The organism is Rhodococcus sp. BE178 (assembly GCF_050433545.1).
In the GTDB taxonomy this organism is placed as follows: Bacteria; Actinomycetota; Actinomycetes; order Mycobacteriales; family Mycobacteriaceae; genus Prescottella.
The window spans coordinates 55318-112222 of sequence record NZ_JBNPXA010000017.1; the positions used below are offsets into that span (position 1 = coordinate 55318).

At 68.8% G+C, this 56905-nt stretch carries 52 protein-coding genes, 3 pseudogenes and 1 riboswitch (2 of these 56 running past the window's edge); of the genes and pseudogenes, 26 read left to right on the forward strand and 29 right to left on the reverse strand.

What is annotated here, in order from left to right:
- Positions 1–1224, forward strand: partial view of a glutamine synthetase family protein gene (locus J2X34_RS24095; RefSeq protein WP_114719221.1) — the 3' portion only. Its footprint begins 117 nt before the window's first position; 1224 of the gene's 1341 nt are visible here — the last part of the coding sequence; the start codon falls outside the window, past its left edge; it ends in the stop codon at positions 1222–1224.
- 102 nt (positions 1225–1326) lie between these two features.
- A complete protein-coding gene (locus tag J2X34_RS24100) occupies positions 1327–4341 on the forward strand; it encodes a bifunctional [glutamine synthetase] adenylyltransferase/[glutamine synthetase]-adenylyl-L-tyrosine phosphorylase (RefSeq protein ID WP_429519959.1) in 3015 nt (1004 codons plus the stop codon).
- A 155-nt stretch (positions 4342–4496) separates the two neighbouring features.
- On the opposite strand, the gene J2X34_RS24105 is transcribed toward J2X34_RS24100, so the two are convergent.
- Positions 4497–4970: a hypothetical protein gene (locus J2X34_RS24105; RefSeq protein WP_397484378.1), complete on the reverse strand. Its 474-nt coding sequence runs from the start codon at positions 4968–4970 to the stop codon at positions 4497–4499.
- A gap of 3 nt (positions 4971–4973) precedes the next feature.
- Between J2X34_RS24105 and J2X34_RS24110 the strand changes: the two genes are divergently transcribed.
- Complete coding sequence (locus J2X34_RS24110; RefSeq protein WP_397484379.1) at positions 4974–5195, forward strand: hypothetical protein; 222 nt, start codon at positions 4974–4976, stop codon at positions 5193–5195.
- A 3-nt stretch (positions 5196–5198) separates the two neighbouring features.
- Here J2X34_RS24110 and J2X34_RS24115 read toward each other — a convergent pair.
- The 6 genes and pseudogenes from J2X34_RS24115 to J2X34_RS24140 all read right to left on the reverse strand — a co-directional run.
- Positions 5199–5875 (reverse strand): annotated as a pseudogene (locus tag J2X34_RS24115) (hypothetical protein); the annotation flags it as partial.
- Entirely contained in the window at positions 5872–6453 is a 582-nt protein-coding gene (locus tag J2X34_RS24120; RefSeq protein ID WP_258557646.1) for a hypothetical protein, read from the reverse strand. The pseudogene J2X34_RS24115 and the gene J2X34_RS24120, both read right to left, overlap by 4 nt.
- A 340-nt stretch (positions 6454–6793) precedes the next feature.
- A pseudogene (locus J2X34_RS24125) lies at positions 6794–7240 on the reverse strand (ABC transporter ATP-binding protein); the annotation flags it as partial.
- Positions 7241–7294: 54 nt separating this feature from the next.
- Positions 7295–8041 (reverse strand): annotated as a pseudogene (locus J2X34_RS24130) (FecCD family ABC transporter permease); the annotation flags it as partial.
- Positions 8035–8304: a hypothetical protein gene (locus J2X34_RS24135; RefSeq protein ID WP_258557647.1), complete on the reverse strand. Its 270-nt coding sequence runs from the start codon at positions 8302–8304 to the stop codon at positions 8035–8037. The gene J2X34_RS24135 and the pseudogene J2X34_RS24130, both read right to left, overlap by 7 nt.
- A 38-nt stretch (positions 8305–8342) precedes the next feature.
- Positions 8343–9218, reverse strand: coding sequence for a TIGR03619 family F420-dependent LLM class oxidoreductase (locus J2X34_RS24140; protein ID WP_114719225.1), 876 nt, complete (start codon positions 9216–9218; stop codon positions 8343–8345).
- Between the two features lie 271 nt (positions 9219–9489).
- Between J2X34_RS24140 and J2X34_RS24145 the strand changes: the two genes are divergently transcribed.
- On the forward strand, positions 9490–11196 hold the full coding sequence (locus J2X34_RS24145; protein ID WP_429519960.1) for a 3-ketosteroid-delta-1-dehydrogenase: 1707 nt from the start codon (positions 9490–9492) through the stop codon (positions 11194–11196).
- Positions 11197–11301: 105 nt separating this feature from the next.
- On the opposite strand, the gene J2X34_RS24150 is transcribed toward J2X34_RS24145, so the two are convergent.
- A complete protein-coding gene (locus J2X34_RS24150) occupies positions 11302–11988 on the reverse strand; it encodes a GntR family transcriptional regulator (RefSeq protein WP_114719227.1) in 687 nt (228 codons plus the stop codon).
- A 115-nt stretch (positions 11989–12103) separates the two neighbouring features.
- On the opposite strand from J2X34_RS24150, the gene J2X34_RS24155 reads away from it, so the two are divergent.
- From J2X34_RS24155 to J2X34_RS24180, 6 genes are all read left to right on the forward strand, one after another.
- Positions 12104–13006, forward strand: a complete 903-nt coding sequence (locus tag J2X34_RS24155; RefSeq protein ID WP_429519961.1) for a sulfurtransferase — start codon at positions 12104–12106, stop codon at positions 13004–13006.
- A gap of 60 nt (positions 13007–13066) precedes the next feature.
- Positions 13067–13924, forward strand: a complete 858-nt coding sequence (gene thiM, locus J2X34_RS24160) for a hydroxyethylthiazole kinase (protein WP_114719229.1) — start codon at positions 13067–13069, stop codon at positions 13922–13924.
- Entirely contained in the window at positions 13921–15030 is a 1110-nt protein-coding gene (locus J2X34_RS24165; protein WP_429519962.1) for an LLM class flavin-dependent oxidoreductase, read from the forward strand. The genes thiM and J2X34_RS24165 overlap by 4 nt, the downstream gene beginning before the upstream one ends.
- Positions 15031–15147: 117 nt before the next feature.
- Positions 15148–15450 carry a putative quinol monooxygenase gene (locus J2X34_RS24170; protein WP_114719231.1) on the forward strand — a complete coding sequence of 101 codons (303 nt, stop codon included), beginning with the start codon at positions 15148–15150 and terminating at the stop codon, positions 15448–15450.
- 140 nt (positions 15451–15590) lie between these two features.
- Positions 15591–16691, forward strand: coding sequence for an endonuclease/exonuclease/phosphatase family protein (locus J2X34_RS24175; RefSeq protein WP_114719232.1), 1101 nt, complete (start codon positions 15591–15593; stop codon positions 16689–16691).
- Between the two features lie 280 nt (positions 16692–16971).
- On the forward strand, positions 16972–17475 hold the full coding sequence (locus J2X34_RS24180; protein ID WP_114719233.1) for a C40 family peptidase: 504 nt from the start codon (positions 16972–16974) through the stop codon (positions 17473–17475).
- A 38-nt stretch (positions 17476–17513) separates the two neighbouring features.
- On the opposite strand, the gene J2X34_RS24185 is transcribed toward J2X34_RS24180, so the two are convergent.
- Together J2X34_RS24185 and glnA are read right to left on the reverse strand one after the other, a co-directional pair.
- The gene (locus J2X34_RS24185) at positions 17514–18053 is read right to left on the reverse strand and encodes an NAD(P)H-binding protein (protein ID WP_114719234.1); all 540 of its coding nucleotides are present in this window, start codon (positions 18051–18053) and stop codon (positions 17514–17516) included.
- 287 nt (positions 18054–18340) lie between these two features.
- Entirely contained in the window at positions 18341–19777 is a 1437-nt protein-coding gene (glnA, locus tag J2X34_RS24190; RefSeq protein WP_114719235.1) for a type I glutamate--ammonia ligase, read from the reverse strand.
- A 240-nt stretch (positions 19778–20017) separates the two neighbouring features.
- On the opposite strand from glnA, the gene J2X34_RS24195 reads away from it, so the two are divergent.
- Positions 20018–20494, forward strand: a complete 477-nt coding sequence (locus tag J2X34_RS24195; protein ID WP_114719413.1) for an RDD family protein — start codon at positions 20018–20020, stop codon at positions 20492–20494.
- Between the two features lie 90 nt (positions 20495–20584).
- Here J2X34_RS24195 and J2X34_RS24200 read toward each other — a convergent pair whose 3' ends face one another.
- The 5 genes from J2X34_RS24200 to sucB all read right to left on the reverse strand — a co-directional run bounded on the left by J2X34_RS24200 (position 20585) and on the right by sucB (position 26067).
- On the reverse strand, positions 20585–21340 hold the full coding sequence (locus J2X34_RS24200) for a DUF4191 domain-containing protein (protein ID WP_114719236.1): 756 nt from the start codon (positions 21338–21340) through the stop codon (positions 20585–20587).
- Between the two features lie 61 nt (positions 21341–21401).
- Positions 21402–22418, reverse strand: a complete 1017-nt coding sequence (gene lipA, locus J2X34_RS24205) for a lipoyl synthase (protein ID WP_114719415.1) — start codon at positions 22416–22418, stop codon at positions 21402–21404.
- A 52-nt stretch (positions 22419–22470) separates the two neighbouring features.
- Positions 22471–23232 (reverse strand): lipoyl(octanoyl) transferase LipB, encoded by a 762-nt coding sequence (lipB, locus tag J2X34_RS24210; RefSeq protein WP_114719237.1) that lies wholly within the window; start codon positions 23230–23232, stop codon positions 22471–22473.
- Between the two features lie 81 nt (positions 23233–23313).
- Positions 23314–24204, reverse strand: coding sequence for a TIGR01777 family oxidoreductase (locus J2X34_RS24215; protein ID WP_429519963.1), 891 nt, complete (start codon positions 24202–24204; stop codon positions 23314–23316).
- 123 nt (positions 24205–24327) lie between these two features.
- Complete coding sequence (gene sucB, locus J2X34_RS24220; RefSeq protein WP_429519964.1) at positions 24328–26067, reverse strand: 2-oxoglutarate dehydrogenase, E2 component, dihydrolipoamide succinyltransferase; 1740 nt, start codon at positions 26065–26067, stop codon at positions 24328–24330.
- A 305-nt stretch (positions 26068–26372) separates the two neighbouring features.
- Between sucB and J2X34_RS24225 the strand changes: the two genes are divergently transcribed.
- Positions 26373–26735 (forward strand): oxidoreductase, encoded by a 363-nt coding sequence (locus J2X34_RS24225; RefSeq protein WP_114719240.1) that lies wholly within the window; start codon positions 26373–26375, stop codon positions 26733–26735.
- 73 nt (positions 26736–26808) lie between these two features.
- On the opposite strand, the gene J2X34_RS24230 is transcribed toward J2X34_RS24225, so the two are convergent.
- Positions 26809–28332 carry a leucyl aminopeptidase gene (locus J2X34_RS24230; RefSeq protein WP_114719241.1) on the reverse strand — a complete coding sequence of 508 codons (1524 nt, stop codon included), beginning with the start codon at positions 28330–28332 and terminating at the stop codon, positions 26809–26811.
- 134 nt (positions 28333–28466) lie between these two features.
- On the opposite strand from J2X34_RS24230, the gene gcvT reads away from it, so the two are divergent.
- Positions 28467–29582, forward strand: coding sequence for a glycine cleavage system aminomethyltransferase GcvT (gene gcvT / locus J2X34_RS24235; protein ID WP_429519965.1), 1116 nt, complete (start codon positions 28467–28469; stop codon positions 29580–29582).
- 53 nt (positions 29583–29635) lie between these two features.
- The gene (locus J2X34_RS24240) at positions 29636–30739 is read left to right on the forward strand and encodes a branched-chain amino acid aminotransferase (protein WP_114719243.1); all 1104 of its coding nucleotides are present in this window, start codon (positions 29636–29638) and stop codon (positions 30737–30739) included.
- Positions 30740–30802: 63 nt separating this feature from the next.
- Here J2X34_RS24240 and J2X34_RS24245 read toward each other — a convergent pair whose 3' ends face one another.
- The 4 genes from J2X34_RS24245 to J2X34_RS24260 all read right to left on the reverse strand — a co-directional run bounded on the left by J2X34_RS24245 (position 30803) and on the right by J2X34_RS24260 (position 34008).
- The gene (locus J2X34_RS24245; RefSeq protein WP_429519966.1) at positions 30803–31564 is read right to left on the reverse strand and encodes an adenosylcobinamide-GDP ribazoletransferase; all 762 of its coding nucleotides are present in this window, start codon (positions 31562–31564) and stop codon (positions 30803–30805) included.
- Between the two features lie 2 nt (positions 31565–31566).
- The gene (gene cobT / locus J2X34_RS24250) at positions 31567–32664 is read right to left on the reverse strand and encodes a nicotinate-nucleotide--dimethylbenzimidazole phosphoribosyltransferase (protein ID WP_114719244.1); all 1098 of its coding nucleotides are present in this window, start codon (positions 32662–32664) and stop codon (positions 31567–31569) included.
- A gap of 25 nt (positions 32665–32689) precedes the next feature.
- The gene (gene cobU, locus J2X34_RS24255) at positions 32690–33262 is read right to left on the reverse strand and encodes a bifunctional adenosylcobinamide kinase/adenosylcobinamide-phosphate guanylyltransferase (RefSeq protein ID WP_114719245.1); all 573 of its coding nucleotides are present in this window, start codon (positions 33260–33262) and stop codon (positions 32690–32692) included.
- A 65-nt stretch (positions 33263–33327) separates the two neighbouring features.
- The gene (locus J2X34_RS24260) at positions 33328–34008 is read right to left on the reverse strand and encodes a DUF3043 domain-containing protein (RefSeq protein ID WP_114719246.1); all 681 of its coding nucleotides are present in this window, start codon (positions 34006–34008) and stop codon (positions 33328–33330) included.
- A gap of 107 nt (positions 34009–34115) precedes the next feature.
- Between J2X34_RS24260 and J2X34_RS24265 the strand changes: the two genes are divergently transcribed.
- The 3 genes from J2X34_RS24265 to J2X34_RS24275 all read left to right on the forward strand — a co-directional run bounded on the left by J2X34_RS24265 (position 34116) and on the right by J2X34_RS24275 (position 36698).
- Positions 34116–35204 carry a glycerate kinase family protein gene (locus J2X34_RS24265; protein ID WP_429519967.1) on the forward strand — a complete coding sequence of 363 codons (1089 nt, stop codon included), beginning with the start codon at positions 34116–34118 and terminating at the stop codon, positions 35202–35204.
- A gap of 59 nt (positions 35205–35263) precedes the next feature.
- Entirely contained in the window at positions 35264–35614 is a 351-nt protein-coding gene (locus J2X34_RS24270) for a HesB/IscA family protein (protein ID WP_114719248.1), read from the forward strand.
- A gap of 109 nt (positions 35615–35723) precedes the next feature.
- Positions 35724–36698 (forward strand): carbohydrate kinase family protein, encoded by a 975-nt coding sequence (locus J2X34_RS24275; RefSeq protein WP_114719249.1) that lies wholly within the window; start codon positions 35724–35726, stop codon positions 36696–36698.
- Positions 36699–36766: 68 nt separating this feature from the next.
- On the opposite strand, the gene asnB is transcribed toward J2X34_RS24275, so the two are convergent.
- On the reverse strand, positions 36767–38692 hold the full coding sequence (gene asnB, locus J2X34_RS24280) for an asparagine synthase (glutamine-hydrolyzing) (protein WP_429519968.1): 1926 nt from the start codon (positions 38690–38692) through the stop codon (positions 36767–36769).
- Positions 38693–38992: 300 nt separating this feature from the next.
- Between asnB and ctaC the strand changes: the two genes are divergently transcribed.
- From ctaC to J2X34_RS24295, 3 genes are all read left to right on the forward strand, one after another.
- Positions 38993–40057 (forward strand): aa3-type cytochrome oxidase subunit II, encoded by a 1065-nt coding sequence (gene ctaC / locus J2X34_RS24285; RefSeq protein ID WP_114719251.1) that lies wholly within the window; start codon positions 38993–38995, stop codon positions 40055–40057.
- 42 nt (positions 40058–40099) lie between these two features.
- A complete protein-coding gene (locus J2X34_RS24290; RefSeq protein ID WP_114719252.1) occupies positions 40100–40516 on the forward strand; it encodes a cytochrome c oxidase subunit 4 in 417 nt (138 codons plus the stop codon).
- Positions 40517–40670: 154 nt separating this feature from the next.
- Complete coding sequence (locus tag J2X34_RS24295; RefSeq protein WP_114719419.1) at positions 40671–41168, forward strand: hypothetical protein; 498 nt, start codon at positions 40671–40673, stop codon at positions 41166–41168.
- Positions 41169–41194: 26 nt separating this feature from the next.
- Here the strand turns inward: J2X34_RS24295 and J2X34_RS24300 are convergent, their stop codons facing one another.
- From J2X34_RS24300 to ctaE, 5 genes are all read right to left on the reverse strand, one after another.
- Positions 41195–42646: a carotenoid oxygenase family protein gene (locus tag J2X34_RS24300; RefSeq protein WP_429519969.1), complete on the reverse strand. Its 1452-nt coding sequence runs from the start codon at positions 42644–42646 to the stop codon at positions 41195–41197.
- Between the two features lie 183 nt (positions 42647–42829).
- The gene (gene qcrB, locus J2X34_RS24305) at positions 42830–44488 is read right to left on the reverse strand and encodes a cytochrome bc1 complex cytochrome b subunit (RefSeq protein WP_114719253.1); all 1659 of its coding nucleotides are present in this window, start codon (positions 44486–44488) and stop codon (positions 42830–42832) included.
- A complete protein-coding gene (gene qcrA, locus J2X34_RS24310; RefSeq protein ID WP_114719421.1) occupies positions 44485–45621 on the reverse strand; it encodes a cytochrome bc1 complex Rieske iron-sulfur subunit in 1137 nt (378 codons plus the stop codon). The genes qcrB and qcrA overlap by 4 nt, the downstream gene beginning before the upstream one ends.
- Positions 45618–46490, reverse strand: a complete 873-nt coding sequence (gene qcrC, locus J2X34_RS24315) for a cytochrome bc1 complex diheme cytochrome c subunit (RefSeq protein WP_174911060.1) — start codon at positions 46488–46490, stop codon at positions 45618–45620. Before qcrC ends, qcrA begins: the two co-directional genes overlap by 4 nt.
- Positions 46491–46553: 63 nt before the next feature.
- Positions 46554–47165, reverse strand: coding sequence for an aa3-type cytochrome oxidase subunit III (gene ctaE, locus J2X34_RS24320; protein WP_114719255.1), 612 nt, complete (start codon positions 47163–47165; stop codon positions 46554–46556).
- A gap of 126 nt (positions 47166–47291) precedes the next feature.
- On the opposite strand from ctaE, the gene J2X34_RS24325 reads away from it, so the two are divergent.
- Together J2X34_RS24325 and trpD are read left to right on the forward strand one after the other, a co-directional pair.
- Positions 47292–47735 (forward strand): hypothetical protein, encoded by a 444-nt coding sequence (locus tag J2X34_RS24325; RefSeq protein ID WP_114719256.1) that lies wholly within the window; start codon positions 47292–47294, stop codon positions 47733–47735.
- Between the two features lie 76 nt (positions 47736–47811).
- Positions 47812–48903, forward strand: a complete 1092-nt coding sequence (gene trpD / locus J2X34_RS24330) for an anthranilate phosphoribosyltransferase (RefSeq protein ID WP_114719257.1) — start codon at positions 47812–47814, stop codon at positions 48901–48903.
- A 51-nt stretch (positions 48904–48954) separates the two neighbouring features.
- Here the strand turns inward: trpD and J2X34_RS24335 are convergent, their stop codons facing one another.
- Positions 48955–49230, reverse strand: coding sequence for an Lrp/AsnC family transcriptional regulator (locus J2X34_RS24335; RefSeq protein WP_114719258.1), 276 nt, complete (start codon positions 49228–49230; stop codon positions 48955–48957).
- A 9-nt stretch (positions 49231–49239) separates the two neighbouring features.
- Positions 49240–50988, reverse strand: a complete 1749-nt coding sequence (locus tag J2X34_RS24340) for a DEDD exonuclease domain-containing protein (protein WP_429519970.1) — start codon at positions 50986–50988, stop codon at positions 49240–49242.
- Positions 50989–51491: 503 nt separating this feature from the next.
- Positions 51492–51656, forward strand: a riboswitch (cyclic di-AMP (ydaO/yuaA leader).
- A 15-nt stretch (positions 51657–51671) separates the two neighbouring features.
- Here J2X34_RS24340 and J2X34_RS24345 point away from each other — a divergent pair.
- The 4 genes from J2X34_RS24345 to J2X34_RS24360 all read left to right on the forward strand — a co-directional run bounded on the left by J2X34_RS24345 (position 51672) and on the right by J2X34_RS24360 (position 56227).
- The gene (locus tag J2X34_RS24345) at positions 51672–52283 is read left to right on the forward strand and encodes a C40 family peptidase (RefSeq protein ID WP_429519971.1); all 612 of its coding nucleotides are present in this window, start codon (positions 51672–51674) and stop codon (positions 52281–52283) included.
- 268 nt (positions 52284–52551) lie between these two features.
- Positions 52552–53589, forward strand: a complete 1038-nt coding sequence (locus J2X34_RS24350; RefSeq protein WP_429519976.1) for an NlpC/P60 family protein — start codon at positions 52552–52554, stop codon at positions 53587–53589.
- A 96-nt stretch (positions 53590–53685) separates the two neighbouring features.
- Positions 53686–55062, forward strand: a complete 1377-nt coding sequence (locus J2X34_RS24355) for a hypothetical protein (RefSeq protein ID WP_429519972.1) — start codon at positions 53686–53688, stop codon at positions 55060–55062.
- A gap of 37 nt (positions 55063–55099) precedes the next feature.
- The gene (locus tag J2X34_RS24360) at positions 55100–56227 is read left to right on the forward strand and encodes a glycosyltransferase family 4 protein (protein WP_114719262.1); all 1128 of its coding nucleotides are present in this window, start codon (positions 55100–55102) and stop codon (positions 56225–56227) included.
- A gap of 82 nt (positions 56228–56309) precedes the next feature.
- Here the strand turns inward: J2X34_RS24360 and J2X34_RS24365 are convergent, their stop codons facing one another.
- Positions 56310–56905: the 3' portion of an AMP-dependent synthetase/ligase gene (locus J2X34_RS24365; RefSeq protein WP_114719424.1), read on the reverse strand. It continues 1216 nt past the right edge of the window; only the last 596 of its 1812 coding nucleotides appear in the window; its start codon lies beyond the right edge, outside the window; its stop codon occupies positions 56310–56312.

The following is a 56905-nucleotide window of genomic DNA, read 5'->3' on the forward strand; positions in this document are numbered from 1 at the left end:
GAGCTGGAGGGTGCCTTCGAGGAAGGCATCGGATTCGACGGCTCGGCGATCGAGGGCTTCTCCCGCGTCTCGGAGGCCGACACCGTCGCCAAGCCGGACGCGTCGACGTTCCAGATCCTGCCGTGGGCGCACAAGGACGGCGCTCAGCACTCGGCACGCATGTTCTGCGACATCGCGATGCCCGACGGCACGCCGTCCTGGGCCGACCCGCGGCACGTGCTGCGGCGTCAGCTGAGCAAGGCCAGCGACCTCGGCTTCTCGTGCTACGTGCACCCCGAGATCGAGTTCTTCCTGTTGGAGAACGGGCCGATCGACGGCACCCCGCCGGTACCGGCCGACAGCGGCGGCTACTTCGACCAGGCCGTGCACGATCGCGCGCCGAACTTCCGGCGCCACGCGATCGACGCGCTCGAGTCGATGGGCATCTCGGTGGAGTTCAGCCACCACGAGGCCGCACCCGGCCAGCAGGAGATCGACCTGCGCTACGCCGACGCGCTGTCGATGGCCGACAACGTGATGACGTTCCGCTACGTCGTCAAGGAGGTCGCGATCGACGAGGGCGTCCGGGCGTCGTTCATGCCCAAGCCGTTCGGCGATCAGGCCGGCTCGGCGATGCACACGCACATGAGCCTGTTCGAGGGCGACACCAACGCGTTCCACAACCCGGACGATCCGATGCAGTTGTCGGCGACCGGTAAGGCGTTCATCGCCGGCATCCTCGAGCACGCCAACGAGATCAGTGCCGTCACCAACCAGTGGGTCAACTCCTACAAGCGTCTGGTGCACGGCGGCGAGGCGCCCACCGCGGCCACGTGGGGGCCGTCGAACCGGTCCGCGCTGATCCGTGTCCCGATGTACACGCCCAACAAGGCGTCCTCGCGTCGCGTCGAGATCCGCAGCCCCGACTCCGCGTGCAACCCCTACCTGGCGTTCGCGGTGCTGCTCGCGGCCGGTCTGCGGGGCATCGAGAAGGGCTACGAACTGCCCGCCGAGGCCGAGGACGACGTGTGGTCGCTGACCAACGCCGAGCGACGGGCGATGGGCTACAAGTCGCTGCCGGGGAGCCTCCAGGAGGCACTGCTCGAGATGGAGAAGTCCGAACTCGTGGCGGAGGCACTGGGCGAGCACGTCTTCGACTTCTTCCTCCGCAACAAGCGCCGGGAGTGGGAGGACTACCGCAGCCAGGTGACGCCGTTCGAATTGAAGGCGTACCTGGGCCTGTAGAACGGCCCACCCGAACCGTACGATCCCCGAAGAGGTGACACGCGTGCCCTGTCCGGTCAGTCCACGTTCCGATCGTGACGACGTCTGGGTCGGGGTGATCCGGTGAAGCCTCCGTACGCCCGTTCGGCGGTGCCCGGTGCGGGTCGGCTGGGCCTGGTCGAGCCGACCGCTCCGGAAGAGCTGAAGGCGCTGGGCTGGTCCAACCTCGACGGGGTGGAGTTGCTGTGGTCGCTGTCGAGGGCCGCGAACGCGGACCTGGCGTTGCGGACGCTGGTACGGCTGCAGGAGAGCCTGGATGACGGTTGGGCCGAGCTCGACGCGGCGCTGCGCACCGACAAGGGTCTGCGCGGGAGGCTTCTGGGGCTGATCGGCGCGTCCAGTGCGTTCGGCGATCACCTCGTCGCGCACCCGATGTCGTGGAAGCTGCTCGCCGGTGACATGACGCTGCCGTCGAAGGACGAGCTGACCGGGCGCCTGCTGGCGTGTGTCGGCGCGGTGCCCGAGACCGGCCCCAACGCGTCCTCGATGTTCTATCGCGCTGCCGTCACCGGGCCGGAAGCGGTTGCGGCCCTGCGGGATTGTTACCGCGACCAGATGATGGTCCTGGCCGCGGCCGACCTGGCCGCGACGGTGGAGAACGAGCCGGTGGTCCCGTATCAGACTGTGGGACATCAGCTCTCGGACATGGCGGACGCGGCACTGACGGCCGCGCTGTCGGTGGCCGTGGCCGCAGTGTGCCCGGACGAGCCGTGTCCCGTCCGGATCGCGGTGATCGCGATGGGCAAGTGCGGTGCGCGCGAACTGAACTACGTCAGCGACGTCGACGTCGTGTTCGTGGCGGAGCCGTCCAACGCGGTGTCGAGCCGCATCGCCGGCGAGATGATGCGCATCGGATCGTCGGCCTTCTTCGAGGTGGACGCGGCGCTGCGGCCGGAGGGCAAGCGTGGCGAGCTGGTCCGCACGCTCGACTCGCACATCGCCTACTACAAGCGGTGGGCCAAGACGTGGGAGTTCCAGGCGCTGCTCAAGGCCCGGCCCATGACCGGCGACCTCGACCTGGGCCGGCAGTACACCGACGCGCTGGGCCCCATGGTGTGGACGGCGGCCGAGCGTGAGGACTTCGTGCCCGAGGTGCAGGCGATGCGCCGCCGGGTGGAGGAATCGGTGCCGCCGGAGTTGCGCGAGCGGGAGCTCAAGCTGGGCCGCGGGAGCCTCCGCGACGTCGAGTTCGCCGTCCAGCTCCTGCAATTGGTGCACGGCCGCGCCGACGCGTCGCTACGGGTCAAGAGCACCGTCGACGCCCTGACCGCGCTCGCGGCCGGCGGCTACGTCGGACGCGACGACGCCGCGAACCTGACCGCCTCGTACGAGTTCCTGCGACTGCTCGAGCACCGGCTGCAGTTGCAGAAGCTCAAGCGCACGCACACCCTTCCGCCGCCGGAGGACGAGGAGGCGCTGCGCTGGCTCGCCCGCGCCGCGCACATGCGGCCGGACGGCCGCAACGACGCGCTCGGCGTGCTGAACGCCGAGATCAAGCGCAACTCGCACCGGGTGCGGCGGCTGCACGCCAAGCTGTTCTACCGGCCGCTGCTCGAGTCGGTCGCCCGGATCGACAAGGAGGCCCTGCGGCTGAGCCCCGACGCCGCGGTGCGACAGCTGTCGGCTCTCGGCTACTCGGCGCCGGAGAACGCGCTCGGTCACCTCACCGCACTCACCGGCGGAGCCTCCCGCAAGGGGCGCATCCAGGCGCTGCTGTTGCCGACTCTGCTCGAATGGCTCAGCGACACCCCGGATCCCGATGCGGGCCTGTTGGCCTACCGGCGCCTGTCCGACGCGCTCGTGGACGCGACGTGGTTCCTGCGTCTGCTGCGCGACGAGGCGTCGGTGGCCCAGCGACTGATGACGGTGCTCGGCTCGTCCGCCTACATCCCGGACCTGCTGATCAAGGCGCCCGACGTGATCCGGCTGTTCGCGGACGGCCCCTCCGGTCCGCGCCTGCTCGACCCCCGACCCGAGGACGTCGCGCGGGGCATCCTGTCGTCGTCCTCGCGGTACGTCGACCCCGCCCGCGCGGTCGGGGCGGCGCGATCGTTGCGCCGCTACGAACTGGCGCGGATCGCGAGCGCCGACATCCTCGGCATGCTCGACGTCCCGCAGGTGTGTCGGGCGTTGTCGTCGGTGTGGGCGGCGGTGCTCAATGCCTCTCTCGCCGCCGTCATCCGGTCGAGCGAGGCCGAGACCGGTGCGCCCGCGCCCGCGAAGTTCGCCGTGATCGGCATGGGTCGGCTCGGCGGCGGAGAGCTCGGCTACGGCTCGGACGCCGATGTGCTGTTCGTGTGCGAGCCCCGCGAGGGAGTCGACGAGACCCGGGCGGTCAAGTGGGCCAACATCGTCGGTGACCGCGTCCGGACCCTGCTCGGCGCGCCCAGCACCGATCCGCCGCTCGAGGTGGACATCGGACTGCGGCCGGAGGGGCGCAGCGGACCGCTGGTGCGGACCCTGACGTCGTACGAGGCGTACTACGCGCAGTGGGCCCAGGCGTGGGAGGTCCAGGCGCTGCTGCGGGCCCACGCCGTCGCGGGTGACGCCGATCTGGGTCTGCGATTCCTGCACATGATCGACAAGACCCGCTACCCGGAGGGTGGCGTCTCCGAGCAGGCGGTGCGCGAGATCCGTCGGATCAAGGCCCGCGTCGACTCCGAGCGACTTCCACGCGGTGCCGACCCGGCCACGCACACCAAGCTCGGCCGCGGCGGTCTCGCCGACATCGAATGGACGGTGCAGCTGATCCAGTTGCGGCACGCCCACGAGATCCCGTCACTGCACAACACGTCGACCCTCGAGACGCTCGATGCGATCGGCGGGGCGGAGCTGTTGAGCGAGAACGACATCGAGCTGCTGCGCGATGCGTGGCTCACCGCGACCAAGGCGCGCAACGCGCTGGTGCTGGTGCGCGGCAAGCCGACCGACCAGCTCCCCGGGCCGGGCAAGATCCTCGCGGCGGTCGCGCAGGTCGCCGGCTGGCCGGGCGGCGACGCGAACGAGTTCCTCGACAACTACCTCCGCGTCACCCGCCGCGCAAAGGCCGTGGTGCAGCGCGTGTTCGGAGGCGAGTAGTGGCGGCCGTGGCTCGACTGGAGGTGGCCGAGCTGGGCACGCCGATCACCGTCTCGTTCGACGACCTGATGAAGTACCACGGCCCGAACGCACCGGGCGGCGTCGCCCCTCGGCGCCTGTGAGCGCTCGAGGGGTCCCTTCACCCGGGCGCGGGGTCAGTTACCGAAAAGACTTCCCAGCGAACCGGTTCCGGGCTCCCCGGGGTCCTCGCCGCCGGGGGCGAGGGTTCGGACCGCGAGGGAGAAGTCCTCACCCGCGGCCACGGACAGGTACCGGGTGCCCTCCGGTGCCGGCGGGAACAGCAACTGTCCCTCCGTGCTCTTGCCGAATGCGAGGACCTGACCGTCGGAACGCAGTGCCACCGAGTGATTCATTCCGGCGGCGACGGCGGTGACGGTCACGCCTTCCGGCAACGCCGGGACGATGGTCTGCTGGTAGTTGTCGCCGCGCCCGATCGCGACGATCCTGCCGTCGGATCGCAGGAGCAGCGAGTGTCCACCGCCGACCGCGATGTCGGTGTAGACCTGACCTCCGGCGGACAGGTCGTCGGATGGGGTTCCAGCGGAAGTTCGCAGTTCGCCTTCCCGTCGGGAGTGACCTACACGGCGATCTCGGCGGGCACCTACCACTCGGTGGCGCTGACCTCGACGGGGCAAATCGTGGCGGTCGGCCAGAACGACAAGGGCCAGTTGGACCTTCCCGCACCGCCGGAAGGTCGGGTCTACACCGCCATCGCGGCACCGCACGGTCGCGATCCACAGTCCGATCTCGGAGGGCCCCGGTACCGGGGCGCTCGGATCGCTCGCGGGACTCGGCCTGCCACTGGGATCGGTGGGCTGATGCACACTTCCTGACCAGGACCCGGTGTTGTCCAGCCAGCGCAGCAGCGCGTAGAGGAAGCGCGTGGACCCCGGCATGAAGTTGTTGCCGTGGTGGTACGTCGGGTCGAGTGTGGTCGCGATGATCCGGCCCGGCGTGGTGACGGTGTCCTCGAACAGCATCATCCCGGCGTCGTGGAGGTCGCCGTTCTCGTCGGGCTCCTCCGACACCAGCAGCGGCACGACGTCCGCGTCGGTGTGCAGCAGGCCGTGGTGGTGCCAGATCGCCGATTTGTCGAAAGGTATTCCCACGCCTCGTGTTCGGGGCTACGGGTGCGGATCAACGGATCCTCGCCCTCGAGCCACCACCAGAAGTTGGTGGGCCGCGCCGTCCACGAAACCCCCGGCAACCACGTGTGCGCGGCGTTCTCGCCCAGCACCACGAGCGTGCCGCCACGCTGCGCGACCGCGAGGATCTGCGCGGTGTGCCTGCGAAGCAGTTCGGGGTGCAGACGGTCGGCAAGGATGACGGTGTCGAACGCGTCGAGGTCGCCGTCGGTCAGACCCGCGAGATACAGGAACTCGGGCTGGTGCGCGATCACCGCCGGATCCTTCAGCGTCTGCAGGTGGAAGTGGGATCCGCCGTGCACGAGTGCGAGCCGGCGGCGCGAGCGGGGTGCGCGGTCGGTGCGGGCGAACGGTTCGATGGTGGTCATGCCTGTGCCTCCTGCTGGCCGAGCCACGTCAGCAGCTGCGGGAAGATGCGCGCGGAGGTGTTCGGATCCTCCTGGTAGACAGCGAGATCGATGCCGCCGTGGACCAGCACCTGGCCCGTCCCGAGTGGGTAGACGTAGTCGACGGGCAGCGCGTGCCGGCCGATGCGGTTGGTGACCACGGCGCCGTGGGGCAGCTTCTGGCTGTAGCCGCGGCCGTAGAAGCCGGAGACGCCCCGCCGGAAGCTGACGTCGGCGGGATCGACGCCGTCCCACACGGGGTGCGGGTCGCCGGCGGTGATCGCCAGATCCTTGGGGCCCGAGTACTGCAGCTTGCGCCACTGGCCGAGGCCGGGCAGGAAGTCGGTGAGCGGGTGGCCCATGATCGCGATGCGGCCACCGGCGGTGACGAAGTCGGTGAGCACGCCGCGGCGCCGCTCGAGGAATATCTGGTCGCAGTTGCCGTTGATCAGGAGACCGTGCACGCCGGCGAGGTCCAAGGTGTCGAGGTCGTAGAGGTCGACCGGCCGGACCAGCCGGGCGGCGGTGGTGCCGCCCGACATGCCGGTGTTCGAACCCATCACCAGATGCAGGACGGGTGAAAGGGACTGCGGCGCAGCCGAATCGAGTGTCATCGAGGTACTTTCCAAGTGTGGCCGGTTCCCCGGCCGTGAAATTGTCGTAGCGGGTGTAGAGAACGGTGCGCGGGGCGCCGCGGTCGTCGACGGTGGCACTGACCACCTCGATGCCGTACAGCTCGGTGAGCATGCCGTCGGTGACCAGTTCGGTGACCGGGCCCAGCCGGATGTCCTCGGGTGCTCGCATCACGATGGCATTGCCGCCCAGGTGAAGGGCATGGTCCGGATGGTGCGTCGTGAGGAGGATTCCCATGCCGTCGGCCGCGAGGTCGCGCAGCAGTTCCAGCACCCGGGCCTGATTGCGCAGGTCCAGCGCCGAGACAGGCTCGTCGAGGATCATGAACGTGGCGTCCGACGCCAGCGCCCGGGCAATCAGCACGAGCTGCCGCTGGCCACCGGACAGTTCGGCGAAGCTGCGCTGCGCGAGGTCGGTGATCCCGACGCACTCGAGCACCTCACGGGTGCGCGCGATGTCGGCCTTGCCGGGGACCGAGAACGCCGAGAGATTCTTCGCCCGGCCCATCATGACCATGTCGAACACCGAGTAAGCGAAGCTCGACAGGCTCGCCTGCGGGACGTACCCGATCGCATTGTCGCGCTCGACGTGCCCTTCGCGCAGCGGCGTCAGCCCGGCGACGGCGCGCAGCAGCGTCGTCTTGCCTTGGCCGTTGGGGCCCAGGATGGAGGTGATGCCGCCCTCGACCCGCAGGTTCGCGTGGCGGACACCCAGTCGCGGCGGGGATAGTGGAAACCGCCGCCCCGCATTTCGAGGCCGCCATGAACCTCAAGCATCGATGAAGGCCTGTCTACGCGAATTCCGAAGCAGCAGAACGAACACCGGCGCACCGATGATCGCGGTCAGGATGCCGAGCGGGATCTCCCCGGAACTGACGGTGCGCGAGAGCGTGTCGATGATCGTCAGATAGGCGGCGCCGAGAACGAACGTCGTCGGCATCGAGATCCGGTGATCGGGGCCCACCCACAGTCGGGCGAGGTGCGGAACCACCAGGCCCACCCAGCCGATCACGCCGGACACCGCGACGGCGCCGGCCGTCATGAGTGCGACCATCATCAGCAGCACCGCGCGCAGCCGTCCCGGGTTCACCCTGAGCGAGGCGGCGTCGTCGTCGCCGAGGGAGAGGATGTTGATCCGCCACCGCAGCGCCAGGATCAGCGCGGCGCCCAGCAGGATCGGCACGGCCGCGACCGCGACCTTCGCCATGTCGGCGGTCGCGAGAGACCCCATGAGCCAGAACACGATCGACGGCAGCGTCGAATACGGGTCGGCGATGTACGTGATGAACGAGACCAGCGCCGAGAAGAACGCGCTCGTCACCACGCCGCCGAGGACGATCATCAGGATCGCGCCGCCGGACCGGCTGCGCCCGATCAGCAGCACCATGCCGAGGGCCACGAGGCCGAACAGGAACGCGCCGCCGACGAGGAACGTCGAGCCGATGCCGAGCACGAGCGCCAACACGCCACCGAACGACGCACCGGAGGAGACGCCGAGGATCTGCGGGCTCACCAGGCGTTGCGCAGCGGCGCGACGATGTCGTCACCCTTGTCGCCCCACTGGATCACGACGTCCGGGTTCAGGCTCAGGATGTGCTCGACGTTCGGGACGAAGTCGTTGCCCGCGACCACCGGGGTGTCGAGGAACTGCGGGAACATCGTGCCCAGCATGCCTTTCGACGCCATCGAGATCGCGACCTGGTTGACACCGACGTTGCGGGCGGTGGACCGGTTACCTAGTCGGGTGGCCGGGGTTCGGTAGTGGCCGTGCACGGGCATCGCGAGCCGGCCTCCACGGCCCGCGATGCCCGCCGTGGTCAGGACATCCTGGCGATCACCGATTCCGCGTAGTGCTCCAGGTTCGCGATCTTACGATCCAGCGGCTCGGCGTCGGGCGCGACCTCGTAGGAGTTGCGGAAGCCCACGATTACGTCGGTGACGCCCTTGTCCTCGAGTCGTCGGACTCCGTCCACGGTGAACGCGTCCGCCGAGGCGACGTGGATTTCGAACGGCGTCTCCGCCTTGCCCTCGGCGGCGCGGATCTTCTGCAGCTTCCCCAGCATCCGATCGAGTTCGTCGGGGTCGCCGCCGGCGTGCGTCCATCCGTCGCCGCGCACCACGGCCCGGCGCAGCGCTGCGTCGCTGTGCCCTCCGATCAGGATCGGGACGGGTTGGGTGGGAACCGGATTGAGCTTGATCGACGGCACGTCGTAGATGTCACCGTGGTACTCGAAGTAGCCGCCGCCGGTGAGTCCCCGCACGATGTCGATCGCCTCGTCCGTGCGCTTGCCGCGTCGCTCCCACGGCACCCCCATCACCTGGAAGTCCTCGGGCCACGGGCTCACCCCGACGCCCAGCCGCAGCCGGTTGTTCGTCATGTATGCCACCGAGGCGGCCTGCTTGGCGACGAGCACCGGTGGGCGGATGGGGAGCTTGAGCACGAAGGTCGTGAACCGCAGCGTGTTCGTCGCCGCGCCCAGGGCCATGGCGAGGATCATCGCCTCCACGAACGGCTTGTTCTCGAGGAACTCGCGGTTCCCGTCGGGCGTATACGGGTAGACCGAATCCGAATCTTCCGGGTAGCAGATGCTGTCCGCAACTGTCATGGAGTCGAAGCCGACGCGTTCGGCGGCCTGCGCCAGCGGCACGTAGAAGGCGGGGTCGGTCATGGCCTCTGCGTAGGTGAATCGCACGGTGGTGTTCCTTCGGTCGAGTGGCGGTCGGCGAACCGACGCGACGGGGCAACGGATGTGGACCACGGCCGGGGGGCCGACCGAGCCTGTGGCCGACACTCCGCCCACCCATTCTGGAGTGGGGAAGATCACATGTCAGGAGCTGTCCCGCTGCGTGGGAGGGTCCCCGCCGGAACCCGGACCGCCGCGACATCCCAGCGGATGGGATTGCAGGTTTCGGTGCGCGGCGGACCTTCCTAGCCTCCACACCAGAACTAGGCGAAGGAGCACTATGACCACCCGTCCCGCACCGACCCCTACCCCCGCACGCGACATCACCGTCGACCTACTCGTCGTCGGGGCCGGCACCGGCATGGCCGCCGCCCTGACCGCGAACGAGTTGGGGCTGTCCACGCTCATCGTCGAGAAGACGAAGTACGTGGGCGGATCGACGGCCCGCTCGGGCGGTGCCTTCTGGCTGCCCGACAACCCGATCCTGCGTGAAGCGGGCGCCGGAGATTCTCGCGAGCGGGCGGAAACCTACGTGCGTTCCGTCGTCGGCGGCACAGCGCCCGCCGAACGCGGCACCGCCTTCGTCGAGAATTCTTCTGCCACGGTCGAATTGCTGCAGCGCACGACGCCGATGAAGTTCTTCTGGGCCGAGGGCTACTCGGATTACCACCCCGAGCTGCCGGGCGGATCGGCGATCGGTCGCACCTGTGAGTGCCGCCCGTTCGACGCCTCGGTCCTCGGGGCGGAGCGGCCGCGTCTGCGCCCGGGCCTGATGGAAGCGCCTATGCCGATGCCCACCACCGGCGCCGACTACAAGTGGATGAACCTCATGGCGCGGGTGCCCACCAAGGGCATCCCGCGTGTCGTCAAGCGTCTCGCCCAGGGAGTCGGTGGCCTCGCGCTGCGCCGCGAGTACATGGCCGGTGGACAGGCGTTGGCTGCGGGTCTGTTCGCAGGCGTGGTGCGCGCGGGCGTTCCCGTCTGGACCGAGACCGAGCTGGTGCGTCTGGTCACGGAGGGCGATCGGGTCACGGGCGCCGTCGTCGCGCAGGGCGGCCGCGAGGTCACCGTCACCGCGCGCCGGGGCGTGGTGCTCGCGGCCGGCGGGTTCGACCACGACATGGCGATGCGGCACAAGTACCAGTCCGAGCAGCTCGGTGATCACGAGAGCCTCGGTGCGGAAGGCAATACCGGTGACGCGATCCGGCTCGCGCAGGAGGTCGGTGCCACCACCGGTCTGATGGATCAGGCGTGGTGGTTCCCCGCCGTGGCGGCCCTGCCCGGTCGCCCGCCGACCGTGATGCTCGCCGAGCGTTCGCTGCCCGGGTCGTTCATCGTCGATCAGACCGGTCGCCGGTTCATCAACGAGTCCATCGACTACATGTCCTACGGGCAGAAGGTTCTCGAGCGCGAGCGCGCCGGTGACCCGGTGGAGTCGATGTGGATCGTGTTCGACCAGAAGTACCGCAACAGCTACATTTTCGCGGCCGGACTGTTCCCGCGTCAGCCGCTTCCGGAGTCGTGGTACAAGGCCGGCATCGCCCACCAGGCGTCCGATGCGGCCGAACTGGCCCGCAAGGTCGGCCTTCCCGAGCAGGCGTTCGCGGAGACGTTCCGAAAGTTCAACGAGGACGCGGCAACCGGAACCGACAGCGAGTTCCGGCGGGGCCAGAGCGCCTACGACCGCTACTACGGCGACCCGACCCAGCAGCCGAACCCCAACCTGCGGCCGCTGACGGGCGGATCGCTCTACGCGGTGAAGATGACGCTCAGCGATCTCGGCACGTGCGGCGGTGTCCAGGCCGACGAGCGGGCGCGCGTCGTGCGCGAGGACGGCAGCCCGGTCGAGGGCCTGTATGCCATCGGCAACACCGCGGCCAATGCGTTCGGCCACACCTACCCCGGGGCGGGGGCAACGATCGGGCAGGGTCTCGTGTTCGGCTACATCGCCGCACGCGACGCCGCCGAGCGGTCGCCGCAGTCCTGACCCAGCACCACCCCTTCTGAAGCGTCGGAGCTGCATGCGGCGGGAGACTCCCGCCGTATGCAGCTCCGCGGCGTTTTCGGCGTCAGCAGGCTGACGCTGCGGTTCTCAGCCGTTCGCGAACAGGCGGATCCGCTGCTCGCGGCTGCGCTCGAGGTGCGTCCGCATGTGTTCGCGGGCCGCCCGCTCGTCGCGGGCTCGGATCGCCTCGAGGATGAGGTTGTGCTCGGTGTTGAGGAGGTCGGGCTCGCCGTAGTTCGACGGCGGGCCGCTGTCGTAGATCCGCAACTGGGTCGTGAGGCGGATCAGCAGCGACGTGATTGTCGTGTTGTGGGCTGCCTGCCACAGTGCCTCGTGGAACCGGAAGTTTCCGCTCCGTACCTGCACGTCGTCGGCGGCGTGGCAGCAGGAATCGTGCAGTCGTTCCAGTCTCGCCATGTCGAGGTCCGTGTGTCGCAGGGCGGCGGCGCCGGCCGCCTCGGACTCGAGTGCGACCCGTGCGGCGTAGATCTCGATCACATCCTCGGGCGTTCCGGAGCGGACCCGGAACCCGCGCGCGGCGCGTTCGAGCAGCCCGTCGTGGGCGAGCCAGTTGAGCGCCTCCCGGATGGGGGTGCGGGAGGCGCCGTAGGACTCGACGAGTTGCGTCTCGTGCAGTGCCGCGCCCTGCGGAAACTTGCCGTCGAGGATGTCTGCGCGCAGGCGTAGGTACTGCTTGGACGTCTGATCGGAGCGGCCGGAGGCGTCGCCGGGTGTGAGCGGGCCAAGATCCGTCAGTTCGTCCCCGTGCGTCATCGATGCCCCATCTGTCGTGTCTCTTTCCGGACCCGATGATTATGCCACCGACGACGTCTGAATACTTGCGTATACGCAAGTCGTCATTTACGTTCGTGTACGTCGTCGTCGAAGGATGTGGAAGTTGCGTAGCGCTGAGTGGCCCCTGGTTCAGACGGAGGAACTCGTCTCCGAGCTCGGGGGTGCGGTCCGGCCCGTCGTTCTCGACGTGACGCTCCAACTCGCGCCGGCCAGATTCGACGGTGACTACCGTCCGGAGTCCGGTGCCGGACTGTGGCGTGACGCCCACGTGCCGGGGTCGCGGCACATCGACCTGCTCACCAGTTTCTCCGACACCGCCAAGGAGTTGCACTTCAGCCGGCCGCCGGTGAGGCAGCTTGCGGAAGAGCTTGCGCAGCTGGGCATCTCGTGGGACTCCGACGTCGTCGTCTACGACCAGGGGTCGATGACGTGGGCATCGCGGTTCTGGTGGCTGCTGCGCAGCGTCGGCATCCACGCCCGCGTCCTCGACGGCGGACTCGCCCGGTGGCGTGCGTCGGGCCTGCCCGTCGAGTCCGGCGACGAGGTCCCGGCGCTTCTGCCGGTCGACGCCGCCTCGGACGTCGAGTACCTGCCGCGGTGGGTGGACCGAGACGACGTGGCCGCGATCAGCGACGGCACGGCGCCCGGCGCCCTGGTCTGCGCGCTCGCCCCGGGTCAGTTCTCCGGCGCCGAGAAGACCCGCTACTCGCGTCGCGGCCACATCCCCGGAAGCCGGAACCTGTCGGCGAAGAGCCTGCTCGACGAGACCGGCCGGATGCGTGACGTGGGAGAGGTGCGTGCCCTCGCCGCCGGCGCGCTGGCCGGCGCCGTCGACCCGGTGGTCGTGTACTGCGGCGGCGGTATCTCCGCGTGCCTGTCGGCGCTCGGCCTGGTGCTGGCCGGGTACGACGACATCAAGATCTACGACGGCTCTCTCGAGGAGTGGACTGCGGATCCGGCGCTGCCACTCGTGACCCTTCCCGGCGGTGATCAGTGACCCGATGTCGTAGGTCCTGATCCGCGTTCGCCCGAATCACGCCCTCCCCAAGGACTTTTCATGACCGAAGCTGTCACCGGCGGCCACCTCGCCGATGCCCTGGACGCGTTGCGCGCCCAGGTGCCCCTCGTCCACTCGCTCACCAACATCGTGTCCGCGAACTTCCTCACCAACGTCGTGCTCGCGGCCGGCGCCAGCAACGCCCACATCGACAATGCGCACGAGGCCGCCGGTTTCGCGCGCATCGCCGGTGGCGTGCTGGTCAATCTCGGCACTCCCGACGACGGCACCGCCGCGGCGTTCACGCTCGCCGCGGAGGCCGCGCACGATGCCGGCACGCCCTGGGTGCTGGACCCGGTCGGCGTCGGCGGGCTGCCGTGGCGCAGTGGACTGGCCGTCGACCTGCTGAAGCATCGGCCGACCGCCATCCGCGGCAACGCGTCCGAGATCATCGCGCTGGCCGGCCTCGGTGGCGACACCCGGGGTGTCGACAGCTCCGACGACCCGGCTGCCGCAGTTCCCGCCGCCGTCGCGCTGCTCGCCCATGCCGACGCGGTCTCGGCGTCCGGTCCGGTGGACCACCTCGTCGGACGTGACGTCGACGGCAACGTGGTCGGTGTCCGCATCGGTGGTGGCAGCGACATGCTGCCGCGGGTGACCTCCACCGGGTGCTCGCTCGGCGGACTCGTGGCGGCCTACCTGGCGGTTGCACCGACACCGCTGATCGGGCTCGCTGCCGCGCATGCCCACGTCGCGGTCGCGTCCGAGATCGCGCAGGAGACGTCGTCGGGTCCCGGCTCGTTCGCCGTCGCGTACCTCGACGCCCTGTACACCGTCGATGCCGCAACCCTCGCCGGGCGCGCCCGCATCGAGACGATCGACCCGACCGCAATCGCCGTGGAGGCTGGAAACCGATGAGCGTCAAGACTTTCTGGTACCTCACGCAGGCAGACGGTGACTATCCGTGGACGCCGGGCGGGCTGTTCCCGGTCGACGGGCAGCGTCAGATCGAACTCGCGAAGACCATCGACGACGGTGGTTTCGACGGCGCACTCGTCGCGACGTGGCCGAACGACCCGTTCGTGTCGGCGACGTGGGCGGCCTCGCACACCTCGCGGATGAAGTTCCTCGTCGCGGTGTACGCGAACATGATCCCGGCCCGGCTGCTCGCCGAGAAGGCGCTCACCTTCGACGCGTTCAGCGGCGGTCGGTTGATGATCAACTCGGTCAACGGTCGCGACAACATCCTCACCAAGTACGACATGAACGTCGAACACGACCGGCGTTACGAGTTGGGGGAGCAGTACTGGGCGGACTTCCGTCGGTACTACCGGGAGGGCACCGAGTCGAACTTCCCGAACACGCCGCTGCGCATCGACCCGCTCGCCGACCGCGAGGTGCCGCTGTGGGGCACCGGTGATTCGCCTGCGGGACTGGAGAACTCGGGCAAGGTGCTCGATGCGTACCTCGCGATGCTGCGCGAGACATCGTTCATCGAGGACAAGTTCGACGGTGCCCGCAGGGCGTCGGCCGCGGCCGGTCGCGAGTTCACCGACTTCGGCGCGCTGTCCGGTGTCATCGTCCGCCCGAGCCGAGACGAGGCGATCGAGCGCTTCCGATCGCTGTTCGAGAAGGCCGGCATCGACCAGATCAGCGACATCCTGGACAAGGCGGTGCGCAGGCGCACGGGCGGCGAACAGGACCTGCGCACTTTCACCGCGCGGGACGCCCAGCGGCAGGGCTGGGTCGACACCATCGTCGCCGGCAAGATCCCCGAACCCGATGACCTGTACCTCGGCGACGGCCTGTACGCGGGTATCACCGCGTGGTCACCGCTGGACATCTTCGCGACCGGGTCGTCCGCTGTGTACTACGTGGGCGCGCCGGACGAGGTCACCGGCCACGTCCGGACCTTGCGTGAGCGCACCGGGCTGACCGGCCTGATCCTTGCGGGCTGGCCGCTGATCGACGAGGCGAAGCAGGTGGCCGAGCACCTGATTCCGCGGTTCGCCGAGATCGACTGATCGATCCACACGTACGGGAGGCCGCGCGGCGCGTGGCCTCCCGTCGTCGTTGACGCGGTCGGAGCATGCGAGAACAGTGAGGAGTGGTTCGTTCCGTACGACCGCTGGAGGTATCCGATGGTCACCGCCGCACTGCTGGTCCGCGTCGAGGCGAAACGCGGCAAGGAAAACGAGGCGGCACAGTTCCTCGAGAGTGCCCTGGCGCTCGTGCAGGAGGAACCCGACACCGTCGCGTGGTTCGCCCTCCAGTTCGGGCCCGCCACCTTCGGCATCTTCGACGCCTTCCCCGACGACGCCGGCCGCCAGGCCCATCTCGCGGGCAAGGTCGCCGCGGCGCTCATGGCGCGGGCCGACGAACTCTTCGTCGGGCACCCCCACATCAGCAAGGTCGACATCCTGGCGGCCAAGCTACCGGGCTGACGTCGTATGTCGCCGTAGACCACTACCTTTCGGCTGGTCATCCTCCGCCCGCGTGCCGGTAATGTCCGGTTCGCGGACCGTTCAGTTCCGTTTGGTCTCATCGCTGCGCCATAGCGGCAGACGATGAGGAGAGTGGTGTGATGACTTCGCTGACACGGCGTCAGGCAATGAAGGCGTTCACGGTGGCTGCAGGAACGGCGGCCCTCGGTGCGGGGGCGATCGGCACGGCCGCGTCCGCCGGAGCGTTCCCGTTCCAGGAAGTGCGCGTCCTGTCCATCAATCTCTGGCACAGCGGGAGCAAGATCCCGAACGGTCTCGAGCGGGTCGCCGACATCATCGAGTCCACCCGGGCATCGATCGTGTTGCTCTCCGAATCGGGCGACGCGACAACTGCGCTCGCCGACATCCTCGGCCGGCGAGGGTCCCGGTTCCACACCGCCACGTCGTCGGACACCGGCATCCTGTCCCGGTTCCCGGTCGAGGAGACGGGCGCGCTGGACTACATGGTCAAGGCGGTCGTGTCGGTGCCGGGCGGACCAGAGCTCGCCGTGTACTCGGCGCACCTCGAGTACCGGTGGTACGCGACGTACCTTCCGCGCGGGTACGGCGGCGGGATCCCCAGCCCGGGCGAGTTCTCGCAGTTCGGCTGGGGCAAGATGCCGGGTCCTGTCACCGACCCGGACGTGGTCCAGCGAGTCAACATCGACTCGGGCCGTCCTGCCGTGATTTCCGCGTTCCTGGAGGATGCGGCGCTGGAACGGGAGAAGGGAAGGTCGGTCATCATCGGCGGCGACTTCAACGAGCCGTCGAACCTGGACTGGACGGCGGAGGCCAGGGACCTGTTCGACCACAACGGCGTCGTGTTGCCGTGGGAATCGACCCGGCTGCTCGAGCAGGCCGGATATGCCGATTCCTACCGGCGGATGTACCCGAACCCGGTGACCCACCCCGGGTTCACCTGGCCGGCCGGAAATCCCGACGTCCCCGTCTCCGAACTCACGTGGGCGCCCGAGGCCGACGAGCGAGACCGCATCGACTACATCTTCGCCAGCCGGAACTCCCGCCTGCGCCTGACGTCGGCCGGCATCGTCGGACCGCGGGAGTCGATCGTCCGCAACGAGCGGGTGATCGAGAGCACGCAGGACCGATTCGTCGACTCCCCGCTGCCGTGGCCCACCGACCACAAGGCCGTCATGGCGACCTACCGGTGCCTGCCGGCGCTCGGTGGATCCGCCTCCTGACCGACCGATTCGCGCCCGGCGACTACGTAACGGCGCTGTGATGATCCCTGTCACAGCGCCGTCACGGCTCCGAGAGTGACCGGCAACACACGTAGTCCGAGGTATATGCGCTGGTCAGAGTGGGTTTTCTGAGGCGCGTAGGTAGCCGGGGGACGAAACAGGTACCCATGCGGGTAGATCTACCGGTGTATCGATCCGGTAACGACGGAACTCTGGGTTGTGCCCGAACACCGATGCCAGACCAAGTGTCGGACCACAGCAAGACTCGGAGGACCCTCGAATGGCCCTGAAGAACACCCGCTTGACCCGTACCACCCGCGGCCTGCTGCTCGGCGCCGTCGCCGCCGGCGCGATCATGATCCCCGCCGCTCCCGCCATGGCGCAGCCGTTCACGGCGCCCAGCTGGGGCAGCAGCTCGGTCGAGGTCACCCCGGTCGCCGGCTCCACCGGCCAGGCCGCCGCGAACGCAGCCCAGTCCAAGATCGGCTCACCCTACGTGTGGGGCGCGACCGGCCCGAACTCGTTCGACTGCTCCGGCCTCGTCCAGTGGTCCTACAAGCAGGCCGGCAAGTCCGTCCCGCGTACCAGCTACGACCAGGTCTCGGGCGGCACCCCCGTCTCCAAGTCGAACCTGCAGCCCGGTGACGTCATCGGCTTCTACGGCTCGGATCACGTCGGCATCTACATCGGCAACGGCAAGGTCGTCCACGCGCCCACCGAGGGTGACGTCGTCAAGGTCTCGCCCGTCGACTCCATGCCCTTCTCCGGCGCGAGCCGCTACTGATCAGAGCCTCGTGCTCTGACGAACGAGCTACGAGCCCGTCACTCCGATCGGAGTGACGGGCTCGTCCCATCCGGGCCGAGCAGATAGAAGTCCCGGCGTGCGGCCACGAACGCCTCGACAGTCTGTGCCGGCACGCCGGTCAGGCGCCAGGCGTCGTCGGTCGCGCGGTCGTAGCGATTCTCCCGGTGCAGCCGGGCCATGGTTGCGATGTGTTGCTCGGTGTGTCGTGGCAGTCCCGCCTTCGGGAGCACATCGGCCAGCCACCGGTCCGGCGGTACGTCCACATAGCGCACCGAGCGCCCGAGCGCCCGTGAGAACTCCTCGGCCACGCCGACCATGTCGAGAGTGCGTGGACCCGTCAGTTCGTAGACATCGCCCTCGAGCGCGGTCGCAACGGTCTCGGGCCTGGTCAGATCGCCGACGACAACCTCCACACCCATCGCGCGCAACTCGTCGGCGCGATCATCGACGCGGCGGACCATCACACGAACCGGTACATCGAGCGCGCGCAGTCGGTCGACGATGACGCGGCCCACGCCGCCGGCGCCGGGAACGAGAACAACGTTGTCGGCATCCATCGGTCGGTCTCCGTCCGCGTGGAAAGTGTGATCGAACCTGTCTCTGGTGCGTCGAGCCCTTTTGGCATGCACCTCGGCTCGCGGCGCCAGTCGTGCATGTGGCACTTCAATCAGGCTAGGCCGCTCGGGAACGTACCGGAGTTCGCTGCCGCATCCGTGGCCGGATACAGACGAGTCGACCCGCTCGGCGATCGGATCTGTGATCGCGGAGCGGGTCGACTCGGGAACTGCTGGGGGACGGACGCGGGTGGCGTCACGTAGTGCAGCAGGTCAGCGCACTATCTGACTCAGCAGTCGTAGTACAGCGAGAACTCGTACGGGTGCGGACGCAGGTTGACCGGGGCGATCTCCTGCTCGCGCTTGAGCGAGATCCAGGTCTCGATCAGGTCGGTGGTGAAGACGCCACCCTCGGTCAGGTAGTCGTGATCCTGCTCGAGGCGATCGATGACCGCGTTCAGGCTGGTGGGGGCCTGCGGGATGTTGCGGGCCTCCTCCGGCGGGAGCTCGTAGAGATCCTTGTCGACCGGAGCCATCGGCTCGATCTTGTTCTTGATGCCGTCCAGGCCGGCCATCATCTGCGCCGCGAAGTTCAGGTACGGGTTGCCCGACGAGTCCGGTGCGCGGAACTCGAGGCGCTTGGCCTTCGGGTTGTTGCCCGTGATCGGGATACGCACGGCCGCGGAACGGTTGCGCTGGCTGTACACCAGGTTGATGGGGGCCTCGTAGCCCGGCACCAGGCGGTGGTAGGAGTTGATCGTCGGGTTCGTGAACGCGAGCAGCGACGGCGCGTGGTGCAGGATGCCGCCGATGTACCAGCGAGCCAGGTCCGACAGGCCCGCGTAACCGGCCTCGTCGTGGAACAGCGGCTTGCCGTCCTTCCACAGCGACTGGTGCACGTGCATGCCCGAGCCGTTGTCGCCGAACAGCGGCTTCGGCATGAAGGTGGCCGACTTGCCGTACTGCCAGCAGGTGTTCTTCACGATGTACTTGAACAGCTGCAGGTCGTCGGCCGCCGCGAGCAGCGTGTTGAACTTGTAGTTGATCTCCTGCTGACCACCGGTGCCCACCTCGTGGTGACCGCGCTCGAGCTCGAAGCCGGCGTTGGTCAGGTTGGTCGAGATCGCGTCACGCAGGTCGACGTAGTGGTCGTACGGGGCGACGGGGAAGTAGCCACCCTTGGCGCGGACCTTGTAGCCGAGGTTGGGGCTGCCGTCGGCGTTGACCTCGGCGCCGGTGTTCCATGCACCCGAGATCGAGTCCACCTCGTAGAATGCGCCGTTCATGGCCGAGTCGTAGCGGACCGAGTCGAAGATGTAGAACTCGGCCTCGGCGCCGAAGAAGGCGGTGTCGGCGATGCCGGTGCTGACCAGGTACTCCTCGGCCTTGCGGGCGACGTTGCGCGGGTCGCGGCTGTAGGCCTCGCGGGTGAACGGATCGTGGACGAAGAAGTCCATGTTCAGCGTGCGTGCCTTGCGGAACGGATCGATCCGCGCGGTCGACACGTCGGGGAGCAGCATCATGTCGGACTCGTGGATCGACTGGAAGCCGCGGACCGAGGAGCCGTCGAACGCGAGGCCGTCCTCGAACACGTCCTGGTTGAACGCGGACGCGGGGATGGAGAAGTGCTGCTGAACGCCGGGCAGGTCGCTGAATCGGATGTCCACGTACTCGACTTCTTGGTCGGCGATGTACTTGATGACCTCTTCGGCTGTGGTGAAAGCCACGTTGGTGCTCCTTCAGTCGGTTACCTGCCGGTTGGGTTTCGGCGGTTTCGTCGAGGCAAGACGGTAGAGAGCCGGTGTTGCCCGTTAATCAAGCCTATGTTTCGCGGGTGTTACACGTCGGAGTTCGCTCGACGTACGCGCGGTGAATGTGACCAGATACACCGGTCACGGGTGTGACGAGCGGCACCGATGGGGCGACGGCCCGCCGGTATGCGCACGTCGACGCCTATCCTGGACGGCATGTCACGTATGACCGGCTCCTGGCTCTCCGGACCTTCCGCGGCTCTGCCCAAGGATCAGACGCAGGCGCAGGCCTACCGCGGCGAACTGCTGGGCCTGCCGGCCGACGGACCGGGCGCCCTGACCTCGACCGGCCGCCGCATCGCCGCGCTGGCGATCGACTGGTTCACCTCGGCCGGCGTCGTGATGCTGCTGATCGGCGAGGCGCCCCTCGAGAACTCCCTCGTCGGCACCTACACGCTGATGCTGTGGTTCGCCGTCGGCCTCGTGTGCGTCTCGCTGTTCTCGTTCACCCCGGGCCAGTACATGATGGGCCTGCAGGTGGCCCGCGTCGACGGCCCGGTGCGCGTCGGTTTCCTGCGGGCCCTGGCCCGGCAGGCGCTCATCGTGTTCATCGCGCCCGCCGTCATCACCGACGTCGACGGACGCGGCATGCACGACCGCGCCACCGGCACCGCGCTCGTCCGCACCCGCTGAGCGAGTCGCCCCACCCGTGAAACGCCGAATGTCACATCGGTTCAGTCCGACTGAACCGATGTGACATTCGGTCACATGGGGGAGCGTGCGTCAGCGACGACGGATCGTGCGCTGCATGCCCTTCATCTTCGCGCCGGGCGGCAGCGGGCCCTTGGGGAGCGCGGAGCCGCTGCGGCTACCGAGGGCAGCCAGGCGGGACTCGATGGTGTCCATCCGCTTGGTGTCGATGTTGCGCGGCAGCTTGCCCAGGTGCTTGGCCAGCTGCGACAGCGGGACCTGGCCCTCCTCGTTGCCGACGATGAAGTCGTAGATCGGGGTGTCGCCGACCAGTCGCGCGGTCTTCTTCTTCTCCTGCGCGAGCAGACCCTTGACGCGCTGCGGCGAACCCTCGGCGACCAGGATCACGCCGGGTCGGCCGATCACACGGTGCACCGCGTCGAGCTGGGTGGTGCCGGTGACCGCATTCGTCACGCGCCACGAACCCTGCATGTTCTCGAGTGCCCACGCGGCCGCGCCGGCCTGACCCTCGGCCTTGCCGTAGACGGTCTTCTGGACACGCTTGCCGAAGATGATGAAGCCGAGCAGGACGCCGATGAGGATGCCGATCGGCAGCAGGAACCACTCGATCCCGAAGATGAGGCCGATCAGGAAGAACACGACGGCGCTGAGCACCAGCGTGCCGATCAGCAGCGGCAGCAGCAGCTTGTCTTCCTTGCGCTGCATCTGGAACGCCTGCCAGAGCTGAGTCCGGCGTTCCTTGGACGCCTGCTTGCGGGCCGCCTTCGCCGCAGCCTTCGCTTCCTTGCTTGGTTTGCCCGCTTTTCCGGACTTACTGCCGTTCGCCATACCTCACAGGATACGACCCTCACCGCGCCCGACTACGCGCGCGGTGAGGGGACCGAGCACGTCAGGCGCGGGTGGCGAGGCGCTCGAGGACCGAGCTGGCCTCCTGCGAGGCGCTACCGGCCTCGGCGAGATGGGCCTGCCCCTCGGGGAGAGCGCGGCCGTGATGTGCCATCGCCTGCGCGTACAGGCGACCGGCGCGGTATGACGAGCGGACCAGCGGCCCGGCCATGACGCCGGCGAAGCCGATCTCCTCGGCTGCCTTGGAGTGCTCGACGAACTCCTCCGGCTTGACCCACCGCTCCACGGGGTGGTGCCGCGGCGACGGCCGCAGGTACTGAGTGATGGTGAGGATGTCGCAGCCGGCCTCGTGCAGGTCGACCATCGCCTGATGCACTTCCTCCGGGGTCTCGCCCATGCCGAGGATCAGGTTGGACTTGGTGACCAGTCCGAAGTCGCGGGCCGCGGTGAGGACACCCAGCGAGCGCTCGTACCGGAACGCCGGCCGGATCCGCTTGAAGATCCGCGGCACCGTCTCCAGGTTGTGCGCGAGCACCTCCGGACGGGACTCGAACACCTCGGCCAGCAGGTCCGGCTTGCCGTTGAAGTCGGGGACGAGATTCTCGACGCCGGTGCCCGGGTTGAGGGCGTGGATCTGGCGGACCGTCTCCGCGTACAACCACGCACCACCGTCGGGCAGATCGTCGCGGGCGACGCCGGTGATCGTGGAGTAGCGCAAGCCCATCGAGCGGACGCTCTCGGCGACACGACGCGGCTCGTCACGGTCGAGCGCGGTGGGCTTACCGGTATCGATCTGGCAGAAATCGCAACGGCGCGTGCACTGTTCGCCACCGATGAGGAACGTTGCCTCCCGGTCCTCCCAGCACTCGTAGATGTTGGGGCAGCCGGCTTCCTCGCAGACCGTGTGCAGGCCTTCGTTTTTCACCAAGCCCTTGAGCTCGGTGTACTCCGGACCCATCTTGGCGCGGGTTCGGATCCAGTTGGGCTTGCGTTCGATCGGCGTTTCCGCGTTTCGGATCTCGATGCGGAGAAGCTTCCGTCCTTCTGGGGCGACAGTCACGTGCACGATGGTACGCCTGACCGATCCGTCGTCCGGGGCTGGGCGGGGGTGCTCAGCCGAACCTGACCGTGGTGAACTCGGGCGTCTGAAGTGCAGTGTCGAAGGTCACACGCTCGATGTCGTGAACCGTCACCGGAAGCTCGCCGGCGAGCGCCGCCATGACCGCCACCGTGACCGCCGGGGTGACGTCGTCGATCGTCACGTCGCGACCCAACTCGCGCGTCAGCGTCGTGACACCGGCGTCCTTGATGCCGCACGGCACGATGTTGTCGAAGCCGTCCAGGACGGAATTGCAGTTCAGTGCGAAGCCGTGCATCGTCACCCCGCGCTGCACCCGGACGCCGATCGCGGCGACCTTGCGCTCGGGCAGCCAGTTGCCGTCGACCAGGGAGGCCGGCAGCCACACGCCGGACCGCCCCTCGACGCGTCCGCACGTGATCCCCAGATCGGTACACACGGTGATGAGGGCCTGCTCGATCCGTCGCACATAGCTGACGACATCGACCGGCTCGGCGAGTTTGACGATCGGGTATCCCACCAACTGGCCGGGGCCGTGCCACGTGATCTTGCCGCCACGGTCGACGTCGATCACGGGCGTCCCGTCGACGGGACGGTCCTCGGGGGCGGTGCGACGGCCGGCGGTGTAGACGGCCGGATGCTCGAGCAGCAACAGGGTGTCGGGACCGACGTCGTCGGCGCGGGTCGTGGCGAGATCGCGCTGGCGATCCCACGCCGTCATGTAGTCGATGCGTCCGAGATGTTCGACGGCCATCGGCTGTGTGCTGAATCGGGCCGATGCGGTGGCACTGCTCATGGACCCAGACGTTACGCCTGGCATCCGCCGGCGCCGACCCGGCGGTCCGGGTACGGGCGCACGGTGCCGCTCGGTCCGTGCTCAGCGGGCGCAGGCGTAGGCGAGTGCCTCGTCGATCGTGCTGTGCCGGAACGTGAATCCGGCGCCGTCGAGGGCCGTCGGAATTGCGCGCTGCCCGGACAGCACCGCCTCCTGTGCGAACTCGCCGATCAGCGCGGAGACGGCGAACCCCGGCACCACCCACGGTGCGGGACGGTGCAGGGCCCCGCCCAGAGCCGAATTGAAGCGCTTGTTGGTCACCGGTTCCGGCGCGCACAGGTTCACGGGACCGTGGAGGTCGTCGCGGGCGATCACGAACTCGATGGCCGCGATCTCGTCGGCGAGAGAGATCCACGACATGTATTGACGGCCGCTGCCGAGTCGGCCGCCCAGACCGAGCGAATACAGCGGACGCAGCTTCCCGAGCATGCCGCCGGTGGGCGCGAGCACCGTCGCGGTGCGCAGCGACACGGTCCGCACTCCGGCCGCGCGGGCGGGCGCCGTCGCGGCCTCCCAGTCCCGGCACACCGCCGCCAGGAATCCGCTGCCCGACGGCGCGCTCTCGTCGACGACCCGGTCGCCGGTATCGCCGTAGTAGCCGATCGCACTGCCGTTGACGAGAACGGGCACCGCCGCGTCGGCGACGGCACGGGCCAGGACGTCCGTCGCGGTGAGCCGGCTGTCCCGGATGGCCTGCTTGTAGGCGCCCGACCAGCGTTTGTCGCCGATGCCCGCCCCGCACAGGTTCACGACCGCGTCGGCGCCTCGCAGGACCTCGGCATCGACGACGCCGTGTTGCGGGTCCCACTCGAACTCGTCGGCCCTCGAGGGGCGACGGCGCACCAGCCTCGTCACGTCGTGGCCGCCGGTCCGCAGTGACGCGACCAGGGCCTGCCCGATCATTCCGGACGAGCCGGCGACGACGATTCGCATGGCATTTCTCCTCGAGCGGTGACGGCCGGTCACAGGCGGTGACCGAAACGCCGAGGGGCACCACTCCTCGCGGAAATGGTGCCCCTGGCGACGACTGGTGTCGTGATCGAGATCCGGTGGACCTTACAGGCCCAGATCGGCCTCGAACGACGCCTCTTCGAGACGCTGCTTGATGGTGGTCAGGAAGCGACCCGCATCCGCACCGTCGACCAGACGGTGATCGTAGGTGAGCGGCAGGTAGCACATCGAGCGGACGCCGATGGACTCGTTGCCGTTCTCGTCCTGGACCACGACCGGACGCTTGACGATCGCGCCGGTGCCCAGCATCGCCGCCTGCGGCGGAACCAGGATCGGGGTGTCGAACAGGGCGCCCTGGCTGCCGATGTTGGTGATGGTGAAGGTGCCACCGGAGAGCTCGTCCGGCTTGAGGCCACCGCTGCGGGCACGCTTGGCGATGTCCGCGATCGCGCGGGCCAGACCGGCCAGCGACAGGTCACCGGCGTTGTGGATCACCGGGGAGAGCAGACCCTGCTCGGTGTCCACGGCGATGCCGAGGTGCTCGGCCGCGTGGTAGGTGATCTCCTTGGCGCCCTCGTTGTAGCTCGCGTTCACGTTCGGGTGAACCTTGAGCGCCTCGACGACGGCCTTCGCGAAGAACGGCAGGAACGTCAGGTTGACGCCCTCGCGCTCGGCGAAGTCGGCCTTGGCCTGGGCGCGCAGCGCGGCGATCCGGGTGACGTCGACCTCGAAGGTCTGCGTGAGCTGCGCCGTAGTCTGCAGCGACTCGCGAGTCTTGACGGCCGTGATCTGACGGATCCGGTTGACCTTCTGCGTGGTGCCACGCAGGTGAGCGAGCTCCGGACGCACGCCGGCGGTGGCGGCGGGGGCCGGGGCGGCAGCGGCTGCGGCGGCGGGAGCGGGTGCCGCGGCAGGGGCCTTCGCGGCGTCGGCGGCGGCGAGGACGTCCTGCTTGCGGATGCGTCCGCCGACACCGGTGCCGGTGACCTTCGCCAGGTCGACGTTGTTGTCGGCGGCGAGCTTGCGAACCAGCGGCGTCACGTACGGCGCGTCACCCGAGGGCGCAGCGGCGGCCGGAGCGGCAGCGGGAGCAGCGGGAGCGGCCGGTGCTGCGGGAGCAGCAGGTGCTGCCGGAGCGGCGGGGGCCGGAGCCGGTGCTGCGGCGGGGGCCGGAGCGGGAGCTGCCGGCGCGGGAGCCGGAGCCGGAGCGGCCGGTGCTGCGGCGGCAGGCGCACCCGAACCGATGACCGCGAGCTGACCGCCCACGTCGACGGTGTCGTCTTCCTGCGCACTGATCTCGAGGAGGATGCCGGCGACGGGCGACGGGATCTCCGTGTCGACCTTGTCGGTGGAGACCTCGAGCAGGGGCTCGTCCACGGCGACCTCGTCACCGACAGCCTTGAGCCAACGGGTGACGGTGCCCTCGGTGACGGACTCGCCCAGTTCCGGCATGGTGACGGCCGTGCCGGACGCGGCACCGGCAGCAGGCGCAGCGGCGGGGGCTGCGGCAGGTGCGGGAGCGGCCGCGGCGGCGGGCGCGGGAGCAGCGGCCGGTTCGGCTGCGGCGGGAGCGGGAGCGGCCTCGGCGGCGGGCGCGGGAGCCTCACCGGCGTCACCGATCACGGCCAACTCGCCACCGATCTCGACGGTGTCATCCTCCTGAGCGACGATCTTGGTCAGAACGCCGGCGACGGGGGACGGGATCTCGGTGTCGACCTTGTCGGTGGAGACTTCGAGCAAAGGCTCGTCTACTTCGACCGTGTCTCCTTCCTGCTTGAGCCACCGCGTGACAGTTCCCTCGGTGACGGATTCACCAAGGGCTGGCATCTGGACGGAGAAGGCCATTTCTTTTGACTCCTCGACGGTTGTGTTCGGGTTGTTGAGTTTTGTCGACTTGTGGTCGAAAACCATTGTGCTCGAGATGCACGGTTCCTGCGGCGGTGTACGACGTTTCCGAGGCGCCTCACTCCGGTGGTGTGCTGCGCTTCGGACCCGTCGTGCGGCGCGCTGCGCCCATCCTTTCATTGATGCCCAGACCGTGTCCTCCGAGGGGCGGGTCATGTGAAATTCCTCGTCGTCGAGCGCGTCTGCTGGCAAAATCGGACAGATCGTCGCGGACCGGTCCGTGGCGGGCAGGGAGGAGAGTTCACGTGGGGTTGTTCGGCCGATTCACGCGCGGGCGGTCGTCGCGTCCGACGTCCGACGCGGAGTCCGACGCACGGCACCTCGCGGACTGGGCGCACTCGCACCACGGGGTCGAGGCGTACGTCGAACCCCAGACCACGGTGACGGAGGTGACGGTGGTGCTCGTCGCGGCGGACGGCGAATGGACCCGCCGCAAGGTCGGCGGTGAACGTGGCGCCCGGAGGCTCGGCGAGGACCTGCACATCCCGGTGTACGACGTCCGCAAGACGGGCTACCCGCAGCGGATGCGCGACTTCGACGCGCGGCGCCGGATCGAGCGCAAGCGGGAGCGCGAACGCGAGCTGCTGCGGGGCGACCCCGAGCTGTGAACGCGGCGCACGCCCGACGGGCCCGCCCAGGTCTGGACGGGCCCGTCGGACGTGCAACGAGCAAGTGGGGAAACTATCCGTTGGCGGCGATGTCCTCGAGCACCGAGATCATCGTGCGGACCGGGACCCCGGTGCCGCCCTTGCCGGTGTAGCCGAACGGGCCTCCGGTGTTGAACGCCGGACCGGCGACGTCGATGTGCGCCCACTGCACGCCGTCGGCGACGAACTCCTTCAGGAACAGGCCGGCCGCGAGCATGCCGCCCCAGCGGTGCGGGGTGACGTTCGCCAGGTCCGCGACCCGGGAGTTGAGGTCGCCGCGCAGCTCGGCGGGCATCGGCATCGGCCACGCGTTCTCGCCGATCTCCTGCGAGATCGCCGCGACGCGGTCGCGGAACTCGTCGGTGCCCATCACGCCGGGCGTGCGGTTGCCCAGCGCCACCATCTGTGCGCCGGTCAGCGTCGCGGTGTCGATCAGGTAGTCGGGCGCGTCCTCGCAGGCGCGGGCGATGGCGTCGGCCAGGACCAGGCGACCCTCGGCATCGGTGTTGATCACCTCGACTGTGGTGCCGCCGTACTGCGTCAGGACGTCGCCGGGGCGCTGCGCGGTGGCCGACGGCATGTTCTCGGCCATCGGCACCCATGCGGTGACGTCGACGGGCAGCCTCAGCTCGGCGGCGAGCACGACGGTCGCGATGACGGCAGCGGCGCCGCCCATGTCGGAGGTCATGTTCTCCATGCCGGCGGCCGGCTTGATGGAGATGCCGCCGGTGTCGAAGGTGATGCCCTTGCCGACGAGCGCGACCTTCTTGACCCCGCGGCGCTTGCTGCCCGAATACGTCATCTGCACCAGGCGGGGCTGACGGGACGAACCCTTGCCGACGCCGACGATGCCGCCGAAGCCGGCCTTGGCGAGCGCCTTCTCGTCGAGGACCTTGACCGTCAGCCCGGCGCCGGTGCCGAGTGCCTTGGCGCGGTCGGCGAACTCGGCCGGGAACAGGTGGCTGGGCGGAGTGTTGACGAACTCGCGGGCCGTCGCGACGGCCTTCGCGATCGCGACCGACCGGGCGAGGACAGCCTTGGGCTCCTTCGCGCGCGGCGACTCGACGAGCAGTTCGACGCGGCCGACCGGCTGGGCATCCGGCCCCGGCGCCGACTTGCTCGACTTGAACTCGGCGAACGTGTATGCGCCCAGGAAGAAGCCCTCGGCGGCCGCGCCGAGGTCGACCGAGGACAGCGTCGTCGCGGCGGTGGCAACCCCGGACAGGGAACGGGCGGCGACGCCGGCGGACTTGCGGACCTGCTCGGCGTCGATCTTGTCGGCGGCGCCGAGGCCGACGGCCAGGACGCTCGACACCGACAGTCCGGCGGGAGCCGGGACGCGGGTGAGTTCCTCGGCCTTGCCGGTGGCGCCGACGGCCTGCAGGTCGTCGAGCAGCGCCGCCAGCACGTCCTCGTCCACCCCGCTGCCCAGGAGCGCCTCGGGGCCGTCGGATCCGGTGGTGAGACCGATCACGAGTACATCGACGCGCTTGCCGAGGGAACCGGCGAGTGCGACGTCGGGTCCGAGGGAACGGGTGGGGGAGGAAGTTGCGGGCACGGCATCTCCAGATTGGTTGGTTGCGACTGTCGGGTTGCGACTGTCTGGGTGCGACAGGCCGGTGTGTCGCGTGGGAAGTCGACGGCCGAATTCCGATGTTAGTTCGCCGACGGCGTCGGCTAGCGTTGTCCCTCATGAGCGACGCGAGCCTGCTGCAGGGCCCCATCCATTCCGTCCACGTCGACCTCGGTGCCACGTTCGCGCCGTTCGGTGGGTGGCAGATGCCCGTCTCGTACGCCGGCACCGTCGCCGAGCACACCGCGGTCCGCGAGTCGGTGGGCCTGTTCGACGTCAGCCACCTCGGCAAGGCGTTGGTGAAGGGTGCGGGTGCTGCCGACTTCGTCAACGGGACGCTCACCGCGGATCTCGCGAAGGTGGGCCCCGGCCAGGCCCAGTACACGTTGTGCTGCACCGAGACCGGCGGCGTCGTCGACGATCTGATTGCGTACTACGTGGCCGACGACGAGGTGTTCCTGGTGCCGAACGCGGCGAACACCGCCGAGGTCGTCGCCCGCCTGGCGGCCGCCGCGCCCGCCGGCGTCACGGTCACCGACCAGCACCGCGACTACGGCGTGCTCGCGGTCCAGGGCCCCAAGTCCGGCGACGTCCTCGCCGCGCTGGGACTGCGCGGTGACATCGAGATCGCGGACATCGAGTACATGGGCTTTGCGGACATGGAGTGGAACGGTGTCCCGGTGCGGGTGTGCCGCAGCGGTTACACCGGTGAGCGCGGCTTCGAGGTGCTGCCGCGCTGGGACGACAGCGAGGCCCTGTTCCGGGCTCTGCTCGACGCGGTCCGCGCCGAGGGCGGCGAGGTCGCGGGCCTGGGCGCTCGTGACACGCTGCGCACCGAGGCCGGCTACCCGCTGCACGGACACGAGCTCTCGCTGGACATCTCGCCGTTGCAGGCGCGTTGCGGGTGGGCCATCGGGTGGTCCAAGCCGCAGTTCTGGGGCCGTGAGGCGCTCGTCACGGAGAAGGAGGCCGGGCCCGTCCGGCGGTTGTGGGGAATCAAGGCCCTCGACCGCGGTGTGCTGCGGCAGGGACAGACCGTCTCCCTCGGCGGCGCTCCGATCGGTGAGACCACGTCGGGGACGTTCTCCCCGACCCTCAAGGTGGGGATCGCACTTGCGTTGCTGGACACCGCGACTGCGCTGAAGGCGGGCGACGAGGTCAGCGTCGATGTGCGCGGGCGTAGTCTGCGCTGCGAGGTCGTCACGCCGCCGTTCGTGCCGGTCCACACCAAGTAACGCTCGATACCAGGGAAAAAGCGGCGCAACTCCGTTAGATAGGATCACGGCTTATGACAGACGGCCTCGAATTCGCGCGCATCCAGCATCCCTCTCCCGCGACCGAAGAGGCGCGGCGCGAGATTCTGGAAGCGCCCGGGTTCGGTCGGTACTTCACCGATCACATGGTGTCGATCATGTACACCGAGGGCCGGGGCTGGCACGACGCCGAGGTGCTGCCGTACGCCCCGATCGAGCTCGATCCGGCCGGCATGGTGCTGCACTACGGGCAGGCGATCTTCGAGGGACTCAAGGCGTACCGCCAGCCGGACGGCGGTATCGCGTCGTTCCGTCTGACGGCCAATGCCGAGCGGCTGCGTCAGTCGGCGCGCCGCCTCGCGATGCCGGAGCTGCCGGACGACCTGTTCGTCGGATCGATCGACGCACTGCTCGACGTCGACAGCGATTGGGTTCCCGCGGCCGGCGGCGAGGACTCGCTGTACCTGCGCCCCTTCATGTTCTCCACCGAGGCCGGACTGGGTGTCCGCCCCGCCAAGGAGTACCGCTACCTGCTGATCGCCTCCCCGGCCGGCGCGTACTTCCCGCGCGGCGTCAAGCCCGTGAGCGTGTGGCTCTCGCGTGAGTACGTCCGCGCCGCACCGGGCGGCACGGGTGCCGCCAAGTTCGCCGGCAACTACGCGGCGTCGCTGTTGGCGCAGGCGCAGGCCTCCGACGAGGGCTGCGACCAGGTGGTGTGGCTCGACGCGATCGAGCGCAAGTACGTCGAGGAGATGGGCGGGATGAACCTGTTCTTCGTCTTCGGCTCGGGTCCCGACGCGCGCCTGGTGACGCCGTCGCTGTCCGGTTCGCTGCTGCCCGGCATCACCCGCAACTCGCTGCTGAGCCTCGCCACCGACGCCGGCTTCGCGGTGGAGGAGCGCCGGATCAGCACCGACGAATGGCGTGAGAAGACCGCCTCCGGTGAGATCACCGAGGTGTTCGCGTGCGGTACCGCCGCCGTCATCACGCCCGTCGGCCGGGTGAAGTCCGCCGAGGGCGAGTTCACGATCGCCGACGGCGAGCCGGGCAAGGTCACGATGGCCCTGCGCGACACGCTCACCGGTATCCAGCGCGGCACGTTCGCCGACACCCACGGCTGGATGACCAAGCTGCGCTGAGTTTCTGCAGTCGACGATCGGGCCCTTCCGCTGCTGCGGGAGGGCCCGATTCGCTTCTCGGGGTCAGCCTCCGAGCAGGAACCCGACCGCGGTGGCGGCGACCGCGAATTCCAGTGTGGCACCGAGGAGGTCGCCGTTGATGCCGTCGAACCGACGCGCGCAGTGCCGGATCAGGAAGGCGGCGACGGCGAGAACTGCGACGATCACCACAGGCCCCTGCCACCACCGGTCGGGGACCGCCCACACGGCCGCGGCCGCGAGAACGACGGTCCACAGTCCGACAGCCCACCGGCCCTGGGAGTCGGCGACCAGCGCGCCGAAGCCGCGTGGGCTGGAGGCGGGAACTCCGCGCCGGCAGGCGATCACGACCGCGACCCGGCCCGCGGTGACGGCCACGATCACGCCCGCCCACTGCTGGGCCGCGCCCAGCGCGCCGAACGACAGAGCCTGCACGCCGATGGTCACGATCAGCGCCGCGACGCCGAACGGACCGGCGCCACCGCTGCGCATCACCTCACGGGCGCGCTCCGGCGCTCCGTAGCACCCGAGGCCGTCCGCGGTGTCGGCCAGTCCGTCGACGTGCATGCCGCGGGTGGCCAGCGCCAGTGCACCGACCGTCAGCAGTCCGGCGAGTGTGGGATCGAGTCCGGCCTCCGACAGCACCCACAGCACGCCGGCGACCGCGGCGCCGAGCAGGGCACCGACCGCGGGCGCCGCCGCGATCGCGCGCCGGCCTTCCGGGCGACCGATGTCGTGCGGGCCGCGGACCGGCAGCACCGTCAGCCACGACAGCGCCAGCGAGAGGCCGGTCACCGCGGCGCGCACGATCAGTTCGATTCCGTCGGTTCGGATTCGGGTTCGGTGTTGTTGCTCACGCCGGCCTGGTCGAAAGTGGCCATGTGGGCGAGTGTCGCCACCGCGCCCTGCAGGATCGGCAGCGCCGCGACGGCACCCGAACCCTCACCGAGACGCATGTTCAGGCCGAGGATCGGGTCGAGTCCCAGGTGTCGCAGCGCGATCGTGTGGGCGGGTTCGGTGGACCGGTGGCCGGCCACCCACCACTCGCGGGCGCCGGGGGCGAGTTCCTCCGCGACCAGCGCCGACGACGTCACGACCAGACCGTCGACGATCACCGGGGTCCGGCGGACCGCGGCCTGTGCGAGGAACCCGGCCATCGCGGCCAGGTCGGCGCCCGACACGGTGCGCAGCAGGCCCACCGCGTCCCGCACGTAGGGCCGGGCCCGACGCAGGGCGTCGCGCACGGCGGCCGTCTTGCGCATCCATCCCGCGTCGTCGATGCCGGTGCCGCGTCCGACGGCAGCGACCGGTTCGGTGTCGGTGAGGGCGGCGATGAGGACCGTCGCGGGCGTGGTGTTCCCGATGCCCATCTCGCCCGCGATCAGCAGATCGGCACCCGAATCCACCTCCTCGTCCGCGATGGCGCGGCCCGCGGCGATCGCGCGCAGCGTCTCCTCGTGCGTCAACGCGTCCTCGCGGTCGATCGATCCCGACGAGCGGCGGATCTTGTAGGCCGACACCGACGGATCCGTGTCCGCGTCCACTGCCAGGTCCACCACGCGCACCGCGGCACCGGCGATCGAGGCGAGGATGTTGACGGCGGCCCCGCCGTCGCGGAAGTTGGCGACCATCTGCGCGGTGACCTCCGGCGGATACGCCGATACGCCGCCGCGGGCGATGCCGTGGTCGCCGGCGAAGACGACGACGCGGGGATCGGCGAAGATGTGCGGTGGGCAGACACCCTGGCAGGCGGCCGCCCACACGGACAGTTCCTCGAGCCGTCCGAGGGATCCGGTCGGCTTGGTCAGCAGCAACTGGCGAGCCTGGGCCTGATCCCGGATCTCTGCGTCCGGCGGGACGGGAGGTTCGAAGTCGGGGGCGGATGGACTCACGGATTCGCTTGTCACGCTAGGCCTTTCATTTGAGCGCCGATCATTTGAGCGTCAGGGCGATGCCCGCGACGACGAGGATCACGTCGTCGCACACTGCGGCCAACCGGGAATTGAGGGCGCCGATTTCGTCGCGGAACAGCCTTCCCGAGCGAGTCTCGGGGATCACGCCCAGGCCCACCTCGGGACTCACGAGCAGCAACCGGCCCGGATACGCGTCGACCGCGCGGACCAGTGCGTCGATGTTCGGCTCGACGGTGCCGCGGGGGGCGTCCCACGCGTTCGCGTCGTCGAGCTCACCGGTGAGCCAGGTGCCCAGGTCGTCGACGAGCGTCGGGGGATGCGCGTCCGGATCGGTGAGGACATCGATGAGGTCGCCGTCGCGGCCGGTCTCGACCGTCGCCCACGACGCCGGTCGGCGGCTGCGGTGCTGGTCGATCCGGGACTCCCAGTCGTGGTCGTCCGGGTACCGGCGGGCGGTCGCGACGTACCGCACCGGCGCGCCGGCCTCGACGTCGTCGAGCAGGCCCTCTGCATGTGCCGACTTGCCCGACCGGGCGCCGCCGAGGACGAGTGTGCGGCGGGGGCGGGGCGAATCGGGGGAGGGCACGGGCATAGACGCTACCAATCGACTCGGGCCGGTCCCCGCAGTGCGAGGACCGGCCCGAGTCGGTGTGTGGGTCAGACGGCGTCGCCGGGGCCGACCCGCGGCTTCGGGGCGCGCATCTTGCGGATCTGCGAGGCGCGCACGAACGCGTACCAGCCCAGCTTGAACCCGCCGTCGGTGCTGTCGGGGAAGCGCTCGCGCACCTTGTTGTTGATCATGCGGCCGAGGAAGTAGCCCTCGCCGGCCATGAACAGCATCATCACGAGCATCGCGAGTGTGACGAAGTTCTGGATGACCGGGCTCAGGAACATCGCCATGATCAGCACCAGTGCGAGCGGCATGAACATGCCGACCAGATTGCGCCGGCTGTCGACGATGTCGCGGGCGTACGCGCGGACCGGACCCTTGTCGCGCGGCAGCAGGTACTTGTCCTCGCCGGCGAGCATGCGGGCACGACGATCGGCGGAGTCGGCACGGCGCTCCGCGGCGGCCGCTTTGCGCTCCTCCTTGGAACCACGGGTGGCCTTGCGGCGGGCCCGGGCCTCCTTGGCGGTGAGCGGAGCGGGTGCGACGGGGCCACGACGTTTGGCCTCGGCCTCGCGGCGCTTGGGCGTCGGACGGCCCTTGCCGGGGGTCGCGGCCCCGGCGGTCTCGATCGTCTCCGCGGTCGTCGCGGTCGACTCGGTGATCTCTCCGGCGGCCGCACCATCGCGTTTGTCGGAATTGTCAGAGTCGCCTCGGCGTAGCAGCTTCACGCATCCAGGCTATGGGATAACTGCCGTGCTGGCGAAACCGACCACCGTGGAACCACCACGACCCGCCCCGAAATGCCGAGGTCGGGGCAGCGCCATACACTCCGCTGATGCGTGTGCTCATCGCCCCCGACTCGTTCGGTGAAACCCTCACTGCTGTACAGGCGGCCGAGGCGATGGCCTCCGGGTGGGAGACCGCGCGACCCGACGATGTCGTCGTGCTCGCACCGCAGTCCGACGGCGGCCCGGGATTCGTCGACGTGATTTCTGCCACCGTCGGGGGAGTCAGGTCCGTTCGGGTGGAGGGACCGCTCGGCCGGCCGGCCGACGCGCGCTGGGTGCTCGCCGACGACACCGCGTACGTCGAATCGGCGCAGGCCGTCGGGCTCGGGTTGCTCGACGGGCCACCGACCTCGCGCAGCGCTCTCGATGCGCACAGCCGTGGGGTGGGGCAGCTGATCGACGCCGCGATCGACGCCGGCGCCGCACGGATCGTCGTCGGTCTCGGCGGGTCCTGCTGCACCGACGGTGGGCGCGGAATGATCGCCGCGCTGGGTGGTCTGGACCGGGCGCGCCGACGGCTCGCGGCGGTCGAGCTGGTCGCCGCCACCGACGTCGAGAACCCGCTGCTCGGCGAGCACGGGGCCGCACGGATCTTCGGTCCGCAGAAGGGCGCCGACCCCGCCGCCGTCGAGGAGCTCGAGCAGCGCAACTCGGAGTGGGCGACGGAGCTGGACGCTGCCGGCGCCGGCCCGATCGCGGACCTGCCGGGCGCGGGTGCGGCCGGAGGCCTGGGCGCCGCGCTGCTCGCACTCGGTGCTCGTCGTGAACCGGGCGCCGCGATCGTCGCACAATGCACCGGACAGGCGCGGCAGCTGGAGTCCGCGGATCTGGTGCTCACCGGAGAGGGCAAGTTCGACCACCAGTCGCTGCGCGGCAAGCTCGTCACCGCGCTCGCCGCCGCCGCGACCCGGATGGGTGTGCCGACCGTCGTGATCGCCGGCCAGGTCGCCGTGGACCGGGACACCGCCCGGGCGGCCGGGATCGTCGCGGCGTTCTCGGTCACCGAGTTCGCGGGATCCGTCGAGCGCGCAATGAGCGAGGCCGCGTCCCGGCTCGCGGCATTGACGTCGTGCGTTGCAGACGGTTGGCGGGGTGCGTCGGGGTTCACCCATATCGGGCCGATACATGAGGAATAGAGGTCCGCAGAGTACCGTTGAAGCGATCACGGGTTTGGCACGAGCGACAGGGAGAGCCCATGACTGTGCAGAACGAGACCGCCACCCACGGCGTCAAGATGACCGAGGCTGCGTCCGCCAAGGCGAAGGCACTGCTCGATCAGGAGGGGCGCGACGACCTCGCGCTGCGCATCGCGGTGCAGCCGGGTGGCTGTGCGGGACTGCGCTACCAGCTGTTCTTCGACGATCGGAACCTCGACGGTGACCTGATCGTCGATTTCGGCGGCGTCAACCTTGCTGTCGACCGGATGAGCGCGCCGTATGTCGAGGGCGCCTCGATCGACTTCGTCGACACCATCGAGAAGCAGGGCTTCACGATCGACAACCCCAATGCCACGGGGTCCTGCGCCTGCGGCGACTCCTTCAACTGAGTCCCGTACAACTTTATCAACGCACTCTGACGCGGAGTCTGCCTCACCGGCGGGCTCCGCGTCAGACTGCGTTTCCGACCAGACCATCCGAGCTGAAAGGGATCCGCGCGTGACTATTGCGGTTACCGGTTCCATCGCCACCGACCATCTGATGCGGTTCCCGGGCCGCTTCGCCGAGCAGCTGCTTGCCGATCAGCTCGCGCACATCTCGCTGAGCTTCCTCGTCGACGATCTCGTGATCCGTCGGGGCGGCGTCGGCGGCAACATCGCCTACGCGATGGGCGTGCTCGGGGGCTCGCCGCTGCTGGTCGGCGCGGCCGGTGCCGACTTCGCCGAGTACCGCGCGTGGCTCGAGTCCAACGGCGTCGACTGCGGCGGCGTGCGCGTGTCCGAGACGGCGTACACGGCCCGCTTCGTGTGCACCACCGACGAGGACATGGCGCAGATCGCGTCGTTCTATCCCGGCGCGATGAGCGAGGCCCGCGACATCGAACTCGCCGCCCTCTCGAAGTCCGCCGGCGGCCTGGACCTGGTGCTGATCGGGGCCAACGATCCCGAGGCCATGGTCCGCCACACCGACGAGTGCCGCCTCCTCGGCATCCCGTTCGCGGCGGACCCGTCGCAGCAGCTCGCTCGCCTGTCCGGCGACGACGCGAAGAAGCTCATCGCCGGCGCCAAGTACCTGTTCACCAACGAGTACGAGTGGGGTCTGCTGCAGCAGAAGACCGGGCTGTCGGAGGAAGAGATCCGCGCCCAGGTCGGGCTGCGGGTCACCACCCTCGGCGCGAAGGGTGTCGAGATCGTCGACGGCGAGGGCAACTGGGTCCGCGTCGGCGTCGTGCCCGAGCGCGGCAAGGTCGACCCCACCGGTGTCGGCGACGCGTTCCGCGCCGGCTTCCTGCTCGCCCACAGCGCGGGCCTGAGCCTGGAACGCTCGGCTCAGTTGGGTTCCCTGGTCGCCGTCCACGTCCTCGAGACCGTCGGCACGCAGGAATGGACGTTCCAGCGCGACGACGCGATCAAGCGTCTCACCGAGGCGTACGGCAAGGACGCGGCCGACGAGATCTCCGCGCTGCTCCCGTAAGCACGTTCACACGCCACCGCCCGGGTCCTCGACGAGGACCCGGGCGGTGGCGTTTCGGCGGTGGGCCGCTACAGGTTGACCGGGTATGCCGGTTCCTGGATCTGCGGCACGATGCGCTTCTCGACGAAGATGCCGTGCCACACCATGAAGCACAGGACCGTCCACAGCCGTCGGCTGTGATCGGACGCGCCCTCGCGGTGCTCGTTGAGCATGCGGGTGACGGCGGCCTTGTCGAAGATGTGGTCGGTCTGCGACTCGGCGATCTGCAGGTGTGCCCAGTCGAACAGCTCCGTGCCGGCGAGCCAGTGCCGCAGCGGCACCGGGAAGCCCAACTTCGCGCGGTGCAGCACGTGCGGCGGCACGATGCCCTCGAGTGCCTGCCGCAGTGCGTACTTCGTCGTCGTCTTCGTGATCTTCTGATCCAGCGGCACGCGCGACGCGACGTCGAACACCTCGGGGTCGAGGAACGGCACGCGCAGCTCGAGCGAGTTCGCCATCGTCACCTTGTCGGCCTTGACCAGGATGTCGCCGCGCATCCACGTGAACAGGTCCAGGTGCTGCATGCGCGCCACCGGATCCCAGTCCCGGGACTGCGCGTAGATCGGCGCGGTCACGTCCTGGTGGGTCCACTCGGGGCGGAAGTCGCGCAGCACCGCCCGCAGCTGGGCGTCGCTGAAGCTGCGCGCATTGCCGTAGTAGCGATCCTCGAGCGTCATCGAGCCGCGGTGCAGCAGGCTCTTGCCGCGGGTGCCCTCGGGGATCCGATCCGAGAGCCGGCCGGCGGCCCGGCGCAGCCGAGCCGGCAGGTACTCGAACGGCCTGAGCGACAGCGGCTCGCGGTAGATCGTGTAGCCGCCGAACAGCTCGTCCGCGCCCTCGCCCGAGAGGACCACCTTGACGTGCTTGCGGGCTTCCTTCGCGACGAACCACAGCGGCACCAGTGCCGGGTCGGCGACCGGATCGTCCAGGTACCAGATGATCTCGGGGATCGCGGCCGCGAACTCGGCGGGGGAGACCACCTTGACGACGTGCCGGGCGCCGATCGCCGCCGCGGACTCCGCGGCGACGTCGACCTCGGAGTAGCCCTCACGCTCGAACCCGGTGGTGAAGGTGATCAGGTTCGGGTTGTGCCGCATGGCGAGCGCCGCGATGGCGGTGGAGTCGATGCCGCCCGAGAGGAACGATCCCACGGTGACGTCGGCGCGCATGTGCTTGGCGACCGAGTCCTCGAGGGCCTCCGCGATCTCGCGGTAGCGGGCCTGTTCGCTGCCGGAGGCGAACGGCACGGCCGGGAACTTCGGTGTGAAGTAGCGGGTCACCTCGGGAGCCTTGCCCGGCGTCAGGCGCGCGTAGCAGCCGGACTCGAGCCGGCGGATCTGCGCGTGCAGCGTCTCCGGTTCCGGCACGTACTGCAGGACCGTGTAGTGCTCGATCGCACGCGGATCCAGGTCGGTGTCGATGCCGATGACGTCCGCCAGTTCGAGCAGGCTCTTCTTCTCACTGCCGAACGCGGTGCCGCCCGTTCCGGTGGCGATGAACAGCGGCTTGATGCCGAACGGGTCGCGTGCCACGAACAGTTCACGGGCCTCGGTGTCCCACACCGCGAACGCGAACATGCCACGCAGACGGCGGACCGCGTCCGCGCCCCAGTAGTGGAACGCGGCGACGATGGCCTCGCTGTCGCCCTCGGTGCGGAACCGGGCGTCGTGATCCTTCGCGAGCTCGGCGCGGATCTCCAGGTAGTTGTAGATCTCACCGTTGAAGGTCAGGGCATAACGCTCCGGGTTCTCCGGGGGACCCCAGCGCAGCGGCTGGTGCGAGTGCTCGATGTCGATGATCGACAGCCGGTTGAAGCCGAAGATCAGATCGTCGTCGTGCCAGGTGCCGTGTTCGTCGGGCCCGCGATGACGCAGACAGTGCATGGCCGCATCGACGCGCGCGACGGCGTCGTCGCTGGTGCCGTCGGTGGTGAGTAGTCCGAGCAGTCCGCACACGGCGTCCAGTACCTCGATTCAGAGTCGATTGTCGGTAGGGAGTCGGCCTTCCGGAGATGGTCCGAATTCCTCAGGGAAGTATGCCGCAGTTTCCGTTCCCGGATCGTGCCCGCACCGTCCTCGGGTTCTCGGGACTCAGCTGAATCCCAGGTCGCGCGCGTACGGTGGAGGGTCATTGGTCCTGACTGCAACACGGGTGCCGACCCGACAGTGGAGGATCGACGCCTTTGGTCTACGCTGCGTAGTAATTGGGCCTTCCCTTCGGGTGTGCCCTAGTGGAATTGCGGCGATCAGGAAGGCGTGAACGTGGCGCAAGGTCGGATCCTTCGGCGAGCCGGGCTGGCAGCATCTTTGGGCATAGCTGCCATGCTGCTGTCGGGTTGTTCAATCGACAATTCGGTGCTTCGCTTCGGGTGGCCATCGGGAGTTACCCCGCAGGCCGAACGTATGCGCGAACTCTGGACGTGGTCGGTTATCGCCGCCCTCGTCATGGGTGTCATCGTGTGGGGTCTCACCTTCTGGGTGGTTATCTTCCACCGTAAGAAGAAGGACTCGCCCGAGTTCCCCCGGCAGACGGCATACAACGTGCCGCTGGAGCTGTTCTACACGGCAGTTCCGTTCGTGATCATCGCTGTGCTCTTCTACTTCACCGTGGTCGTGCAGAACTACGTCACGGAGAAGAAGGACAATCCGAACGTCGTCGTCGATGTGACGGCGTACCAGTGGAACTGGAAGTTCGGCTACCGCACGATCGATCTCGGTGACGGCACGGCGAAGTACGAGGGCACCGACGAGGCCGCCACCGCTGCTGCGCTGGCTGCGTCGAAGCCCGAGGGCCTCGACGAGCACGGTCGGGAGAAGACCGGCCCGATCCACGGTAAGAACACCCAGGATCTGTCCTACCTGAACTACGACAAGATCGAGACCGTCGGCACCAGCAACGAGGTTCCGATCCTCGTGCTGCCGACCGGCAAGCGCATCGAGTTCGTGCTCGCATCGTCGGATGTCATCCACTCGTTCTGGGTTCCGGAGTTCCTGTTCAAGCGTGACGTGAACCCGAACCCGAAGGAGAACCACTCGGACAACGTCTTCCAGATCAGCGAGATCGAGAAGGAAGGCGCGTTCGTGGGCCGCTGCGCCGAGATGTGCGGCACCTTCCACGCGATGATGAACTTCGAGGTCCGCGCTGTGACGCCGGAGAAGTTCGAGCAGTACATCGAGGCTCGCAAGTCCGTCGAGGAAGGCGGCAAGGGCCTGACCACTGCCGAGGCGCTGGCATCGATCGGCGAGTCGCCCACCGCGACCTCCACCTCGCCGTTCAACACCGACCGCACGGTGCGCGAAGCATCGACCAGCGGCAACTGACCCGCGAATCCCGAGAATCTCTGACCAAGGACAAGAACTGATATGAAGATCGAAGCCAAGCTCTTCGAGATCCTGACGGTGTTCTTCATTCTCGTCGCGATCGTCTACGGTGTCTTCACCGCGATGTCGCGGACCGGAATCGAGTGGGCCGGCCTCACCGCAATCGTTCTCTCGGCCGGACTGAGCCTGATCGTCGGCACATACTTCCGGTTCGTGGCCCGTCGTCTGGACACCCGCCCCGAGGACTACGAGGAGGCGGAGATCTCCGACGGCTCCGGCGATCTGGGCTTCTTCAGCCCCGGTAGCTTCTGGCCCATCCTGCTGGCCGGTGCCGCTGCGATCGCCGCGATCTCGCTGGCGTTCTTCCAGGCCTGGATGATCGTCGTCGCCGTGGTCCTCGTGATCACCGCTTCGGCCGGCCTGGTCTTCGAGTACCACCTCGGACCCGAGAAGCACTAGCTCTCACCTCAGAACGACGCTGAAGGCGCCGAACCCGAAAGGGGTTCGGCGCCTTCAGCCATTTCCGCGCGCAGGTCGCCCGGCTGCACTGTCCGCGACAGCGGAAAGCGGTCGGGCCGGACAGAGTCGGACCGCATCCGGGAGGATGCTCGTCATGCGGATCTCCGAGGCCGAACGCGATGACCGTCTCCTGTGGCGCTTCGCGATCATCGACGACGTACCCGACTACTTCGACAGTCCGGGTGAGAGGTTCGACCTGCCCGGTTCGTGGGTGGATGCAGTCGTCGCGGTCACTCGGGACCTGCGTTGCCTGCGTCATGGGCGTGACGTTCAGCCCGACGGACTGATGTGGGAACTGTCCATCGGCGCCGAGTACGCCGTCACGATCGGGTGGAGCGGAACCGGCGGCGTGAGCGGATTCAGCGTGTGCAACGGACTGTCGGTCGAAGCCCCGTTCGCCGAAGCTGCGGTGTGGGTTGCGGACACAACCCAGACGGAGTTGGCCGGCTATGAGTTCGTGCAGTGGCCCTCGCGTGGTCGCCACCTGCTGGTGCCCCGTCTCTGCGACGGCGCACCCGTCTGGATGGACCCGCACAGCGACCGAGTGATCTGCGCGATCGGGGAGCTGTGCACCGCTGTCGACCGAGCCTGACTCCCACCTGTGGCGTGGCGCGGCCATCAGAGGGCCGATGCGGTGTCCGGTATCCAGTTCCCGTGGAAGCCGGCGGGTACCCGTTGCGGCAGCGCGATCGACGCCTGATCCTCGAGCGTCCGCGCGTCCAGGATCCGCAGCTCCGTCGACTTCGACCCGAGATCCGATACCAGTCCCATGACCACGCCGTGGCCCTCCGGGGCGTCCGGAGCCTCCGGGTGGAACACGAACTCTCCCACCGCGGATCGCGGACCGAAGTCGCGCATGGCCTGGACACCATGGGCACGATCCGACCTGATGAGCCGGTGTTCGCCGGACAGGCCGTCGGAGCCGACGACGAGCCAGCAATCGTGATGGAGCGAGGTGGTGAAGCGCTCGTCGAACCGCGGAAACTCCACGTGCTCGTCGCCGAGCCGGGTCCGGCGGACCCGGTTGCTGACCCGCGGCTCGAGATGCCAGCGCTCCAGTCGCGGACGCCCCTCGGACGGTCCGGTGCGGTCGGCGTCGAACACCCGCTCGTGCACGACGAGATCCACGACCACCTTCCCGTCGTCACTGGTGGCGTTGACCGGATGAAAGACGTAGCACGGCTCGACCTCCAGCCACAGCGGTGTCGGATCACCGTGGCGGGGGACCAGCCCGACGCGGGGCGGATAGCGGCGGTCCCAGCGGTACGGAAAGCTCCCGGCGCGGGTCGGAGGCAGACGGTTCAGGACGGGACGCGGCACGCGGACGCGTCCGATCGTGGCACTGAGCGCGAGCGCAGCGAAGGGACGGAGCGGTCGCGCGACGTTCGCGGTGACGGCGCTGCGGACGTCGAACGTGACCGGCAGATCGTAGATCACCACGTAGTCGCGGGTCAGCGAGAATGCGTGCATCATTGGGCTGCCGCCGACCCGGATCGGGACCTTCCTGCGAAGTCGGCCGTCCGGTCCGACGACGGTGTAGAGAACGGTGTCGCCTCGGCCGAAATGGTACGAGACTGCGTGGAGCTCGCCGGTTTCCGGTTCCTCGATCGGATGCGCGGTGTAGCCGCCACGCACCGTGCCGTCGAAATCGCACACGTCGACCGTGTCCAGATCGTAGGAGAGTTCGGCGCATGCGACGCCGGCTTCGACCAGCGCGAGCGTGCGGCCCACGAAGCCGATGACGTTGGTGTTCGCGGACGGTCCGTGCAGCGGTGAGCGGCCGTGCTCCGGGGGAGCGGATCGGTGCAGCGCCTTCGACGTGACCTCCGAGTCGACCCACCTGTTGCGGTACCACAGCGCGCGTCCACCGCTCATCCGGATTCCGTGCACCATGCCGTCGCCGGTGAACCAGTTGTATTCGTCCGGACGCACGTCCGCGATCGGGTTGGGGCCGTTGCGCAGATAGCGGCCGTCGAGCCATTCCGGAATCGCGCCCTGCACTGGCAGGTCGAACTCGGTGACCTCGGCACGCACCGGGGCATACCGTTCGTAGACATAACTCGCCACCATCGGACCCCCGGAACCTCGTCGTTGTCCAGGACAGTAGAGGTCCGCCGGGCAGCTTCGGGCACTTTCCGGCTTCCTCGACCTGGCAGTCCAGCCAGGCGGCCGACCCGACCGAGTGTCCGGACGCCAACGAGGAAGGCCCCGAACCGATATCGGTTCGGGGCCTTCCTCGTCAGTCTCGGCGAACTAGTGCGCTTCGCCGTCGCCGGAGCCGTTTCCGGACCCGATTCCACGGGCGCGGTCCTGGTACTCCGTGAGCACCTTCAGCTGCTCGTGCTCGCCGGCATGCTCGGCGGCCTCGAGAGCCTGGCTCTGCTCGACCGGGTCCGGGGAGACCCAGCTACCGGAACCGGGCTTGCCGGCCGATCCGAGCTTGTTCATCTTCTTCGGGATCGCGGCACCCTGGTACTCCAGCGGGATCGGGTGGCCGTGATCGTCGACCGGGCCGAGCGGCTGGTGGATCTCGACGTACTCACCATGCGGCAGGCGCTTGATGATGCCCGTCTCGATGCCGTGCTCGAGCACCGCGCGGTCGCTGCGCTGCAGACCCAGGCAGAACCGGTAGGTGACGTAGTAGGCGATCGGAGGCAGGACCACCATGCCGATACGACCGATCCAGGTCATCGCGTTGAGCGAGATGTCCAGGTGGTAGGCGATGATGTCGTTGATGCACGAGATCGTCAGCACCAGGTAGAACGCGATGGCCATCGCACCGATACCGGTACGGACCGGAACGTCGCGCGGACGCTGCAGCAGGTTGTGGTGAGCGTCGTCCTTCGTGAACTTCTTCTCGATCCACGGGTAGGCGATCAGCAGTGCGAACACGATGCCCATGATCAGCGCGACAGCGAACACCGCGGGAATCGTGTAGCGATCGAACAGGTAGATCTCCCACGCAGGCCACAGACGAGCCATGCCGTCGGTCCACATCATGTAGAAGTCGGGCTGCGAACCAGCCGACACCTGCGACGGGTTGTACGGGCCGATGTTCCAGATCGGGTTGATCTGCAGCAGACCACCCATCAGCGCGAGGATGCCGAACGTGAACGCGAAGAACGCGCCGCCCTTGAGAGCGAACACCGGGAGGATGCGAACGCCGACGACGTTCTGCTCGGTGCGGCCGGGGCCGGGGAACTGCGTGTGCTTCTGGTACCACACCAGCGCGAGGTGCGCGGCGATGAGGGCGAGGATGATGCCGGGCAGCAGCAGCACGTGTGCGACGTACAGGCGCGGGATGATCAGGGTGCCGGGGAAGTCGCCACCGAAGATCAGCCAGTGCAGCCAGGTGCCGGCGACCGGGACGCTGAGCGTGATGCCGGACAGCGCGGCGCGCAGGCCCGTGCCGGACAGCAGGTCGTCGGGCAGCGAGTAGCCGAAGAAGCCCTCGAACATCGCCAGGATCAGCAGCAGCGAGCCGATGACCCAGTTCGCCTCACGCGGGCGACGGAACGCGCCGGTGAAGAAGATGCGCAGCAGGTGCACGATGATCGACGCCGCGAACATCAGTGCGGCCCAGTGGTGGATCTGACGGACGAACAGACCGCCGCGGACCTCGAACGAGATGTCGAGCGTGGTCGCGTAGGCGCGGGACATCTCGACGCCGCGGAGCGGCTCGTATGCACCGTTGTAGGTGACCTCGGCCAACGACGGATCGAAGAACAGGGTCAGGTAGACGCCGGAGATCAGCAGGATGATGAAGCTGTACAGCGCGATCTCGCCGAGCATGAAAGACCAATGGGTCGGGAAGACCTTGTTGATCTGTCGCTTCATTCCGGCCGCGATGTGGTACCGGGAGTCGACTGCCTCTGCTTGGGCGGCAACTCTGGATGGGGTTGTAGTGGTCACGGTCGACGCTCCCAAAATGCCGGGCCGAGGGCTTCGATGAAGTCACCGTTGGCGACGAGGTAGCCCTCTTCGTTCACTGTAATAGGCAGCTGCGGAAGAGCACGAGCGGCGGGACCGAAGATCGGCTTGCCGTACTGCAGCGCGTCGAACTGCGACTGATGGCAGGGGCACAGGATTCGGTTGGTCTGCTGCTCGTACAGCGAGGTGGGGCAGCCGAGGTGGGTGCAGATCTTCGAGTACGCGAAGTAATCGCCGTAATTGAAGCTCTCCTGGTCCTTGCGCTTGACGACCTTCTGGGTGTCCTCGGTGCGCAGACGGATGAGCATGACCGCATTGCGGATGCCGCGCAGAGCCTTGAACAGCTCCTCGTCGTTGCCACGCTCGGACTCACGGAACGGGAACACCGTCTCCATGGAGCCGGCGTCGAGATCCTCGGGGCGCACCAGCACGATGTCGTGCGGACGACCGGTGTCGCGACGCAGGTAGATGGTCTCGCCCTTGTAGCGCGGGGTCCATCCGGACACCCACAGCGGGGAGTTGTCGCCCTTGGCCCACGGGTTCTTGATCAGGCCACCGAGGGGCATGACCGACATGATGCCGAGCGCGCCACCACCGAAGATCAGGCTGCGCTTGATGACCTTGCGGCGGCCGATCGTCGACGTGTCGAGGGTGTCGCTCAGCTGAGCGACGAGGGTCTTCTTGTCGACCTCGGCCGAACCGCCGTCGTGGCGGTCCTGGATCGAGACCTCTTCGGGGACGAACTTCTTGGTGAACTTCACCGCGCCGACGCCGACACCGAGGATCGCGAGACCCATGGTGAAGCCGATCAGCGGCGTGTAGAGGTTGTACGCCCAGTAGGTGTCCTCGCCCGGGCCCGCGTACTCCCAGGGCCAGAACAGGAAGATGCCGATGAAGGCGATAGCGGACAGGCCCGCCAGGATGAACCAGAAGGCCACCGAGCGCTCGGCGCGCTTCTCGGCCTTGGTGCCCTCGACCGCCCAGCGATCCCTACGGAACGCGACATCGACGCCGTCGAGATTGGTACCGAGTTCGACGAGTTCGTCCCGGCTCATCCGGTCGAGTTCGTCGTCCGTGTACTTCTTCGGCGTATCGCCGCTGCCGGCGTCGCTCATGACCTTGCTCCGATCCACAGTGCTGCACCGACGACAGCGACGATGCCGATGACCCACATAGCGAGGCCCTCGGACCCCGGTCCGATGCCGCCGAGACCGTAACCACCCGGGTTCTTGTTCTCGCTCGACTGCTTGACGTAGGCGATGATGTCCTTCTTCTCCTCCAGCGTCAGCTGGCGGTCGGAGAACTTGGGCATGTTCTGGGGGCCCGTGACCATGGCGGCATAGATCTGCTGCTCGCTGGCCGGATCCAGAACGGGGGCGTACTTACCGGAGGACAGCGCACCGCCGCGCCCGGTGAAGTTGTGGCACGACGCGCAGTTGAGGCGGAACAGCTCGCTACCGCGCGCGACATCGCCGCCACGCAGCGACGACTGTGCGATCTCGCCGTTCTCGTCGCGGACGAGGGTGGGGCCGCCACCCTGCGACTGGACGTAGGCGCCGATGGCGTCGGTCTGGCGCGCGTCGAACTTGGCCGGCTTGCGGGAAGCCTGGGCCTCGTTGCGTGCGGCGGGCATACGACCGGACGACACCTGGAAGTACACGGCTGCCTCACCGACACCGATCAGGCTGGGGCCGCGGTCCTGCACACCCTGCAGGTTCGCGCCGTGGCACGTGATGCAGGAGGTGTCGTAGAGCTGCTTGCCTTCGCGGATCAGGGCGGCGGAGTCGTCGCTCGCGGTGGCGACCTGCGGTGCAGGCGTCAAGGCGGAAGCGAGGAAACCAGCGCTGACCAGGCCCAGCATGAGGATCAGCGCGCCGGTGACGCGACGGCGCATCTTGCGCTGACGTCGCGTCTTGGCCGCAGAGGCTGCTGCGGGACGGTGGGGCATGTCACCCTCGATTGCGGGAGGGGGGGATGAACTCATCTGTATCCCTTTGGTATGTCGGGACGACTGAAGCGTCAGGGGGCTGCCTGGGCGTCCAGCTGGCTAACGGATGAAATAAATCGTGGCGAACAGGCCGATCCACACAATGTCGACGAAGTGCCAGTAATACGAGACGACGATCGCCGCAGTTGCCTGTGCAGGCGTGAACTTGCTGACCTTGGTGCGGACGATCAAGAAGACGAAGGCGATGAGGCCGCCGATGACGTGCAGACCGTGGAAGCCGGTGGTCATGAAGAACACCGAGCCGTACACGCTGCTCGAAATCGTCACCCCTTCCTTGACGAGCGTGATGTACTCGAAGCCCTGGCCGAGCACGAAGAACGTGCCCATAGCGAGAGTCACCAGGTACCACCGCCGAAGTCCGAAGACATCACCCTTCTCCGCGGCGAAAACGCCCATCTGGCAGGTGAAGGAGGAGGCGATCAGTACGAGGGTGACCGGCACTGCCAGTGCCAGGTTGAGATGCACGGGTTCCGGCGGCCAGTTGTCGCCCGCCTGCGCCCGCGCAACGAAGTACATAGCGAAGAGCCCTGCGAAAAACATGAGCTCGCTTGACAACCACACGATGGTGCCGACGCTGACCATGTTTGGCCGGTTCAGCGAGTGCACGCGCTGGGTGATTGCCGATCCTGAAGTCCCTACTGCGCTCGTCACGCTGAGAAGTATGACGCCTTGTCGTAACAGACGGGTAGCCGGGTCCTATGTCGGCGCGTCGGCCCACGTCAGAGCATGTTATCCGGTCGCGTCAGCGGGTCCCGGCGAACATGGCAAGGTAAGCGCATGGAACTCAGGCGCGGCGTCGCACGTTGGATCAACGGTCTTCTGTCTCGGAGCGAGCCGGCCCCTCTCGATCGAACTCGTCCGGATCTCGTCGTGGTCGTGTCGGGATTCGACGACGCGGAGGCGTCGTCGACGGTTCTCGAACGCGGCGCCGGCGGCGATCCCGCCTGGATCCCCGAGGCCGAGGCGGTGCTCCGGCATCACCTGCGGCTCCCCGTCGCCGAGGTCCGGGACGCGGTCGCCGTGGCGGCCCAGGACGGCTACGAACTGGCGGGCGATCCGGAGTCGGCCGACGACGGAACGGTGTCCGTGGTCCTCGAACGGGTCCAGATCCTCGATGCCCTGCATTGTTCGCAGGAGCGATCCCGGATGGCGGGCCTGGCGCAGCGCTGGGGTGGCACGGCGCTCGGTTGGGAGGGCCTGCAACCGCCGTCCGCGTCGTGACCCGCGGCACGCGCACTAAGCTGCGGGGCGACATGCCCACCCGGCAGTTGGTGGGCGCCCGGCAGAAAGGGTCGTGATGGTGCGGCAGGCAGTAGCGCAAGGCACGGAACGAGTGGCAGGCGCGACTGACCGGAGCTGGCCCGCGGTCCTGGGAGCCCTCACCGACGGTCGTGACCTCACCGCCGACGACACCGCGTGGGCGATGGACGAGATCATGTCCGACGCCGCGACCTCGGCGCAGATCGCGGCCTTCGGCGTCGCGCTGAAGATGAAGGGGGCGACCCCCGCGGAGCTGCGCGGACTCGCCGACGCGATGCTGGGCCACGCGAAGACGGTGCCGGTGTCGCCGGACGTCGTCGATGTCGTCGGCACGGGCGGCGACCGGTCGCACACGGTCAATATCTCGACGATGGCGGCGGTCGTCGTCGCCGCCGCCGGCGTGCGGGTGGTCAAGCACGGCAACCGGGCCGCGTCGTCGAAGAGCGGCGGCGCCGACGTTCTCGAGGCGCTGGGCGTGCACATCAATCTCGGTGCCCAGGACGTCGCGCGGTGTGTGGAGGAGGTCGGGATCGGCTTCTGCTTCGCCCCGGTGTTCCACCCGGCGCTGCGATTCGCGGGGGCCCCGCGCAAGGAGATCGGAATTCCCACCGTCTTCAACGTGCTCGGACCGCTCACCAACCCGGCGCGTCCGCGGGCCGGTCTGATCGGGTGCGCGTTCCAGGACCTCATCCCGGTCGTCGCCGGGGTGCTCGCGGAACGCGGGAACTCGGCGCTGGTCGTGCGCGGTGACGACGGACTCGACGAGATCACCACCTCGACGACGTCGGAGGTGTACGTCGTGTCCGGCGGTACCGTGCGGACCCAGAAGCTGGATCCGACGGACCTCGGGATCGCCCGCGTTCCGCTCGACGCGCTGCGCGGTGGCGATGCGGTCGACAATGCGCGGGTGGCGCGGGGAATCTTCGCCGGCGACGAGGGCGCCGTGCGGGACGCGGTGCTGCTGAACGCGGCGGGCGCGATCGCCGCGTACGACGGGCTGTCCGGCAGCCTCGAGGAGTCGCTGGCGGCGGGCATGGAGAAGGCCGCTCGGGCGATCGATTCCGGTGCGGCAGCGGCCCTGCTGGAGCGTTGGGCCGCCTTGACCGTGGGGTTGGCCGCCAAACGCTGAGGCGGACACGTTCGATGGTCCCGGGGCTCCCACGCCCCGGGACCCAGCGGTCTACTCGCCGAGCGAGAAGGCCGCCTCGACGTCGGCGCTCGAGTACGACTGGAAAGCGATGTGCGTCGCGGTCTTGAGCACGCCGGGCACCTTGTTGATCCGCTCGGTCACGACCTCGGCGATCTGTGCGTGGTCGCGGACCTTGACGATCGCGATCAGGTCGATGTCGCCCGCGCACGAATAGACCTCGGACACTCCGGCGAGATCGGCCACCGCCTGCGCGGTCTCGGGGATCCGGTCGGCCTCGGCGTGGATCATGACGATGGCGTTGATCATGGTGCTCCTTCAGTGCTCTGGTGCGGCACGGTGCTGTCGTTCGTCCAACACAGTAGGCGGTGCCGCGCCCCGCGCCAGCGTGCACCAGTCCTCCCACGAACCCGCTCCGTGGGCCGGTTCGCCGTATCCCGCACTGGTTCGGACGATGCGGGTGCCGTCGGCGTACAGCCATCGTGCGACGAGCCCCACTTCCTCGGGCGAGGCGCCGCGGAGCGGAGTCGCATCGGGCAGGACGGTCTCCGCCGACGCCACCAGCGCCTCGACCACCGGCATCGGTGGAACCCCGCGCAGTGCGACGCCGGCGGCGGCCAGGCGCCCGGAGCGGACCACCGCGAACTCCCACCCGCCGTCGGCCGCCCGCCGGGCCGCGATCAGCTCGTCGACGGCGGTCAGCGACCCGAGCCGTTGCATGCGCCGAAGGGCCAGCCCGAGCGCCGCGGTGCGGTCACGCAGTCGTGCGGCGCTCTCGAACAGTTCGGCGGCCGCCAACTCCTCGATCCGGTCGCGCATTCGGTGCAGTGGCGCGTCGTCGGTGCCGCGGAACAATGCCCGCGCCAGCTCGGGCGCGACGGCGTAGCCGTCCTCGTCGTCGGAGATCGCGGGACAGCCGCCGAGATCGCGGGGAGGGCACTTGGGTCCGTGCGGCTGGCCCCGGCGGATGCGCGTGGTGCACGTCCGCAGGCCGCAGAACTCGGCGACGGTCTGTGCGGCGTCGGCGGCGTCGGTGCGGGACCGGAACGGCCCCAGCGCGTCGATCGTCGCTGTACGGACCACCGAGAGGCGCGGGAAGGCCTCGTCGGTGAGGGTGACCCACCAGCCGCGCATCGGGAACTTGGATCGGCGGTTGTACGGGGGCACGTGGGCGCTGAGCAGTCGGAGCTCGCGTACCCCGGCCTCGAGTGGATGCGCGCATTCGACGTGATCGATCCGTGTGGCGAGCGCGACCATCTCCTTCATCCGCCCCCGCGTCTCCGACCCGGTGAAGTAGGTACGGACCCGGCTGCGGAGATCGGTCGCGGTGCCGACGTAGAGGACCTCGTCGGACGGGCCGCGGAACAGGTAGACCCCGGGGGTGCGGGGGAGGTGGCTCGCGAGTGTGCGCTTGGCGCGCTGTTCGGACGACACCCGCGGCAGGTAGTCGAGAAGCTCGGGGAGGCTGTGCACACCCTGATTGCCGACCCGGTCGATGAGGGCGTGCAGGACGTCGACCGTGGCCTTGGCGTCGTCGAGTGCGCGGTGCGTCGGGGTGGTCTCGGCCCCGAACAGGGTCGCGAGCGCCGAGAGCTTCACCGACGGCGCCTCGTCGCGGCTCAGGACACGGCGGGCGAGCTTCACGGTGCACAACACCTGGAACTTGGGCCACGGGATGTCCTGGCGGGCCGCGGCGGCCTTGAGGAACCCGACGTCGAATCCCGCGTTGTGGGCGACCAGCACGGCGCCGCGGGCGAACTCGAGGAACGCGGGCAGGACGGCGTCGATGCGGGGTGCACCGCGCACCATCGCGGTCGTGATTCCGGTGATCTCGACGATGTACGGCGGGATCGCGCGTCCCGGGTCGATGAGGGTTCCGAGCTCACCGACGATCTCGCCGCCACGCACCTTCACGGCGCCGATCTCGGTGATGGCATCGGTATCGGCGCTGCCGCCGGTGGTTTCGAGGTCGACGACGACGAAGGTGATCTCGCGCAGCGGTGTGTCCAGCTCGTCGAACGTCAGTTGGGTTCCGTCGGTCGAACGGGCGAATCGCGGCGCACTCACGCCTCGGGACACTAGAGACCGGCACCGACAGTGCCCGCGGCACGCGGGGGCACGCACCGGAAGTCGGTGGATCGGGTGGCGTTTCGGCGTGGAGAGACGAGGATCACACCGGCCCGGCGGGCTCGTCGAATGTGTGGCGCGTGATCTTCGTTGCGGGACTGCGGTTTCGGTGGCCGCGTGTGGGTCGTGTGCCGTTGTCGGCGGGGGCGCTGCGTCCCTCGGCCCGGCGCGGTGTCGATCGGCGTTGACCAGTGGTGACGCCGGATACACGGGCTCCTGTCGGGGTGTGGTCGGTCCCCGGCGGGGCGCGGGGTGCCGGTCGCGGGCGCGAGGGAAAGGGACCGCTCGTTATCTCGTCGTGATCATGTGTCGATCGAAGCGGGTTGAAACCCGGCAAATCGGGAAAACGGAGCGATTTCCGCGCGTCCAAGTCGACACGAGGGATGCGCTTTCGTAATCTTCTCGAGACCTAGCGGAGTCTTGCCGCCCCACCCGGGACGGCATCGCTGGGACCGCCTAATCGGAACCTCTCCGGAGGGGACGAGCCGGGAACCCAAGTTTTTCTGGGGTGAATCCCGTCGAAGCCGCGCTGCGGTGTCGTCGGGTAGGGCTGATCTTCCCAGCCCGAACCCGTCAGCTAACTCGGTCGGCGGACGAACGGAAGAAACGGAGTCCCCTTTCTCGTGGCGTCATCTACTTTCACGCGTTCCGCGCGTCGCGCCGCCGTTGCCGGCGCACTTGCCGTCGGAGCCGTCACGGTTTCCGCCGCCCCCGCCCTTGCCGATCCGATCAACATCCCGGGTGTCGGCACCGTCGAGGTCCCCGGTGTGACGCAGCAGCAGGTCGACGCCGCGATCGCGAGCATCACCCCGAGCATTCCCGAGGGCATCGTGCCCGGCGTCGCGACCGGCAGCGCGGCTGCGGTCCCGGCCCCGCTCGCCCCCATCGTCACCGCAGGTGAGAAGGCCGTCGAGGCCGCCAGGGCCAAGCTCGGTGCCCCGTACGTGTACGGCGCTGCCGGCCCGGACGCGTTCGACTGCTCGGGTCTGGTCCAGTGGGCCTACAAGCAGGCCGGTATGAACCTCCCGCGCACCAGCTACGACCAGGCCGCCGCCGGTTTCGCCGTGGCCCAGTCCGACCTGCGGGTCGGCGACGTGATCTCGTTCTACGGCGGAAGCCACTCGGGCATCTACGCGGGCGACGGCAATGTCATCCACGCCTCGACCGCGGGTCAGCCGGTCAAGCTGGCGCCCGTGTCGTCGATGCCGTTCGACGGCGCACGCCGCTACGCGTGACGCGCTAGACGTTCGACGTGTGCAGGGCGGGTCCGACTCCGGTCGGACCCGCCCTGCACGTCTTTCGACGCGTGTCCGTCCCGGGCCTTTTGTGGCTTTCGCGACGATGTACGAATTGTCCTACTCCCGGGTAGACACGGACATATGCCATTCCGTAACCTGTTCGAGACCTTACGGACCCCCTTGCAGGCCCCACCGCCGTCTGGTGGAGACGAATCCAGAAACGGAGAGTCGCGCCGCTGTGCCCTCCCAGAAGTCCTCGCAGAAGATGAAGCGTTCGATGTGTGCCGCTCTGGCGACGGGAGTGCTCTCCCTGACCCTCGTGGGACTGCCCGCCGGTTCGGCCGGCGCGGATCCGTTGGTGAGCAACCCGACCGAGGCGCTGGAGCGGCTCGCGGACCTGTCGCGCGAATCCGAACAGACCACCGAGGCGCTGCACAACGCGCAGATCGACCTCGACGGCAAGCAGGCGGCCCAGCGGGACGCGGAGGCGCGCCTGGCCGGAGATCGTGACCTGCTTGCCGCCGCCGAGTCCCGGATCGACCAGTTCCGTCCCACGGTCGGCAAGCTCGCCGCCGCCAGCTACCAGGGCGCCCGCACCAACCGGTTGTTCGCGCTGATGGTGAGCGACTCGCCGCAGCAGCTGCTCGATCAGATGTCGGCGCTCGACGCGATCTCGAACGAGACCTCGAAGGCCGTCTCCGGATTCAAGCAGGCGACCGCCGACGCGACCGCCGCGGCGGAGGCCTCGCAGGCTTCGGCCGATGCGGCGCGCGCCGCGACCGAGCAGGCCAAGCAGGTCAGCGACGAGCTCCAGAACAAGCAGAGCGAGCTGCAGAAGCAGATCGACTCGGTCACCAAGGCATTCGACCAGCTCACCGGTGCCGAGCGTGCACAGCTGGCAGGCTCGCCGTTCCCGGCCGGCGTCGACGCCAGGAGCATCCTGGCGAACCTCGGCTCGGGTACCGGATCGGCCGCGTTGCAGGCCGGACTGACCCAGGTGGGGAAGCCCTACAGCTGGGGCGCGACCGGTCCTGACGCGTACGACTGCTCCGGGCTCGTGGTGTGGGCGTACAAGCAGATCGGCAAGGTTCTGCCGCGCTCGAGTCAGGCGCAGGCCGATGGCGGTACGCCGGTCGACAAGAGTCAGCTGCAGCCCGGCGACGTGGTGTTGTTCTACAGCGACGCCTCGCACGTCGGCCTGTACGCCGGTGACGGCAACGTGCTGCACGCCTCGACGTACGGCACGCCGGTGAAGGTCGACTCCATGGCGTCGATGCCCTTCTACGGCGCTCGCCGCTACTGAGAACGCCGCCCCAACGCTCGATACACCGACACCGGATGGACCCGATACCCAGGGGTATCGGGTCCATCCGTGTCCGCGGCTCCTAGACTCTCGGACGTGCCCGATGATGATCACTCACCGAGTCCCGCGCCGCGGCGGCGTGTGCGTCGGTGGGAGTGGGTAGGTCTGGCCGGGCTGGGTATCGCGGTGGCGCTGGTCCTCTCCCTGACGACGTTCGACCGGGGCGGTGACGAACCGGAGGCGCCGGGCCCCGCAGCGCCGGTCGGGAACCCGTACGACGACGGTCGCCGGACGGGTGCACAGGCAGTGCTGGACGAGTGGGCGCGTGCGGTGCGGACAGGGGACACGGCGGCGCTGCCGGCGTTGTTCGATCCGCAGGCGACACCGGGTTTTCTCGACTCGGAGGTCCGGCGGGCCGACAATGCTGCGCAGGTTCCCTTCTCCGAGTTCGCCTACGACATCGGGCTCGAACCGGAGACGCCGGTCCCGTCCGGGTTGGCGGACGCGCTCGGTGCCTCCGACGTGTGGGCCCCGGCGGTGTACCTGCGCTACGGGATCGCCGGCGCGGATGCCCAGTCCACCCGCAAGCCGGTCTCGCTTCTGTTGGCTCGGCATGGTGACGAGTGGAAGCTGGTGGACGATTCGCCACTGCCCGGATCGAATCGTGAAACGTGGCGCGGTCCTTGGGATTTCGGACCCGTCACGACACGGACGGTGGCCGGTGAAGAGGGGCGCCCGTCGATCGTGCTCGGTCACCCCGAGCAGTCGGCGATGATCGATTTGATCGCGGCGGACCTCGGGGACGCCGTCGCCCACGTGACCGACGTGTGGGGCGAGGACTGGTCGCGAAGGGCCGTCGTCATGGTGGCCGGCTCGCAGGAGGAGTTCTCCTCGCTGGTGGGCTCGGACCACAGCGGAGCCGACATCGCCGCGGTCGCGGTGTCCGATGCCGTGGATCATCGTTCGGGGACGGCGTCGGGGCAGCGGATCGTGTTCAGTCCGGAGGCGGCGGGACGCCTCACCGACCTGACCCGGGTCTCGGTCCTGCGGCACGAACTCACCCATGTCGCGGCCCGTCCGGCAACCGAGGACGGATCCCCCATGTGGATGCTCGAGGGTTACGCGGACTACATCGGCTACCACGGGATCGAGGCGCGATTCGGGGACCTCGCGCCCACCCTGGCGGCGGAGGTGGCGCGGACCGGTCCGCCGACGGCGCTGCCGGCGAACGAGGACTTCCGGGCCGGCGGTGACACCGCCCGCGCGGCCTACGAATCGTCCTGGTCCCTTGCGGCTTTCATCGCCGCCGAGTACGGCGAGCCGCGTCTGGACGAGCTGTACCGGCAGCTGGCCCGGGGGCCGGTCACCGCGACCGATCTCGACAGCCGGATCCGCGGCATCCTGGGCACCGGGACGGACGGGTTGGTCGATTCGTGGGCCGGCTGGATCAAGGGGCAGCTGTCCCGACCCTGACGCCCGGTGCCGGGTCGCCGGCACCTACGGTGGACGCATGCGTCGAACCCTGTTGGTGACGAATGACTTTCCTCCGCGACCTGGTGGAATCCAGTCGTACCTGCATGCCTTTGCGGCCCAGCTTCCCGCGGACGAACTGGTCGTCTACGCCCCGAGATGGCGCGGGGACAGCCACATTCGTTTCGACGCCGAGCAACCCTACGCGGTGGTGCGGCACCCGACGACGCTGATGGTGCCCACGCCGTTCGTGGCGCGGCGTGCGGCCAAGCTCGTCGAGAAGTACGAGTGCACCAGTGTGTGGTTCGGGGCGGCGGCCCCGCTGGCCCTGCTGGCGCCGACGGTCCGCCGCGCCGGTGCGCAGCGGGTGATCGCGTCCACCCACGGCCACGAGGTGGGCTGGTCCATGCTGCCCGGCGCGCGACAGGCCCTGCGCCGGATCGGGGACCACACCGACGCCGTCACCTATGTCAGCAAGTACACGCGGGGCAGGTTCGCGGCGGCATTCGGGTCGCACGCCGCGCTCGAGCACCTGCCGTCGGGCGTCGACACCGACCTGTTCCGTCCCGACCCGGCGGCGCGCGCGGAACTGCGCGCACGCTACGGGCTGGGGGATCGGCCGACGGTCCTGTGCCTGTCGCGGTTGGTTCCGCGCAAGGGGCAGGACCAGCTGATCCGCGCGCTGCCCGCGATCCGGCGGCGCATCGACGGCGCGGTCCTGGTGATCGTCGGCGGGGGGCCCGACGCCGAGCGGTTGCGGGCGCTCGCCCACGAGTGCGGCGTCGCCGAGCACGTCGTGTTCACCGGCGGCGTCCCGGCCGCGGAGCTGGCGGCGCACCACACCATCGCGGACGTCTTCGCGATGCCGTGCCGGACCCGCGGTGCCGGGCTGGACGTGGAGGGACTCGGCATCGTCTACCTCGAGGCGTCGGCCACCGGCGTGCCGGTGATCGCCGGCCGTTCCGGTGGTGCGCCGGAGACGGTCGTCGAGCACGAGACCGGGCTCGTCGTCGACGGCACGTCCGTGGACGACGTCGCGCAGTCGGTGATCTCGGTGCTCGAGGATCGGGACCGGGCCGCCGCGATGGGCGCGGCCGGGCGTGAATGGGTGAAGGCGAACTGGCGCTGGGATGTGCTGGGGGGCAAGCTGCGTCGCCTGCTGGGCTGACGCGGGCAAGAGCCGCGCACGGAAAAGTCGGGCGCCCACCGTCCGAAGAGGAGGGTGGGCGCCGGACCAGGTCGCGGTGGAACTACTTGCTGTAGATCCGCTCGATGTCGTCGGCGAAGCTCTCGTGGACGACGTTGCGCTTGAGCTTCAGGGTGGGGGTGAGCTCACCGGTCTCCTCGGTGAAGTCGACCGGCAGGATGCGGTACTTCTTGATGGCCTCGGCATGCGAGACGAGCTTGTTGGCCTCCGCGATGGCCTCGTCGATCTCGGCGGTCAGATCGGGATCGCTCAGCAGTTCGGCGACCGTGGTTCCTGCGGTCTTCCCGTTGCGCTCGTTCCATCCGGGCAGCGCCTCGGCGTCGATGGTGATCAGCGCGCCGATGAACGGCTTCTGGTCGCCGACGACGATCGCCTGGCTGATCAGCGGGTGGGCCCGCAGGTGATCCTCGAGCTGCGCGGGGGCGACGTTCTTGCCGCCGGCGGTGACGATGATCTCCTTCTTGCGGCCGGTGATGGTGATGTAGCCGGCGGAGTCGACGGTGCCCAGGTCGCCGGTGTGGAACCAGCCGTCCTCGATGGCGTCCTTCGTCGCGGCCTCGTTGCGCCAGTAGCCGGAGAACACCACCGGGCCGGACAGCAGGATCTCGCCGTCCTCGGCGATGCGAACCGAGTTGCCGG

What these genes read in the sequence shown, in the direction of transcription:
- J2X34_RS24120 (WP_258557646.1), bottom strand. Translation starts at nt 6,453, where the DNA reads ATGGGTTCGAACACCGGCATGTCGGGCGGCACCACCGCCGCCCGGCTG.
- J2X34_RS24135 (WP_258557647.1), bottom strand. Translation starts at nt 8,304, where the DNA reads ATGCCCGTGCACGGCCACTACCGAACCCCGGCCACCCGACTAGGTAAC.
- J2X34_RS24145 (WP_429519960.1), top strand. Translation starts at nt 9,490, where the DNA reads ATGACCACCCGTCCCGCACCGACCCCTACCCCCGCACGCGACATCACC.
- J2X34_RS24150 (WP_114719227.1), bottom strand. Translation starts at nt 11,988, where the DNA reads ATGACGCACGGGGACGAACTGACGGATCTTGGCCCGCTCACACCCGGC.
- J2X34_RS24155 (WP_429519961.1), top strand. Translation starts at nt 12,104, where the DNA reads ATGTGGAAGTTGCGTAGCGCTGAGTGGCCCCTGGTTCAGACGGAGGAA.
- thiM (WP_114719229.1), top strand. Translation starts at nt 13,067, where the DNA reads ATGACCGAAGCTGTCACCGGCGGCCACCTCGCCGATGCCCTGGACGCG.
- J2X34_RS24165 (WP_429519962.1), top strand. Translation starts at nt 13,921, where the DNA reads ATGAGCGTCAAGACTTTCTGGTACCTCACGCAGGCAGACGGTGACTAT.
- J2X34_RS24170 (WP_114719231.1), top strand. Translation starts at nt 15,148, where the DNA reads ATGGTCACCGCCGCACTGCTGGTCCGCGTCGAGGCGAAACGCGGCAAG.
- J2X34_RS24175 (WP_114719232.1), top strand. Translation starts at nt 15,591, where the DNA reads ATGACTTCGCTGACACGGCGTCAGGCAATGAAGGCGTTCACGGTGGCT.
- J2X34_RS24180 (WP_114719233.1), top strand. Translation starts at nt 16,972, where the DNA reads ATGGCCCTGAAGAACACCCGCTTGACCCGTACCACCCGCGGCCTGCTG.
- J2X34_RS24185 (WP_114719234.1), bottom strand. Translation starts at nt 18,053, where the DNA reads ATGGATGCCGACAACGTTGTTCTCGTTCCCGGCGCCGGCGGCGTGGGC.
- J2X34_RS24195 (WP_114719413.1), top strand. Translation starts at nt 20,018, where the DNA reads ATGTCACGTATGACCGGCTCCTGGCTCTCCGGACCTTCCGCGGCTCTG.
- J2X34_RS24200 (WP_114719236.1), bottom strand. Translation starts at nt 21,340, where the DNA reads ATGGCGAACGGCAGTAAGTCCGGAAAAGCGGGCAAACCAAGCAAGGAA.
- lipB (WP_114719237.1), bottom strand. Translation starts at nt 23,232, where the DNA reads ATGAGCAGTGCCACCGCATCGGCCCGATTCAGCACACAGCCGATGGCC.
- J2X34_RS24215 (WP_429519963.1), bottom strand. Translation starts at nt 24,204, where the DNA reads ATGCGAATCGTCGTCGCCGGCTCGTCCGGAATGATCGGGCAGGCCCTG.
- sucB (WP_429519964.1), bottom strand. Translation starts at nt 26,067, where the DNA reads ATGGCCTTCTCCGTCCAGATGCCAGCCCTTGGTGAATCCGTCACCGAG.
- gcvT (WP_429519965.1), top strand. Translation starts at nt 28,467, where the DNA reads ATGAGCGACGCGAGCCTGCTGCAGGGCCCCATCCATTCCGTCCACGTC.
- J2X34_RS24240 (WP_114719243.1), top strand. Translation starts at nt 29,636, where the DNA reads ATGACAGACGGCCTCGAATTCGCGCGCATCCAGCATCCCTCTCCCGCG.
- cobU (WP_114719245.1), bottom strand. Translation starts at nt 33,262, where the DNA reads ATGCCCGTGCCCTCCCCCGATTCGCCCCGCCCCCGCCGCACACTCGTC.
- J2X34_RS24265 (WP_429519967.1), top strand. Translation starts at nt 34,116, where the DNA reads ATGCGTGTGCTCATCGCCCCCGACTCGTTCGGTGAAACCCTCACTGCT.
- J2X34_RS24270 (WP_114719248.1), top strand. Translation starts at nt 35,264, where the DNA reads ATGACTGTGCAGAACGAGACCGCCACCCACGGCGTCAAGATGACCGAG.
- J2X34_RS24290 (WP_114719252.1), top strand. Translation starts at nt 40,100, where the DNA reads ATGAAGATCGAAGCCAAGCTCTTCGAGATCCTGACGGTGTTCTTCATT.
- J2X34_RS24295 (WP_114719419.1), top strand. Translation starts at nt 40,671, where the DNA reads ATGCGGATCTCCGAGGCCGAACGCGATGACCGTCTCCTGTGGCGCTTC.
- J2X34_RS24300 (WP_429519969.1), bottom strand. Translation starts at nt 42,646, where the DNA reads ATGGTGGCGAGTTATGTCTACGAACGGTATGCCCCGGTGCGTGCCGAG.
- qcrA (WP_114719421.1), bottom strand. Translation starts at nt 45,621, where the DNA reads ATGAGCGACGCCGGCAGCGGCGATACGCCGAAGAAGTACACGGACGAC.
- qcrC (WP_174911060.1), bottom strand. Translation starts at nt 46,490, where the DNA reads ATGAGTTCATCCCCCCCTCCCGCAATCGAGGGTGACATGCCCCACCGT.
- J2X34_RS24325 (WP_114719256.1), top strand. Translation starts at nt 47,292, where the DNA reads ATGGAACTCAGGCGCGGCGTCGCACGTTGGATCAACGGTCTTCTGTCT.
- trpD (WP_114719257.1), top strand. Translation starts at nt 47,812, where the DNA reads ATGGTGCGGCAGGCAGTAGCGCAAGGCACGGAACGAGTGGCAGGCGCG.
- J2X34_RS24335 (WP_114719258.1), bottom strand. Translation starts at nt 49,230, where the DNA reads ATGATCAACGCCATCGTCATGATCCACGCCGAGGCCGACCGGATCCCC.
- J2X34_RS24350 (WP_429519976.1), top strand. Translation starts at nt 52,552, where the DNA reads ATGAAGCGTTCGATGTGTGCCGCTCTGGCGACGGGAGTGCTCTCCCTG.
- J2X34_RS24360 (WP_114719262.1), top strand. Translation starts at nt 55,100, where the DNA reads ATGCGTCGAACCCTGTTGGTGACGAATGACTTTCCTCCGCGACCTGGT.